The organism is Bifidobacterium sp. MSK.13.1 (assembly GCF_019131435.1).
Classification (GTDB): domain Bacteria; phylum Actinomycetota; class Actinomycetes; order Actinomycetales; family Bifidobacteriaceae; genus Bifidobacterium; species Bifidobacterium pseudocatenulatum.
This window is the reverse complement of the sequence record NZ_JAHOMM010000002.1, coordinates 402017-448799: the sequence shown is the minus strand read 5'-3', so window position 1 is coordinate 448799 and position 46783 is coordinate 402017. Positions and strand designations below refer to the sequence as shown.

Annotated in this window: 36 protein-coding genes, 4 pseudogenes and 2 riboswitches (1 of these 42 only partly in view); of the genes and pseudogenes, 24 read left to right on the top strand and 16 right to left on the bottom strand. The window is 51.8% G+C overall.

The features are described from left to right. The 3 genes and pseudogenes from KSY55_RS04780 to KSY55_RS09100 all read right to left on the bottom strand — a co-directional run. Positions 1 to 312, bottom strand: a 312-nt coding sequence (locus tag KSY55_RS04780; protein ID WP_217749492.1) for a hypothetical protein, incomplete at its 3' end; no start/stop codon positions are given. A gap of 93 nt (positions 313 to 405) precedes the next feature. Then, on the bottom strand, positions 406 to 1401 hold the full coding sequence (locus KSY55_RS04775; protein WP_072043441.1) for an Abi family protein: 996 nt from the start codon (positions 1399 to 1401) through the stop codon (positions 406 to 408). Between the two features lie 129 nt (positions 1402 to 1530). After that, positions 1531 to 1652, bottom strand: a pseudogene (locus KSY55_RS09100) (IS30 family transposase); the annotation flags it as partial. A 298-nt stretch (positions 1653 to 1950) separates the two neighbouring features. Between KSY55_RS09100 and KSY55_RS04770 the strand changes: the two are divergent. Continuing rightward, positions 1951 to 2775, top strand: coding sequence for a hypothetical protein (locus KSY55_RS04770; protein WP_118240482.1), 825 nt, complete (start codon positions 1951 to 1953; stop codon positions 2773 to 2775). Between the two features lie 84 nt (positions 2776 to 2859). Here KSY55_RS04770 and KSY55_RS04765 read toward each other — a convergent pair whose 3' ends face one another. The 4 genes from KSY55_RS04765 to KSY55_RS04750 are packed head-to-tail and all read right to left on the bottom strand — an operon-like array spanning position 2860 to position 8159. Then, positions 2860 to 6219: a DEAD/DEAH box helicase family protein gene (locus tag KSY55_RS04765; protein ID WP_118240385.1), complete on the bottom strand. Its 3360-nt coding sequence runs from the start codon at positions 6217 to 6219 to the stop codon at positions 2860 to 2862. Further along, entirely contained in the window at positions 6219 to 6884 is a 666-nt protein-coding gene (locus KSY55_RS04760; protein WP_168731172.1) for a hypothetical protein, read from the bottom strand. Before KSY55_RS04760 ends, KSY55_RS04765 begins: the two co-directional genes overlap by 1 nt. Then, a complete protein-coding gene (locus KSY55_RS04755) occupies positions 6847 to 7185 on the bottom strand; it encodes an Eco57I restriction-modification methylase domain-containing protein (RefSeq protein WP_118240386.1) in 339 nt (112 codons plus the stop codon). Before KSY55_RS04755 ends, KSY55_RS04760 begins: the two co-directional genes overlap by 38 nt. Continuing rightward, the gene (locus KSY55_RS04750; RefSeq protein ID WP_118240388.1) at positions 7182 to 8159 is read right to left on the bottom strand and encodes a restriction endonuclease subunit M; all 978 of its coding nucleotides are present in this window, start codon (positions 8157 to 8159) and stop codon (positions 7182 to 7184) included. Before KSY55_RS04750 ends, KSY55_RS04755 begins: the two co-directional genes overlap by 4 nt. Before the next feature lie 237 nt (positions 8160 to 8396). Here KSY55_RS04750 and KSY55_RS04745 point away from each other — a divergent pair, with 237 nt between their 5' ends. Next, positions 8397 to 8585, top strand: a complete 189-nt coding sequence (locus KSY55_RS04745; RefSeq protein WP_117645366.1) for a hypothetical protein — start codon at positions 8397 to 8399, stop codon at positions 8583 to 8585. A 200-nt stretch (positions 8586 to 8785) separates the two neighbouring features. Beyond that, positions 8786 to 10540 (top strand): ATP-dependent endonuclease, encoded by a 1755-nt coding sequence (locus tag KSY55_RS04740; RefSeq protein ID WP_217749493.1) that lies wholly within the window; start codon positions 8786 to 8788, stop codon positions 10538 to 10540. A gap of 163 nt (positions 10541 to 10703) precedes the next feature. Here KSY55_RS04740 and KSY55_RS04735 read toward each other — a convergent pair whose 3' ends face one another. The 4 genes from KSY55_RS04735 to KSY55_RS04720 all read right to left on the bottom strand — a co-directional run bounded on the left by KSY55_RS04735 (position 10704) and on the right by KSY55_RS04720 (position 14757). Then, entirely contained in the window at positions 10704 to 11354 is a 651-nt protein-coding gene (locus tag KSY55_RS04735; protein WP_009243732.1) for an ATP-binding cassette domain-containing protein, read from the bottom strand. A 2-nt stretch (positions 11355 to 11356) separates the two neighbouring features. Continuing rightward, the gene (locus KSY55_RS04730; protein WP_009321393.1) at positions 11357 to 13312 is read right to left on the bottom strand and encodes a hypothetical protein; all 1956 of its coding nucleotides are present in this window, start codon (positions 13310 to 13312) and stop codon (positions 11357 to 11359) included. 97 nt (positions 13313 to 13409) lie between these two features. Further along, positions 13410 to 13706 carry a hypothetical protein gene (locus KSY55_RS04725; protein ID WP_244091463.1) on the bottom strand — a complete coding sequence of 99 codons (297 nt, stop codon included), beginning with the start codon at positions 13704 to 13706 and terminating at the stop codon, positions 13410 to 13412. A 415-nt stretch (positions 13707 to 14121) separates the two neighbouring features. Continuing rightward, entirely contained in the window at positions 14122 to 14757 is a 636-nt protein-coding gene (locus KSY55_RS04720; RefSeq protein WP_101629280.1) for a helix-turn-helix domain-containing protein, read from the bottom strand. Between the two features lie 497 nt (positions 14758 to 15254). Here KSY55_RS04720 and KSY55_RS04715 point away from each other — a divergent pair, with 497 nt between their 5' ends. From KSY55_RS04715 to KSY55_RS04695, 5 genes are all read left to right on the top strand, one after another. Further along, positions 15255 to 16304, top strand: coding sequence for a replication initiation factor domain-containing protein (locus tag KSY55_RS04715; protein WP_319017111.1), 1050 nt, complete (start codon positions 15255 to 15257; stop codon positions 16302 to 16304). Positions 16305 to 16316: 12 nt separating this feature from the next. Continuing rightward, the gene (locus tag KSY55_RS04710) at positions 16317 to 16523 is read left to right on the top strand and encodes an excisionase (RefSeq protein WP_129981839.1); all 207 of its coding nucleotides are present in this window, start codon (positions 16317 to 16319) and stop codon (positions 16521 to 16523) included. A gap of 77 nt (positions 16524 to 16600) precedes the next feature. Further along, positions 16601 to 17791 (top strand): site-specific integrase, encoded by a 1191-nt coding sequence (locus KSY55_RS04705; protein WP_151910083.1) that lies wholly within the window; start codon positions 16601 to 16603, stop codon positions 17789 to 17791. 448 nt (positions 17792 to 18239) lie between these two features. Then, entirely contained in the window at positions 18240 to 18437 is a 198-nt protein-coding gene (locus KSY55_RS04700) for a hypothetical protein (RefSeq protein ID WP_117645368.1), read from the top strand. A gap of 7 nt (positions 18438 to 18444) precedes the next feature. Next, positions 18445 to 18918 (top strand): DUF5104 domain-containing protein, encoded by a 474-nt coding sequence (locus KSY55_RS04695; RefSeq protein WP_117645369.1) that lies wholly within the window; start codon positions 18445 to 18447, stop codon positions 18916 to 18918. Between the two features lie 194 nt (positions 18919 to 19112). On the opposite strand, the pseudogene KSY55_RS09255 reads toward KSY55_RS04695, so the two are convergent. Beyond that, positions 19113 to 19193, bottom strand: a pseudogene (locus tag KSY55_RS09255) (RarD protein); the annotation flags it as partial. A gap of 307 nt (positions 19194 to 19500) precedes the next feature. Between KSY55_RS09255 and KSY55_RS04685 the strand changes: the two are divergent. The 10 genes and pseudogenes from KSY55_RS04685 (at position 19501) to KSY55_RS04640 (ending at position 30917) form a co-directional block, all read left to right on the top strand. Then, the gene (locus KSY55_RS04685; protein ID WP_117645370.1) at positions 19501 to 19821 is read left to right on the top strand and encodes a hypothetical protein; all 321 of its coding nucleotides are present in this window, start codon (positions 19501 to 19503) and stop codon (positions 19819 to 19821) included. Between the two features lie 37 nt (positions 19822 to 19858). Continuing rightward, a complete protein-coding gene (locus KSY55_RS04680; protein ID WP_004222479.1) occupies positions 19859 to 20590 on the top strand; it encodes a hypothetical protein in 732 nt (243 codons plus the stop codon). 17 nt (positions 20591 to 20607) lie between these two features. Then, entirely contained in the window at positions 20608 to 21087 is a 480-nt protein-coding gene (dtd, locus tag KSY55_RS04675) for a D-aminoacyl-tRNA deacylase (protein ID WP_117649128.1), read from the top strand. A 53-nt stretch (positions 21088 to 21140) separates the two neighbouring features. Continuing rightward, positions 21141 to 22133 (top strand): D-2-hydroxyacid dehydrogenase, encoded by a 993-nt coding sequence (locus KSY55_RS04670; protein WP_118240390.1) that lies wholly within the window; start codon positions 21141 to 21143, stop codon positions 22131 to 22133. 55 nt (positions 22134 to 22188) lie between these two features. Then, complete coding sequence (locus KSY55_RS04665; protein ID WP_022245105.1) at positions 22189 to 22914, top strand: potassium channel family protein; 726 nt, start codon at positions 22189 to 22191, stop codon at positions 22912 to 22914. A 44-nt stretch (positions 22915 to 22958) separates the two neighbouring features. After that, a pseudogene (locus KSY55_RS04660) lies at positions 22959 to 23090 on the top strand (C1 family peptidase); the annotation flags it as partial. A 267-nt stretch (positions 23091 to 23357) separates the two neighbouring features. Continuing rightward, a complete protein-coding gene (locus KSY55_RS04655; protein WP_254881851.1) occupies positions 23358 to 27077 on the top strand; it encodes a DEAD/DEAH box helicase in 3720 nt (1239 codons plus the stop codon). Positions 27078 to 27295: 218 nt separating this feature from the next. Next, a riboswitch (FMN riboswitch) is annotated at positions 27296 to 27448 on the top strand. After that, positions 27433 to 28077 (top strand): ECF transporter S component, encoded by a 645-nt coding sequence (locus KSY55_RS04650; RefSeq protein ID WP_148405816.1) that lies wholly within the window; start codon positions 27433 to 27435, stop codon positions 28075 to 28077. Its footprint overlaps the riboswitch before it by 16 nt. 93 nt (positions 28078 to 28170) lie before the next feature. Further along, the gene (locus KSY55_RS04645; protein ID WP_217749495.1) at positions 28171 to 30540 is read left to right on the top strand and encodes an energy-coupling factor transporter ATPase; all 2370 of its coding nucleotides are present in this window, start codon (positions 28171 to 28173) and stop codon (positions 30538 to 30540) included. A gap of 71 nt (positions 30541 to 30611) precedes the next feature. Beyond that, entirely contained in the window at positions 30612 to 30917 is a 306-nt protein-coding gene (locus KSY55_RS04640; RefSeq protein ID WP_022245108.1) for a YhbY family RNA-binding protein, read from the top strand. A gap of 125 nt (positions 30918 to 31042) precedes the next feature. Here the strand turns inward: KSY55_RS04640 and tenA are convergent, their stop codons facing one another. Then, positions 31043 to 31717, bottom strand: coding sequence for a thiaminase II (tenA, locus tag KSY55_RS04635; RefSeq protein ID WP_226557291.1), 675 nt, complete (start codon positions 31715 to 31717; stop codon positions 31043 to 31045). An 85-nt stretch (positions 31718 to 31802) separates the two neighbouring features. Then, a riboswitch (TPP riboswitch) is annotated at positions 31803 to 31913 on the bottom strand. A gap of 116 nt (positions 31914 to 32029) precedes the next feature. On the opposite strand from tenA, the gene KSY55_RS04630 reads away from it, so the two are divergent. From KSY55_RS04630 to KSY55_RS04620, 3 genes are all read left to right on the top strand, one after another. Next, on the top strand, positions 32030 to 33043 hold the full coding sequence (locus KSY55_RS04630; RefSeq protein ID WP_033524044.1) for a glycosyltransferase family 2 protein: 1014 nt from the start codon (positions 32030 to 32032) through the stop codon (positions 33041 to 33043). Between the two features lie 242 nt (positions 33044 to 33285). Next, a complete protein-coding gene (ppgK, locus tag KSY55_RS04625) occupies positions 33286 to 34053 on the top strand; it encodes a polyphosphate--glucose phosphotransferase (protein ID WP_004222446.1) in 768 nt (255 codons plus the stop codon). A gap of 156 nt (positions 34054 to 34209) precedes the next feature. Then, on the top strand, positions 34210 to 35373 hold the full coding sequence (locus KSY55_RS04620) for a pyridoxal phosphate-dependent aminotransferase (RefSeq protein WP_022245109.1): 1164 nt from the start codon (positions 34210 to 34212) through the stop codon (positions 35371 to 35373). A 77-nt stretch (positions 35374 to 35450) separates the two neighbouring features. Here the strand turns inward: KSY55_RS04620 and KSY55_RS04615 are convergent, their stop codons facing one another. From KSY55_RS04615 to KSY55_RS04605, 3 genes and pseudogenes are all read right to left on the bottom strand, one after another. Further along, positions 35451 to 36251 carry an energy-coupling factor ABC transporter ATP-binding protein gene (locus KSY55_RS04615; RefSeq protein WP_033524113.1) on the bottom strand — a complete coding sequence of 267 codons (801 nt, stop codon included), beginning with the start codon at positions 36249 to 36251 and terminating at the stop codon, positions 35451 to 35453. A gap of 111 nt (positions 36252 to 36362) precedes the next feature. Beyond that, positions 36363 to 38026: pseudogene (locus tag KSY55_RS04610) on the bottom strand (aryl-sulfate sulfotransferase). 138 nt (positions 38027 to 38164) lie between these two features. Beyond that, positions 38165 to 40312 (bottom strand): hypothetical protein, encoded by a 2148-nt coding sequence (locus KSY55_RS04605; protein ID WP_217749566.1) that lies wholly within the window; start codon positions 40310 to 40312, stop codon positions 38165 to 38167. 147 nt (positions 40313 to 40459) lie between these two features. Between KSY55_RS04605 and KSY55_RS04600 the strand changes: the two genes are divergently transcribed. From KSY55_RS04600 to KSY55_RS04590, 3 genes are all read left to right on the top strand, one after another. Continuing rightward, positions 40460 to 43783, top strand: coding sequence for a tetratricopeptide repeat protein (locus tag KSY55_RS04600; RefSeq protein ID WP_217749496.1), 3324 nt, complete (start codon positions 40460 to 40462; stop codon positions 43781 to 43783). Positions 43784 to 43908: 125 nt separating this feature from the next. Further along, positions 43909 to 46584, top strand: coding sequence for an NAD-dependent DNA ligase LigA (gene ligA, locus KSY55_RS04595; protein ID WP_065437392.1), 2676 nt, complete (start codon positions 43909 to 43911; stop codon positions 46582 to 46584). A gap of 93 nt (positions 46585 to 46677) precedes the next feature. Beyond that, positions 46678 to 46783, top strand: partial view of a P-loop NTPase gene (locus KSY55_RS04590; protein ID WP_055063457.1) — the beginning only. 1016 nt of this gene lie beyond the right edge of the window; 106 of the gene's 1122 nt are visible here — the first part of the coding sequence; it begins with the start codon at positions 46678 to 46680; its stop codon lies off the right edge, out of view.

Genomic DNA, 46783 nt, shown 5'->3' with positions numbered 1-46783 from the left:
AACATGGCTCATGGTGAATGCGGATTGCCCGCATGTTATCCATTGAACAAACAAAGGAGCGAATACCATGGGCGTTAAGCATAGTGCGTCTATCGGAGTAGAGAGAATATGACTGAGAGCTCTAGCGGCTGATTGGTCGATGCGCTGGTGCGTAATCTGAACGGTGAGTTCGACGAGACCGGCATGGAACTCCGCCTGGAATTCAGAAAAGCCGAGTTCTCGGAAGATGGCGAAGTCGCGATTCACGCGATTGAAATAGACGATTGAAAAAACTGATGGGCTGGAAGATATTAAAAAGAGGAGCCGACGCATCGGCTCCTCCTAGGTGTCGCCCGAAGGCTTCCACCGCAATTAACCAACCAACCTAGCATGAAAACAAATGCCACACGCCGATAGAACGGTTTTTCAATCGTTCCCATCTGAAAACTTCCTCGCCTCCTGGATCTTCCTCACAGCCTGTGAACTTACGAGCTTGCTGAAAATTGGTTGAGGAAGCGACGCTTTGTATTCTCCCAAAATTGCAAGAAAATCATCTAGAAATTTGGTTCTGTCTGCCCTGGCAAATTGAAGTTTCGTCAACAAATAGGCCAGCAATACAATGTAGTCTGTTATTTCGTTGAAATTGATGCCTGTTATATTCGAATCTCCATTTAGCAGCTTACCGATACCTTGGTTAACTGAATTGCTTTTGAAACGGACGTCTACCACTATCCCATTATGGGCAACAGCATTACGCAGATCCTTAAGGGTGAAAATAATATCGCCAAGAAGTGAAGCCGAGTTAAAGTTGCTTGGCATGTTCAGTTCTTGAACAATCGCTTGCTTTACACGCGAATCCAAACATTTGTAGAACGCTCCGAAAGTCCCGAGAGTAATCACCTCGAAAATTGACCAAATCGGTACTTGCTTATCAGCGTCAAAAAAATGTTGAATAACCGGCACGGAGCTTTTATAACGTTGAGACAGGAGACTGTCCATCTCATTCCTCAATCTCAATCGGCGCAGCAGCTCTATTTTGTATTGCTTCTTAGCGCCACGGCATTCTTTATATGCATTCAGGCTTTGAGCAAAAATCTGATCAAGAAATGGTGACTCTGCATCTTGAAGAACTTCCTCCAATGTGTAATTCTTCAAAGCGGTTTCCACGGCGATGATCCGAGGGTAAATTGAAGATTTCAACGCCATATCAAAAGAATTCAACGATGAAATCTGCTCGAAGGACTGCAAGTGAAGACGATTCTTTGCAATGCCAGCGAATCGGTACCCCTTATAGCCGTGGTAATATCCCAGGTTCTTCAATTCTCTTTTTTGCAATTCACCAGAACATGCAATGCCGTTGTCACACAGATGCTGCATAAGTTCATCCAGTGTTTTCATTGCACCCCTATTCGCCAAAGTCATAAGGGTTAATTGTAACTTGAAGTATGCCTTAGCAGTGTGGTGTCTGCCGGCTCATGGTGTTGGAAGAGTCTTTTTCATTACGGTTATGGTTTTCGGACACTACCCGATTGCGACGCGATTATGACGCGATTATGACGGGATTACGACGTGATTCGGTTTCTGACGACGTGATTGCATCTTGCTTATTCCCCGGTTCCATACCTTGTTGGGCGTCTTGCTGCCAAGGAGCTTCATGGGGCATCGTTGATTTCCTTGGCGATTACGTTGAACCCATCCCGCATGAGCGTGAAGTATGTGATTGGAATCTGGGTGCGTGCAAGTGCGTGCAAGTGCGCGGAAATGCGAGGAAATGCGCGAGAGAAGTGCTCGAATCTGCTTTAACAGGCTGCTGCTTTTAATGCAGGCTCTATCTGTTGAAAGCCCGTCGCGCTCGCGAAGAAAACATGGCTCATGGTGAATGCGGATTGCCCGCATGTTATCCATTGAACAAACAAAGGAGCAGATACCATGGGCATTAAGCACGATGCGTCTTATCGGAGTGGAAAGAACATGGCTAAGAGAACCGACGAAGAGCTTTACGATGTGGCGATAAATATGATTGGAAGCGTTGCGAAGCTTCCGGTTATTAGGGTTGATAAGGAAGCGTTTCTGCGGCAGCAATTCGCCGATTCGGAATATCTCGATGAAATTCTGCAGCATGGCCCGCAGCGTGTATATACGGTGGAGTCGTTGCGCAGGAAAGCGGATGGAGTAATCAAGAAGTCGACGAATCAGACCACTCTTGCCGCCTTCGTGGCAGGAATCCCCGGCGGACCTGCCGCCGTTGCCGCTGGAGGTGCCGATGTGGCTCAGTATTTTGGTGTTGCGATTAATCTGGCGCAGAAAATCGCCTATCTTTTTGGTGAGGATGATCTGTTATCTGACGAGTCGGAGCTGAGCGAAGATGCTAAAGTGCGCATTCTCGTCTATTTGGGCGTAATGTTCGGTGCGTCGGGTGCGGCGATGCTGATAGGAAAAGTCGCCAGGGAAGTCGGCAAGAACATGGGCAAGAAGATCACGCAACAGGCTCTGATGAAAACGACTTGGTATCCACTGCTCAAGAAAATCGGCGCGATGGTTGGCAAACGGGTGGTGAAGGAGTCGGTTGGCAAGGCCGTTGCCAAGGTTGTGCCCGTTGTCGGCGGTGCCATTTCCGGGGCGATAACCTATGCGACGTTCAAACCCATGGGTGGCCGATTGGCCGATGTGCTGGTACGCAATCTGAACGGTGAGTTCGATGAGACCGGCATGGAACTTCGCCCGGAATTCAAGAAAGCCAATGCCGCAGATGCTGACACGGAAGTCACGATTCATGAGATCGAGATAGACGACTGAAAAACGGTGGGTTGGGTGGCTAGCAGAGTAGTTGTCTGTTAGCCACCCAACCCATCAGCTTTGTCATCGACTCAAAGTGCTTCGCTATTCTTCAAACGCTTTGTCCACGAACTCAGCAAGTTTGCCTTCTTTCGCGAGCTGGGCGGAGTCAACCATTGCGAAGTGCGTGTGCAGCCCCTTACCCAATTCGTTGTCATATCCGAGGATGTAGTGGGTCGCGATTTGATAGATAATCTCGGTAGGCGCGATGCCATACACCTGGTGTTCGAGGATATGCGCCAGACGGATATGGTCATCCGGGAAGTAGCGGCGCATTGCCTTGCTGTTGTACAGGCGCTTGATGATTTCGGTGATATACATGCCCGATTTCATGTACAGGTCGGCGAACGTGTGCATCGGATCGTCGAAGCAGCCGGGGTTCTCCTGCTCGAGCATGTCGATCATCTTCACCACGACTTTGCGCGGGGTGAAAATCTGGTTGGTCTTCTGGGGCGGCACATAGTCGAAGATGTCTTCCTTGTGGGACTCATCGAAATAGTCGGCGAGTCTGCTGCGCAGATGAATGAACTCCACAATCGAATCGTTGAAGACAACAGAGTTGAACAGGTGACCGTCGAAATGCTCCTTTTCTCCGGTTTCATGGTCCGTCACATCTCCGCCGTCGCGCAGGAGCCTGAACTGATCCACGGTGATGCTGGTGACATCCTTGAACACGTAGTCCGGGATGATGCTGTCGAACGATTCAAGGGTGGTGTTCTCATCTCCGTAGGCCATCAGGAACGAAGGAATCGTGCGGGAGAAACCACGCAGATGGTCGCGGATGCCGTTTTCGATGCTGTTTTTCTGAGCTTCCTTCTTCGCGGTCTCGATCTCACATACCACGGTTTCGCCGGCGGATTGAACTATTTCGCTGCGCGACTGCTTAAGATTATCAATAAGATTTAGACGAGCGGCTTCAATCCGTTCGTCATGTGCCTGATTGATTTGCTCTTTCTCAGCTTGGCTCTCGGCATTTTCGAGTGCTTGCGCACGGTCACGTTCGATACGGTTCTTCTCAATGTTGTAGTCGCCGTACTCGCGGTTGATGCGGTTATTCACATCGGCCTTGATCTTACGCTCGACCTTCTTCTGTTGGGAAGCCTTCATATCGGAGCCGTAGTTCTGCTTGGCGGCTTCGACCAACGGTTCGACGACACTGACGCCAACAGCTTTCTGGAGATCGGCAAGGAAATCCTCTTCGGGATTCTCCGGTTTCTCGGAGACAATGGAGTCGATCACGGAATTAAGTTCGTTGTTGATATTGCCATACACTTTGTCCCCGAACAGATCCTTGGACTTGCCGATGACCTGCTCATCCGGAATGGACACTTCGCCGTTCTCATCGAGATTGAGTTCATCGGCGGTTCCTGCCTTGACTCCGAGGTCTTCTCTCGGAGCCTTGTACGGTTCCAGCTGCTGCAGGGTCTCAATCACTTCGGCCGGAGCATGGAAGATGTTGCTGATGTTCTGGAACAGGAAATCACACATGAAGCCGCGGCGCACAACCTCGCGCGAGTGGATCTTGCGTGGGATGGAGAGCACCTGTTCGGCGTCCAGATCCACCATTTCGCCGTCTTCGTCTTCGCCGATTACGGGGAAGAAGTTCAATAGCCGACGCACGTTCTGTTTGCGTGAGTCGGTATCGCCGCCTCCACATGTGGTGCCGGAATACAGGTCGTTCGCGTATTCCTCGAACACAGTCAGCGAACGTGCCGGGTCAAAATCGAACACGTACGCGTTTTCCTTACGCTGGTATTTGCCGTTCCTGTTGAACAGGCAGGGGTTCTGCGCGCGGAACGCGGCTTGCACGTACAGCGCCGGGCTCTTCATGTTTGATAGCATGAGCACGCCTGTCCATTCGGGAACCGTCACGCCTGTGGTCAGCTGACCGACCGACAAAGTGATGGTCTTCGTCTTGACACCTTCTCCGCCCTTCTCCGCTTTGTCTATGGCGTTGCGGACCTTGTCGAACGATTTCTCGTTCTCCTCGTCGTCATCGATTTTGCCATCCCCTGCCGCAAGGATGATCTCGTAGTCCTTGAACACTTCATGCTGTCGAAGCATTTTTGCAAGGGCTCGGGCAGAATCTACGCGGTTGAGCATCCAGAACGTGTGGCGCAGCTCGTCGCGCAACTCTGGTGTGGAGAACGGGTATTTCTTCTGTGTGGTCAGAGCGTCGAGGAAACGCTTCACATCGTCATAGTGAACGAATCGCCCATCCTTTGTTTCGAAGAATTCGTTCAGATCGAATGCGTACTCGGTCTGCTCACCATCGATCTGCATGCCCTTCGCCACTTCGTTCTCGATGATGTCGGACATTTGATACGTGAACATGTTGAGTTTCGGTAGGTTCTCGTATGGGTTGCGTCGTTCCGGATCGTTCCAGTCCCTTTTGGCCTGCTGCTCGTCCGCATATGTCCAGTTGTAGATTGCGTTTTCAGGGAACTTGTCGTTCGCGATGGCCTTGAATGGCGTTCCCGACAGGTGCAGTGTGTTCCTGCGCTTGATATGATCGAACGCCACGTCCGTCTTGTACGTGTCCACACCTTCGTGTGCTTCATCGATGACGAGCAGGTCATATTCGTATTCCGCCACATACTTTAGCTTGTCGTAATGGCCGCCGAACTCGATGGAGCCCTTCAGATCCTGCAGACTGATGAACTCGATGGAGTTCGGAAGCTTGCCCTTGCCTGCAAGATGCAGGTATTCATCGTGGCGGATGCAATATGGCTTGCCAGCCAAAGCGTCCACACTGCTGATGAACCGCCATCCGGAATCGGTGCCGACGAACTTGGCATAGTCGTCATACCAGGAATTCGCAATCGCGGGACGATTCGTCACAACGAGAATACGTTTCGCCTTGCCGTCCTTTCCTGGCGTGGGAAGGCGCTTGCAAAGGTCATAGGTGGCAAGGGTCTTGCCGAAACGCGGCTTCGCGTTCCATAGGAACTCTCCTTGCTCGTGCAACTGGAAATAGTCCAGGGTTTTGCTGATCGCAGCTTCCTGCTCGGCTCGCAGTTCATAATCGGAGGCTCCGAGACCGTCAAGAATTCCATGATTCTCGCGAAACTCATGGAACCTGCCCTTGGCGTTCGGAGGATTAATCTCGAACCATTCGGTGCTGGGCTGATCATTGATGCCGAGATTGCGCAAATAGGTGTGGAAATCAGTGTCATGAAACACTTCGCCAGTGTCCTCATAAGTGGCATTGCCATGCCATTCGAGTTTCGCGATGACATCTGCCGTATGAGTTTGTTGCGCGATACGGACGTTTACGTCCTGCTCGGTATAACCGATTTTCGTCCAGCCGTCATGACGGCGGATTTCCGGAGTAGTGTATGCATAAATCTGGGGGAGTGCCGGTCGAGTGCTCTTGACCTTGCCTGTGATATCGGAAACGCTCATTAGTTCATCTCCTTGATCATCCTGTTAATGAAGGCTATTTCTTCGGAGGTCAATTTATACTTCTTGAACAGCTCCTCGTCAGTCCATTGCTTGGTGAAATCTTGTGTGGGAACAAATGCAAAAGTAGCCTTACTGATTTGTTGAGTCATGGCAATCTGAGCGAGAAGGAAACGGGTAAATTTTGTTTTCAGATACGTCATGAAATTATCGGCTTCATCTTCGGTGTCAAAGGAACCGGCAACAAGATACGTTTCTGAACAGATAGTTTTTGGCGGAATCTTCTCCATCGTAGATAGGATTTTGAATTGCCCATTTTTGTCAGGTTGACCTGCGTGCTCAGCAGACAAACGAGAAATAATGATTTTCCATTGATCGATCATGCCAAATCCAGAGATGACGTCTTCTCTGCGGAATGGTCCAACGCCTTTGTTGTACCGTAATGTTAATTTGCCGCTAGATGAAGGCTTTGCTGTAGTGGAAAGACCAAATGGCTTTCTGGAGGAGACCATCTTGTCGAGGGTCGATTCTTTTAAAGAAGTTACTTTTTTAACGATGCGTTCGGCTACTGGGTAACGGATTAGTGTTTCAAATTCGTTGAGAAAGCGTTGGCAGTCTGTGGTAACTCCGTTATGCGTGTTGGAATAGTGGCAGCCCCCCCCCCTCATAGCTTTTATCGCGTACAAAAATGCACACTCCACCTGCGATATCCGCGTCGGGGAATACGTCGTGCGAATTGGTGTAGTCGGCCAAGCGACGAATATGCGAGTCATTGAGCATTTCCTGACGGAATTGATCTAGGCCCTTTCCGCCTGAATACCACTTGGCCGGAATGATCAAGCTCAGTACAGAGGGGTCAAGTTCTTTGACAGCATCGATAAACTTGTTATAGACGGGAGTTGCGCTGGCTCCCGCTCCGCCGTCCTCCATCTGATATGGAGGATTGCCGATTATATAGTCGAACTTCATTGTTTTGCTCCCTTCAACAGTTGGCTATATGATAACGAAGTTTTTGCTCTCCAGTCGTATAACCGGACAAATGCTGGTACGTCTCGCGAATTGGGTTCATCAAGCATGGTCAGCATGTCGAGTATGTCGAATTCGACCTTCTGCTCAGGCGGCTTACGGAATGGTATCGTCTCGGTCAGTCCATCCATCTGCCAGAGGTTCCAGACGATTACATTCGCAATCTGCTTGAGATGCTTCTTGTCCGGGTCGGTGCCGAATCTGTTGCGGTAATGATCTACGAAGGTAAGCAACAGGTTTGCGCGTGCGATCAGCAGGCTGTCGCCTTGGAATTCGTAGCCGTATACGCTTTGGAATGCCCGCAATGTCCACTTCCACCACATCAGGTCATCTTCTGCGTGCTCATCTACGATACGTAGTTTGCGATCGAGCAGGCCAATGCGTTGACTGATGGGCAGTATTGCTCCTGTAGCGGCGTCGTAGCGCGATACCAGGAACGGGGCTTCACCGCAGGTGATTTCCAATCGGCGGCTGTCCACATAGTCATGCCAGCCGTGCTTTTTCGTAGAGGGGAACGTGATTTTTCCCTCCGTAGGAATCCAGGAATGGTCTTCCTGCTCCGTATTGAACACGTGCTTTCTTCTGAACCATTCCTCATCAAGATTGTTGACCATCTGGTTCACCATCCATGATGGTGTGAATACCTCGGCTTTTGCTTTGGTGCGGTCTGTCTGCTCATCCAAGCTTTTCTGTACTCGTGGCACAATGCATACGGTGGGGGTTTCGCCTGAAATCTGCTGGGCAAGTATCGGCGCTGCTTCCGTGGCGGTCGGTTCAGCGTCCACGTACGCATCAGTTGCGTAGATGATGTTCTGCTTTGTGCTCTTGTCTTGTAGGAGAGTGTCCAGTACATTCTTCACCGGATATGCATTGAAATCAATGAGTGGTGTGTATGTTCCCTCGTTGGTGTTGATCATCACTCGTCCCTAGTTCGTCTACATTCGCTTGAACAAGTATATAGATAATTGCAAAGAGGTCTGATTAATGGTCATTCGACGATGAGATGCTTGTGCTGGAGATTCGTTTTGTGGGAAGGCTCCCACTGCGTATGTGCAACTAGTTTTCCTTCTCCTTCGGGAGCCTTCCGGGTTCGTCCTGTGGGCTACAGTATGTCAAGTAGTCGAAAGAGCCAGGTAGCTACAATAGGGGGAGATATGGTATCTGCTTCAGTACAGGGGAATGGGCTAAGTGAGTGTGAAATCGCCATGATGGAGCGTATCTTTCGCGAGAAACTGCAGAAAAGAACGTTGCTGAGGGAATACTACCCGAACATGGATCCTATAGACTGGGTCATCGAATATCTAGATCCGGGCGACGAGGCGGTTCAAGATTATTCCGAATGATATGCGGCATTGTCCAATGGCTGTAGGGAAGGTCTTCAGGAACGGTATGTTGCCAGAGCGATTGCGAATTGATAAGGGGCTGCGTGACTATCTCCAAGAAAACGTCCGCAGCCCCTACCTAGAGCATCGCGTCGCAAGTCGTAATATAAAAATAAGAGCCTCCAGATTTATTGGAAGCTTATGATGAAGGGAGAGCGTCAATGCGCATTAAAAAGGTTGAAATTAAAAATTTTCGGACTCTTCACGATGTAATAATTGATTTTCATAATATTACTACATTTATAGGCCCAAATGGTTCCGGTAAATCAACGGTGCTATATGCGTTAGATTGGTTTTTCAACGGATCAAAAGATGGAGAATTAACGGAAGAAGATGCCACCTACCACCATGAAGATGAACCAATTGAAGTAAGAGTTACGTTTAATAAATTGACCGATTCGGATAAGAAAGCATTAGGTAAATATTCTCCACAAGGCACGGAAGAGTTTACTGCTTGGAAAACTTATAGTAATGGTAGAGAATTTTTATCTGCGAATTCAAAAGGAAATCCCCTTTTCAACAAAGTCAAAAAAGCGTCAGATGCGAAGAGTAAAAAAGCTGAATACGCTAAAATCCGAAGCGAACATCCCGAATTAGATCTCCAAGATGCCAAAACAAGAGCATCAATTGATGAGCAAATTTCTGCATGGGAACAATCGCATAGTGACCAGCTCGAGGATATTCCTGAAGAGGTGTCGACTTCCTTTAACGGATTCAATGGCAATGCCGCTATGCGAAATATTTTCAATTTTACCTTAGTAAAGGCCGATTACCGGGCAAGTGAAGAGTCTGAGGATTCTCGTGCCAGTATCTTGGGGTCTATTATCGAAAGGACCGTTAATCGTAGTGCAGCCGATGAAGAGGTCCAAAAGCTCTATGCAAGTATAAAAGAACAAAGAGCGCAAATCTATTCTGATGTCTATGGTAAGCAGCTCGTTGATTTATCTGGGAAGTTAAACTCTATTATGGAATCCTATTCTGCAGGTAGGACAGTTACGATTATTCCAGAGGCGCAGGAAATTAAACCGCCGAAAACAAGTTTTGGGGTCCGTGCATATGAAGGCAAAGATGAGACAGAAATTACGAAGCAGGGGCACGGCTTTCAGCGTATGCTACTTATTTCCGCATTGCAATTGCTTGCAGAAACCTCTAGCTCAGAGGAGAACAATGGTACGCTTTGCCTTGCCATTGAAGAACCTGAACTATATCAGCACCCTATTCAAGCGCGTACGTTTGCGGATGTGCTCAGAATTCTAGGTGAAAATGAGAATCGCGGTATCCAAATTATGTATGATACCCATAGTCCTTACTTCCTTGATTCACAGCATTATGATCAGATTTATCGTGTTATTCGACGTCATGAAGAAAATACAACAGTAAATCTGTACAATACTACGGAAGAGAAAGTTGATGAAAAAGTTATAGAGGCTGGTTTTAAATCTGTTAAAAATTCTATAGGAAAAACTATCTGCAATGATTTAGCTTCTGCTCTTTTTTCGAATGTGGTTATCTTGGTGGAAGGTCCATCAGACAAGGCGATTCTTGAGGAAGTAGCTAATCGATATTTTGCCTCTGCTACAGAATTTTGTAAATATGGAATACAAATAATTATGGCAGGTGGTAAGGGTAATATTCCCAAGCTTCATGCTATTCTTAATAATTTTGGTATCGTTACGCTGGCAATGTTTGATAATGATCAATCGAAGAAATTTGATGCTTCGCCAGTTATGATTGAAAAGGGCAAGAGTTCAAAAGAAATATCTAAGAAAATTAGTGATTCGAAGGCCATGGCCAAGGAAAACAAACATGTATCCCGTTATTTTGGAATTGAGGGGGAATGCGGCGATTCCGAATGGCCACAGTCAAACCTCTATTCTGGCAATAGTATTTTTATTGTTGAATCAAACTTGATATAGAAAATCCGATTATCCGCATAAATACAGCATTTAAGGGCTGTTCATCACTTGAAAAAATAAGTGTTTTACCACGAATTTACCATAATTGAATATGAGTCTTGATATGACGAAATATAAAGGGAGATTGCACGTATAATAAAACCGCGTATCTCCCTTTAACAAACTATCTAAAGTTTTCTACATTTATAACTCTGGAAAAACAATCGCACAAATTCATGTTGTGAGTGACCATGATTATAGTAATGCCCTTTTCATTTAATTCTTTCAAAAGTTTCATCACTATCAATTCGTTCTCTTTATCAAGTCCAGAAGTTGGTTCATCAGCTAATATAATCTGACTTCCTTGCAAAATCAATTTAATAATTGCAATTCGCTGTTGCTCTCCACCGCTTAACTGATATACTTTTTTGTTAAGCATGTCACTTAGCTCAAATTGCTTTAAATACTTATTGATTAGTTTCAGTTTTTCTTCTTTTTTTACTTTTTTATATTCAAGAGCTAATTTTAAATTCCACAACACGCTTTCATCTTCTATTAGTCCATAATTTTGAAATAGATAGCCTATTGTATATCTTCTCAAAATCATAGCATTTTTACCGTTCATGGACAAATTTTTATGACTATCAATAGTGATTGTTCCCTCGGATATATCAGTAATCAATCCTATTATATTTAAAAGTGTCGTTTTACCTGCCCCGCTTTTCCCTACAAGCCCCACAAATTCGCCTTTTTCTATTTCTAAAGATAAATTTTCAAATAGAACCTGATTTTTCCCATATTCTTTTTTGACGTTCTTTAATGTAATCAATGACATACTTATGCCCCCTTTTCAATCTCATATAAAGCGTTTGAGATATAAATTCTATAAAGCAATTCGCAGAATATGTAGTCAATAAGTATAATCGCAAAAAGGCAAGCAAAATAATAATTTATAGCAGTTAATACGCCTGATATAATTATTTCGATTCCCCAAAAAATATACCGATTTTTCAGTGTCCTAAAATGAGAGAATCCTAAAATCTCTTTTGCCGCATATCTCTTTCGATTTACAAAAATGTCCACATAATTTGAAATATACAAAATAAACAGTAAAGACACTATAAAGACAATCGTAAACATAGTGAGTGTTTTAAGAACGAATGTCACATTTTCAAGTTGCATTAAATAAGGTGTAAGTAATGTTCCAGCTGTAACTAATTGCTCTAAATCATATTCTGATAACAAAGAAGAAAAATCTTCTCTTGACTCCATTTGAAAAAATAAACACCTTGTATTTAAAGAATCCAAATAGTAAAGTCCTGCAAAATTGCCCGTATCAACAATGATAATAGGATTAGCCATATCCGAAAAACCATTTTCTGTATTGACTTTTATCGTAGAATCATCGTCTATATAAACAACATTAAATTTATCAATAGTTTTTTCTTCTCCCGGTATTCCATAAAATTGATTGTAATTCATCAATCGGAAATATTCTTGCTTAATATATTCGCTAATAGAATTTTCATCATTCTTATATTTATGTGGAACTAATACTGTTGGTTCACTAAATATATCTTCTCCCAATGGTTTTCCACTGAGCTGGATATTTGAAAATTCATTCAGATAATTTCTATTTGCAATAACAAGCTGTTGTTCATAATAGGGGCGTGATGTCTGCAAACCACCGTCTGTCCTAAAATCACATAGTAGTGAATGGTTATGATTATACATCTCTAATGTTTGTTCAGAATATTTTTCTAATATGTCTGTGTTTGCTAACGCATAATCATACTCCGATGAATTAAAACCATTAGCGGTATAATATCCGTCCAGATACTTATAATCTAAAACAGCTTGTTGGCTTTGTCTAAATGAGTTCCCCTGATTCAGCAATGAAATAATAGTGATAGCGATTATTACCGAAAAAATTATTTTTATAGCCTGAACTACAATATTTGTGCCGCTATTTAAAGTCTTATTTTTTATCATTGCCTCTAAAGAAACAAACTTAATTAAAATACTTGTAATTAAAACACAAAGTATATTTATAGCTAAAACACCAATAAAGAACAGTACACTTGTTGCTAAATAAGAAAAATCATATCTGTTTGTTAATGCGTAATATAAATTTAGCAAGAACAGTAATACTAAACATATTACAGCAAAATATTTTATTACACTGGTAATTTGCTCCTTTAAAATATGTATAGTAGAAAAGCCCATGCTTTTTTTAATACCTATTTTTTTCAAACTATAAGACGTATAAATACAGTATATGATTTGAAGTACAATAAATAAGATTACAAAATTCAGAAGATTCAATTCTAATACCATACTATACGGAATAGCGTCATTTTCAAAGTTATTTATTGCGACGGACAGTTGAGAAGCTATCTCTTTAATTGCGTTAGCTGGTAAATCTGTATAGAATACACCAACACTATCTAAAAAATCTTCCTTTTGCAATTCATGATATTGAAACAAAATAGAGGAAGATATAGGCTGTTTTTGTGTAAACTCATTTAATGGATAGCAATATAAATCATAAACAGATTTATCTGTGGAAGTGAGCGTATTGTTAATGAGTTCTAATTTATTTTGAGAATATTCTTCTGTAAATATTGTATAAAATTTGTCGAGAATTTCTGGCGATGTTTCTTCTAAAACATACCCTTTTAAATTCTCAGTAGCAATGTTATTCTTTTCATAAATGTTGTAAATAGAAGTATTAAAAATATATGCAAAGAGTATGACTTCAAGGAAAATAAAAATCTTTAAAAATTTTTTCATAACATACGCCCCTTTCTTTGAAGAAATGTATAAAATAGGGCGGGACAAATAGCCCCGCCCTAGGTGTTTGAACTATTTTACTTAATATGGATAATAATCAATAAGATGTTTCGTTCGCCCACCAAACTCTCTTTGCATCTTTGTAAGCGTAGTTTGACTTGAATCCACTGGTATATGTATCTCCGCCGACCTTTACAGTTGCCTTTACCATGTAGTTGCGACTAATACCTGCTTTACGCCCAATTTCGGAATATACAATGGTGTCTGTTTGCCCTCCATTGTAGTACAAATCTCCACCCGCTACATCAATAGCCCACGCTGTAAGTGGAGCGCCGACAACCATAACTGCTGCTACAAGACCAACTACTTTCGTTCTCAACTTCTTTGCTCTCACTCATTCGATAAACCTCCTTTCTCTTTTTTACTTTTTGATAGTTTTATGTCACGTACTGTTTTTACTAACCTCAACATAACATATATTTCATTAAATGTCAAGTTATTTTTGTTTCTATTTTATATATGACCTCTTTGTTGCTATCATATTTTGTGCATAATGCACAAAATCAAAGTGCCAATATTAGTGCTTTCCACGATTGTACTTTTACAATGAAAAGACGAAGTACCTGTGATAAATTCATTGCTCTAAAATTATTAGAGAAACTATACAATATAGCTATCCTTTTTTCTCTTGTCTGCCATAAACAGAAAAGAAAAAGCCCTGTCAAGAGCCTGCCACTTCTTTAGAAGTGGTGCTTGCACTCTTGATCTGGGCTTTTTGTTTGCTGTATCTTTTTGCAAGAGGAAAAAGGCTACTCGTCCCCGTTGTCAAAATGGCTGTCCTTTAAGACTTCCCGCAACAGCTCCATATCTTCTTTTGAGTTGGGATTTATCCTCTTTACAACCTGATAAGGTGTACCGTACTTGTGTCCGTCTGTGCTTTCCCCGAACATATCCATGCTGTATAAATCATCATAACGGTCTAATACTTTCTGAAATTTCAAGTGCTGGATAAATGTTTTGATAGGGTAAAGGTCGGACGCTTGTATGTCCTCTCCCTTGATATAGTCTGTGATGTATTTCCGCAACTGCTCCAACTCATACTCTAGCCATTCTTCTTCACTGTCAAAGAAGTTATCATAGTGTCCGTGTTTCAGTTCTGCATTTAGGCGTTCTTCCGTCCGTAAAAACTTGCATACCTCTTTTTCCGCCTGTTGGACAAACTTCCATTCTCCCGACAACAATTCATTCGGTGTTACTTCCAGTACGTCCATTATCTTTTCCAGCGTGTCAAAGGTGGGATAGTTTACCCCTCGTTCAATCTTAGAAAGGCTCTGCATATTGATACCGATGGCGTCCGCAAGCTCCTGCTGTTTCATTTTCCTGTGTTTTCTTATGGTCTGTATGTTCTCCCCTAAAAAATTTATTTTCTTTGTGTCATGCTCCATAACTTCTTATATCTTTTCCTTTCCCGGCTTTTTCGTTCCTTTATAAGCCTATCATACTTATTATAGCCGAAAAAGTCAAGAAAAAGTTCTTGACAAGTAATTCTAACGGCGTTATTATCATGGAGGATATAGTGATTAAGCACAATGAGGTCAATCACACGCTTGAGTAGGCATAGAAAAGAGTTATTTTCGCTTTGATAGCATGAATAGGCATGGACTATCCGACCGAAAACGGTGTTTCTTCCTGTGCCTGCCCCGTTTAGCCACGAGCCTCCCAAAGGCTCGTGAGCGTTAAGAACGGGGCTGGTGCAGGAAGAAAAGGAACGCCGTAGGCGTTCCGTACAGGGCGTATATGTAACACCGCCCTGCGCATACATGTCATAGTACCTAGAAACTGTGATAAATAAAGGACAAAACACGATTTTTACCCCGCAAAAAAACGGGGAGTACGAAAGGAGTAATGCACTATCGCAACACATGAAAATTTATCCGTCAAGATTGATTACATCAGCATTGTCTTTGATACGGCAACGGCAGAAGATGTGATACGGCACATTTTATGCTTGCCGACCGATATTTTTAATGTCTATCCTGCAACGGTCAAATTTAAGACGTATCAGGCGCGTTGGGAAATCGGAGATATTTATGTATCGGGCGACGCAAAAAAGACAGAGGACAACCCACAAGGGCTGGGCTGTTATCTCGTGATGACAGGCAGGGGGTGTGATGATATTTTCCGTATCCTCGATAACAACGGCTTGACCTTTGGGGATATGTTCGGACGCTGTGAAAGGAGATATGGGGCTGGAAACTACCATTTCACAAGGCTGGACGTTGCCATTGACGACAGGAACGAAACGCCGTTCTTTACCATAGAGCAGATAAAGAAGAAATGTGAAAAAGAGGAATTTATCGCCAACAGTGAGGGCTACCATTTTGACGAGAGCAAGTTTGATGATTTTGACACCGCAAAGACCGTCTATATCGGGGCTGGAAAATCGGGGCTTTCCTACCGCTTTTATGACAAGGACAAGGAAGTGTGCGGCAAATACAACAGGACGCTTGATGAAGTCGGGAGTTGGAAACGGACGGAAATGCAACTGCGTGATGAAAAGGCTCATGCCTTTGCTATGGCATTTCAGGCAAGACCGCTGGAGATTGGGGAACTGGCTTTCGGACTGCTGGCGGACAACCTGCGTTTTGTCGTAGCAAACAGGAATGAGAGCAACAAGAGCAGGTGGAAAACGTGCCGTTTCTGGCAACGCTTTTTAGGGGCTGTGGAACTTTTAAAACTCCATGTACCCACACCGCATAATTCCCTTGAAGAAACGCAACAGTGGCTTACAGAGGGTGGTGTCATATCCGCTGTCAAAGGCTTTTACTTCCTCGAATCCCATGACGCTTTAGGTGGGCTGGAACGTGTCGGGGATATGGTAGACAGGGCAAGGTACAGCACTTCCCTTTCCAGCAAGCTGACCGCCCATTTACAGCGGATAGACAGGACAGAACTGATACCCTATGTCCAGTATGACACAAAGAACAGGTAGGGGGGTGGCATGATGAACGAAAAGATTGATATTCCCGTATGGGAAAAATACACCCTTACCATTGAGGAAGCGTCAAGATACTTCACAATCGGGCAGAACAAGCTCCGCCGACTGGTGGAAGAAAACCGACACGGGGACTGGTATGTGATGAACGGCAACCGTATCTTGATTAAGAAAAAACAGTTTGAGAAATTTATGGATAAAACAGACGTAATCTAATGCAAAAGAGCCTTGTATGTGATATTATTTCAGTAAGTCATATCAAGGCTCTTTCTTACGAAAGGAGCAGATAAGAAATGTCGGAAAAAAGACGGGACAGCAAAGGTCGCCTCTTAAAGACAGGAGAGAGCCAGAGAGCAGACGGGAGATACTTATACAAATATGTGGACAAGGCTGGAAAGACAAGGTATGCCTATTCATGGAAACTTGTACCGACAGACCCCGTACCTAAAGGAAAGAGGGACGGGAAATCCCTAAGGGAATTAGAAACGGAGATACAAAGGGATTTACAGGACGGTATCGACACGACAGGCGGAAAAATGACGCTGTGCCAGCTATACGCTAAACAGAACGCCCAGAGAGCCAACGTAAAGGAAAGCACAAGGCAGGGCAGGAAAAAGCTCATGCGGACATTAGAGGGCGATATACTGGGGGCTAGGAGCATTGACAGCATACGCCTTTCAGACGCTAAGGAATGGGCGTTACGCATGAAAGACAGGGGCTATGCTTATCAGACCATAAGCAATTATAAACGCTCGTTAAATGCGTCATTCCGCATTGCCATAGCGGACGACCTCGTGAGGAAGAACCCCTTTGATTTCAAGCTGAATGAAGTCATAGAGGACGACAGGACGCCACGGCAGGCATTGACCGAGGAACAGGAAGAAAGGCTCTTGTCCTTTGCCAGCAAAGACAGGACATACAGCAAGTATTATGACGCAATCGTGATACTGTTAAAAACAGGACTCCGTATCTCAGAACTGTGTGGACTGACAAGGCAGGATATAGACTTTGAAAATGACGTTATCCATGTAGACCACCAGCTATTATCCAGCAAGGAAACAGGCTACTATATCGAAACGCCAAAGACGAAAAGCGGTGTGCGCGATGTCCCCATGAGCGAGGAAGTGAAACAGGCGTTTAGGCGTGTCATGGCGGTCAAGCCAAAGGCAGAGCCGATAGGGATAGGTGGGTACAGCGGTTTCCTCTTTCTGAACGGGAAAGGCTGTCCTATGACAAACGCCTATTATACTTCTACTTTCGCTAATCTGAGGAAGAAATATAACAAGAGCCATGAGGACAGCTTACCAAAGATAACGCCCCATATCCTGCGCCATACGTTCTGTACCAGACTTGCCAACAGGAATATGAACCCTAAGAGTTTACAGTACATCATGGGACACGCAAACATCAGTATCACGCTGAACCTGTACGCCCATGCGTCCATAGAGAACGTCAAGGCAGAATTAAGGAGCATGGTAGCCTAAAGTTTTACCACGATATTTACCACGATTGACCGTGAGAAAAAGTGATAAAACGTGGCGGTTTGGAAGTATCAACCGAAAAGAGAAATGCCCGTAAAGCTGATAAAATAAGGCTTTGCGGACATTTAAGAAGATATGAAAAGATAATCAAAAATCTATTTTAAGTTTGATTCAATCTTGAAAAGTTCATAGAACATGAATGGTCAGGTTGGGAAGAAGCTCTATGCCAATCCCGTAATGAACTTGGCATTGACAATAAAAAGAATGAAATGACATACCGTTTAGCTGTACAGAAACTTAGCCTTGAAGCTTGCCCACCTAAAATTATTAGTTTTCTCAGATTTGCGATGAATGCGGCAAAGAGACTCGTATGAAGGTGGCCCAACTTATATATGGAACAATGCTGGGTATATACAACATTGAATAATAGTCAACCGAAAGAGAGACCGCCATGAAATACGGAATGAGGAAACCCAGCTGGAAGAAGAGCCTGTCCGCGCGTACGAAGGGGCGTGCCACGCGTGCGGTCAAGTGCGCGCTGATCCCCGGCTACGGCAAGAAGGGCATGGGATGGCTGCATCCCAAGCGCAAGCTGTGCAACACCGTCTACAAGAAGACCACGTTCAGCCTATTCGACCTGTTCAAGTAGAATTCACATGAAGAAAACAATGGCATTCGCAATGGCGATGATAGCCATGATGCCACTGTGTGGTTGCGGGGACCCCGATTACAAGACACCTGCGCAAATAGGTCAGATGGACAACGTGATCGTTGTGGAGGCGTTGAAGACCAGAGACGGGAACAAGCTGAAAAGCGTATTGGCGCCGGACCTGCGCAAGCAGCAGGGCATCGACGGCGAGATACGTGATTTCGTCAACTTCATAGATGGGAATATCGTCTCCCACGACGACATCGGGCTAGTCTCCTCAAGGGAAGGGAAATATGACGAGGAAGGGCCGGTCATCAAGATATACGACGGGAGTACGGAAAACATAATCACCGATACGGGCAGAACATACGAGCTGCGATATCAGATGTACTACGTGAACAGGCAACATGCCGATTACGAGGGGATAACCATATTAGGACTCTACGATTCCGAAATCTACGAGCAGGACTTGGACGAATAACCCGGCCAGTGCACGTCGCGTGATCTACCTGCACGAAGACAGCAGCATGGAGAACAGCTGAGTTCCCCCGATAATAATGGCTGACATTTCTATAATGCGTTCAATTGTCAACAGCTCAGCATGCAGAAGATCCCGCCATACGGGAGCACATTCCATATGGCCGGATCCTCTACGTTCGTAAGCGCGTGCGGCACTCAGTCGAGCATGGCCTCGATGTTGTTGCCTTCCGGATCGTGCACGAAAGCGGCGTAATAGGTCGGTCCGTAGTTCGGGCGCCGAACCGCCCCTCACGCACAGGAACGTTACCAGAGCGCAACGCCTCATTGAATCGAATCCATATCAGATTCGCATGCTCGTCATCGTCATCATGGGATACCAGCTGTGGTCTGCCGACCGTGGGGCGCCGCAGTGTGGTGAGTGGCTGTGGAATAGATAGTATCTCGCCGTGCATTTCCTGAATGGACGACGACAGTTAGCCTTGTGGATCGTCGAGGCTTATGCGCAAATGGCTCCAGACATACGACGAGTACAAAGCCCCAGGACAGCGAGCTCAACAGCGTCGACACCAAAGAATTGGACGACATGATTACCTACTGCAAAACCCAAGTGGACCAGATCATGGAACAATCCGACAAGCATGAGCGTCTCGGCGCGAAAGTCGTAGCCACAGACGAGAACGGCGGTAAACGAGACGTCTACACCGACAACCGAACCAGCATGCGGAAAACCTGGCCCGAACTCGAACAACAAGTCGCCCAATACCAATACAACGGCGACGATTGGATCAGCGCAGCCAAAGAAGCCGCAAAACTCGCCAACATGGAAATCGACTGGAACATTTACGACGCCGAAACGAACGACATGGCCACGAAAATCTACAACAACCAATGCATGGTGAACTGACGGAAACGATTGTAGCCGGCGCCGCCTAGCATGCAATATGGGAAACGACGCCGGCCGCAACGACCGGCCAAGACGGACGGAACACACGAAAAGGCGAATCAAACACAGCATGGGCAAGAACGGCACGCAACCAACAACGAAAAACGTCACACCGGCGGTCACCCCATGGGGTAAGAACCGTGTGAAGAACACCGAAACCGGCAATCACGTGCTCATCATGCCGGGCATTGGATACACCGTAGACCGACCGCTGCTGTACTGGGCAGCACAGGCGCTTGCGGCCAACGGATGGTTCGTGGACCGGCTCGACCTGAAACTGACGGAAAGCGTCGAGTTTCCGGAAATGATCGCCTGCATGGAACGCGTGGTCGACGAATGGCGCAAGGCGGCGCTCGAACATGCTGCCGAATCGGGTGAGGAGCCGCATTTGCTGGTCGTCACCAAATCGCTCTCCACACTCTCATATCCGCATTCCGCAAAACTAGGATTGCGTGTGGTGCTGCTCACCCCGGTGCTCAACCCGCCGCCATTTGACAAGCACAAGTCGGTCATTCCCGCGCCGCTACCGGGAACTGCCGGCAGCCCGATGCCGCTAATCTGCGCAGGTGACGCCGACCCATACTACGATGACGCCAAAGCGCATCTGCTCACCGACCATGTGCGCACGTACGCTGGTGCCAACCATTCCATCGAAGTGCCGGACGATTGGCAGACGTCGCTCGACTACCTGAAACAGGTCACGCAAGCCATCGTCGACTACGCCGGCTGAAAAGACCGGGACGGAATATGCGCATCGTATTGCAGAAGGTCGGCGAAGGATCCGTCGACGTGGTCGACGAGACAAGCGGAGAAGTCGACACCACATTCGAACCACAGCATATAGGCATCGGCTATGTGCTGCTCGTCGGAGTGGAAGACACGGACGGAGCGGAGCAAATCGACTGGCTCGCCCGCAAAATCGCCAATCTACGCGTCTTCGAAGACGAGAACGGCAAAATGAACCGTTCCATCCACGACGTGAACGGCAGTGTGCTGTCCATCTCCCAATTCACGCTATACGCGGACGTGCGCAAAGGCAACCGCCCAAGCTTCGTGAAAGCCGGAGCGCCCGCGCACGCCGAACAGACATGGCACGGATTCAACGACGCCCTGCGCGCGCAAGGACTCGAAGTAAAAGAAGGACGATTCGGCTCCCACATGCGCGTGCGGCTCGCCAACGACGGTCCTGTCACCATCATCCTTGACACCGACGAACTCGGCGTCTGACCCAGAACCCAACGTGAAACCCTATATCCGACGATTGTCATAGGGTAAAACGCATGGGAATATGGAACGACCGCAAATTGATCGTCAACTGCCTGCCGTTGACCGAATCCGAACGTGCGCAATTCATACGTGCCGCGAAAGACATACCACAGGAATTCGTCGGCGATTCGGCCCAACGGGGAAGCATGAGCTGGACCGCCGCAGTACCGGAGGAGCTCAAAGCCAAAGCCACCGCGGTCATCGGCAACATCGCGCCCGAGGAATGCGCGCAATGCCCCAAACTCGAATGGCTTCAAACTTGGAGTGCCGGCGTCGACAAATACCAGCGACCCGGCATCCTGCAGCCCGGATCCATGCTCACCAATGCCACCGGAGCCTACGGACAAAGCGTCTCCGAACACATGTTCGCCATGATGTGGGCCATCATGAAGAACCTGCACATCTACGCGGCAAGCAACCCGAACGCCATGTGGCAGGACGCGGGACGCGCCATCAGCCCCAACGGAAAAACGGCGCTCGTCATCGGAACCGGCGACATCGGATCACACTTCGCACGACTCTGCAAAAACGTCGGAATGACAACCATTGGCATTCGCCGTAATCCCGCCGTCGAAGCGCCGGGCGTCGACCATATCGTAGGATTCGAGTCCCTCGACGACGTGCTGCAATACGCCGATGTGATCGCCATGTGCGTACCATCCACTTCGACAACGTACCACCTGCTCAATGCGGAACGCATCGCATCTCTCAAACCTGACGCCATCATCATCAACGCGGGCCGCGGCAACGCCATTGAAAGTCAGGCGCTTGCCGACGCGCTCGCGGAAGGACGAATCCGTGGTGCCGCGCTCGATGTGACCGAACCGGAACCGCTGCCGGCCAACTCGCCGCTGTGGTGCGAGCCGAAATGCCTCATCACCCCACATGTGGCGGGAGGCAACCATCTTGAGATCACCGAACGCAGTATCATCTCCATTGCATTAGGCAACGTCCGCTGCTACGCCAACGGTCAGTCGCTCGACAATCGCATGCCCATCAAAAGCTGACGGTCGCGCGTGCGGGGAGACCCGTATGATGGCAGTCGGGAAGAAAGGAAAGGGTATGACATTGAACAAATGGCGTCGTGCGACGGAATGGTTCATGACGGCATTGGCGTTGGTGTTCCTGTTCGCGTATTCGTGGGAAGTTCTGGCGAGGACGCATATCCTGTTGTGTGAAATGGTGATCAACATCATCTGGATGGTGTTCATCGCCGACTGCGTCGTTTCGATCCTGCTGGCAGAAGATAAGAAAACTTGGTTCAAAGACAATCTGCTGATGCTGGTGTCCATCGCATTGCCCGTCTTCAGGCCGTTGAGACTGCTGCGTCTGGTGGCAGTGCTCAACGTGCTCAATCGTACCGGTGGCATGGCGGTGCGTGGGCGCATCACACTGTACACATGCTGCAGCGTGACACTACTGATGTATATCGGCGCCCTTGCCGAATTGGATGTGGAACGTGGGGTTCCAGGCGCTTCCATCACCGATTTCGGTGAAGCGATATGGTGGTCGTTCGTGACCGTCACCACAGTCGGCTATGGCGATTTGTCTCCGGTGACATGGCAGGGAAGATGCATCGCCATCGGACTGATGATAACCGGCGTTGCCCTGATCGGTATCGTCACCGCGACGCTGGCTTCATGGATTGTCGACCGTGTTCGTGACGAGACCGACAAGCGTGCGGATGAGGCGGAATCGGAAACGGAACAGTTGCGCCACAATGTGCGGGAACTGACGGACACCGTCAACCAGCTGCGCGATGATATCGCGCAGCTGCACAGGTTATAGCGGTTCTCATGCCTGCACCGGTATTATCGGTCGGTTCCACGGTCAACGCGACGGTATCTGTGGGCGTGCTCGAAGCCGCCACCGATTACAAGGGTCAGCGCTCGCTGCCGCGCGACTTCTCCATAGAACTGAAGCAGGGCTCCATCACCAACCAGCGTAGATCGGGCCGCTGCTGGAATCCGAACCGGTGGAACTCGATCCATGGCAGCCGCTCACCAAGCGTTGCCGCTGATATAACCTGTATGGAGCGAAGCCGTGGCTGGGATTGCAGCCACGGCTTTCCTGTTCCGCTGTGCTGATACTCTTTCATAAGAACAAATGTGCGAACGATTGGGGTTCAGTTGGCGGATACTTTGTCATGGCTTTCCGACGAACTACGCAGCGAATGCAGTCAGCCTGTATTGCAGCGTGCCCGTGGAATCGCCAACCAGTGGCGTGCGAAAATGTCGGATCTGCATTGCCTGAACGACTCCGATTCCGACCGCATCACCCTGCATGCCAATATGCGGGGCACCACCTCACCGTCCAGCCGATACGAAGTGCAAGCCACGCTTGATTTGCATGATGAGCTTTTCTTGGCCAGGTATTGCTCGTGCCCCGCGTTCAACGGTTCGCAGCACGGTTATGGCACGTATTCGTCGGCATATTCGCCCAGCTACCGCAACAATCCAAAATATCGCAGTTTCGATGATGATGACGATGAATACGATTATGTCGATGATTATGATGATTTCGGTTCAGGATCGACGTTCGGTCATGTGCAGGACGATGACGAGTTCGATTCGGATCCGGCTGGGGGGCGCCGCTATACCGGCATGTGCAAGCATGTCGCCGCAATGCTGCTGCTGTTTCTTGACCAGCCCGAACGGTTCCGCGGATTCAAGCGAAGTGGCGTGACCTCGCATATCCTATCCGACTACATGCGTGCGCTGGATGCGAAGAATGACAATACCGGTCAAAGCGCGCAGCTTGACGTGCTCAAGCGCATCGTCGACGCGAAAAGCCGTCTCGCCGACGAGCAACGAGGCGTCATTACGCAAGGGGCCACGAAAACAAAACGCAAGAGCGGTTCCATCATAGTGAAACCGGGAAGCGTGCGTCTGGAGCCCACGCTGATCATGAACCGTGAGCTGTGGAGCCTGACGTTGAAAATCGGCTGCGGCGACGCAAGTTATATCATCAAAAGCATTTCCAAATTCGTAGCCGACATGCACAACGGGGCATACGTGTCATACGGGCAGAAACTCTCGTTCACCCACACTCCGGACATGCTCGAACCGTTCTCGCTGCAGCTGTTCCGATTCCTGCAAGGTGTTGTCGGGTCACGTGCCGCTGCACAGCTGCAGAACAACTACTATTACGCGCCAGACGTGCGTATCGAACGTGAAATCATGCTCACCGATGGGGAATTATGCGATCTACTGAACCTGTTCAGAGCGGAACCGCAACAGGACTACATCGAAGACGTGCTGATAGCACGTGGGCCGCTGGAAGCTCCTAAGCATGAGGGGCGTGAGAGGGCGCGGCAGCTCACTTCGGATGATTTCGCCCATACGGATGACACCGCTCCGAACTATGTCGAAGTGGCCACGCCAGGGGAGTCCAGATCGCATACTATCGCCATATTCGATGGCAATCCGCAATTTCGGTTCATCGCCGAATATGTGAAGGAAGGTGCTTCGTCGGGCGTGCGTATCACGTCGAACCGTACCATCACGGATCGGATTGTCGGGCAGCGGGGCGTGTACCTCATGAGTGCCGAACATAACGGCACTCCGACGGATTCCCATATGAGGCCAGTGAGCGGACTCTTCCGTTGTACCGACAGCATCCTTCCCGCAGTGGACGCGTTGATGACATTGTGCGCGTCGAACGTTAGCGATGGTGTGTTCATTGCGGAAAACGACTGGCCCATGTTCGCACGAACAATACTGCCAAAACTTACCGAAGCGGGCATTGGTTTCGATATTCCGCAGGAAGTCGCCGAACGGATGGGAGTCGACTGCCAGATCGAATTCTACTTGGACCGTGATCTGCAGGGCATCACCTGTGAGGCTGTGGCACGATACGGCGATTTCGTGTTCCAGTTGGTGCCGACCGCCAAAGCGCTACGAGGCGTGATTAATCCGGACTCGCGGTCGAAAGCGGCGCTCATCAAACGAGATACGGCTCGCGAATCATTCGCGGTGCAGGTGGTTCGCCAGCTTTTCCCGACATGGAGTTCCATTGACATGGCGCGGATTCGTGAGGAAGACGAACAGACTATTCTGCTCTTGCTCACCGAAGGCGTGGATATCTTGCGCTCGGTCGGGCAGGTGTACTCCACAGCCGCGTTCGACGGCATGATGATGCCAGGCAGCCCTACGGTGAAGGTCGGACTGTCCATCGACTCGAATCTGGTTGAGATTTCGCCGATAGCCGACGAAGTGCCGATGGACGAGGTCGGCGCGTTGCTGAATTCCTACCGCAGGAACCGCCGCTACCATCGATTCAAGGACGGTACGTTCGTTGATCTGAAGAATGCCGATCTGCGCGAGATCGATCAGATCGCAACGGATCTTGACCTTGATGAGCAACAGATTGATTCCGGGAGAATCACCATTCCCGGATATCGGGCGTTCCTCTTGGATGCTCAAGTTGATGACGACGGCAAAAGCGAATCGTTCGTCGACTATGTCAACGATGTGAAAATCATCGACCCAAAACGATACGAAGTGCCCCGCAACCTCAAAAACGTACTGCGCCCATACCAGGTGGAAGGCTTCCAATGGCTTTCCACCTTGTGGGACAAAGGTTTCGGTGGCATTCTCGCCGACGAAATGGGTTTGGGCAAATCCGTGCAATTGCTGTCACTGGTGGAAGCTCGCAAGGGCAGTGGTCCCGCGTTGATCGTCTGCCCGGCGTCCTTGGTATACAACTGGGCCGCCGAATGCGAAAAATTCACGCAAGATCTGACCATCGAAGTCGTGGCCGGCACGAAAGCGCAACGGCGCAAGCTCATCGCAGCCGTGGCACAGCAATGGAACAATTCGACTGAAACCAACGAAACGCAGCAAACCGATGTGGTGATCACCTCTTACGATTTGCTGCGTCGAGATGTGGATGATTATGCCGACTGCCGATTCGCATTGATGGCACTCGACGAGGCGCAATACATCAAAAACCATGCCACGAAGTTGGCGAAAGCCGTCAAACAGATCACCGCCGAACACCGGTTCGCATTGACGGGAACCCCCATCGAAAACCGGTTGAGCGAACTGTGGAGCATCTTCGACTTCCTCATGCCCGGATTGCTGGGAACCTACACGAAGTTCCGAGAAAAATACGAACAGCCGATCATGGCACCCGGTTCTGAACATTCCGTCATGGCTGACAAACTGCAGGCTTTGGTCGGACTGTTCATTAAGCGACGTCTGAAAAAAGACGTGCTGACCGATTTACCTGACAAGTTCGAAAACGTGCTCACCGTCAAACTGGAAGGCGAACAGCGCAAACTCTATGCGGCGCACGAGCAACGGTTGCGCGCCACCCTTACCAAAACCAAGGACGCCGACTTCAATACGAAGAAGATTCGAATCCTTGCGGAATTCACACTGTTGCGCGAAATCTGTTGCGATCCGAGACTCGTCTATGCGGATGCGAAAAACGCTTCCGCCAAACTTGACGCCATCTGCGAACTCGTATCCACGTGCATGGACGAAAGCAAGAAAGTGCTTGTATTCTCGCAGTTCACTTCATTCCTTGACCTGATTGGTACACGTTTGGCTGAACAGGGCGTGGACTTCTACACCATCACCGGCGAGACACCGAAGAAACGCCGTGTGGAACTGGTGGACGAATTCAATGGCAACGATGTTCCCGTGTTCCTCATCTCGCTCAAAGCGGGCAATACGGGGCTGAACCTTGTGGGTGCGTCCGTAGTGGTGCACGCCGACCCGTGGTGGAACGCGGCCGCGCAGAACCAGGCCACCGATCGTGCGCACCGCATCGGACAGACGCAGGATGTGAACGTGTACCAGATCGTAGCCAAAGACACCATTGAGGAACGCATCCTCAAACTGCAGGAGAAGAAAAGTGAGCTTGCCCAACAGTTCACCGACGGCACCGCATCTGGAGGCGTCGGCACACTCAGCAAAGACGACTTGCTCGACCTGCTGGCATAACAATCAACGTACCTGCCGCTTGCTTGAACGCACACGATACGAAAGCAACAGGTAAAGCGCACACTGCGGCAACACACCATGAGGCGACGTTCATGCCATAGGCAAAAGGCATATGAGGCTAAGATCATGGTTTCCGGATTAAAGATTGATGCCTGCTGATAATAGACGCCAGTGAGACGCGGTTTGCATATTTCCGACGATAGGCGTATATATAATCGTGCAAGTTTCAGGGAAGGTGAAAATCCTTACTGGCGGTAACGGTACGACTGACGTTCATAACGGTCCCATGCCGAAGCCCGCGACCCGCGAAAGCGGCTGATCCGGTGAGAATCCGGAGCCAACGGTCAAAGTCCGGATGGAAGAAACGGGGCTCAACATGAGTGTATCCTCACCAAACAATACCCAAAACAACGACGCCGAAATCACCAGCGAAAGCATGACGCGCCCCGACAACGCGCATTCCACAGGCGTGGCCGACTCTGGACGCTGGTCCACCAAACGCATCGCCATGTATGCGCTGTTCGTGGCGCTGTCGATGGCCGTCAGCTTTGTGGAATTTCCCATTGTGCCAGGCGTTGAATGGCTGAAATATGATCCATCCGGCATTGTCAGCCTGGTGGCAGGTTTCGCCTACGGGCCAGCGGCGGCGGTAATCGTCAGCGTGCTTGGTTTCCTGCCGCACCTGTTTACCAACCCATGGGGCACGCTTATGGCCGTGCTCGTGGCTTTGGCATTATCCGTGCCGGCAGCACTGATCTATCGCAGGAACAAGACCCGCAAAGGCGCGGTCATCGGCATCATCGTCGGTGCGATCGCGGCCTTGGCGGTGGCGATTGTGGGCAATGTGATCGTCACACCGTTCTACGCGCACATGACCACCGCACAGGTCGTGGCATTGATCGTGCCGGCGCTTCTGCCGTTCAACGCGTTGAAATTCACCATCCATGGCGTGGTCACCTTCCTGATCTACAAGCCGATCTCCAACCTGTTGAACCGCTGAGCCTCGTTCACCATATCGATTCCGCATATTGATGAATAGGAAGGAACCTTTCGACGTATGGAAGGTTCCTTTCGTTTATGAAAGACTTTTTCCATGAATCCTGACAGCGCCACGAACACCATCGCGGTCGAACTGCACGATATTCGTTTCACCTACGACTCCGGCGCGACCTGGGCGCTCGACGGCGTGAACCTGACCGTTCGCCAAGGCGAACGTGTATGCTTGGCAGGACCAAACGGATCGGGCAAATCCACACTTTCACGCATCATCGCAGGACTTGCCGCACCCGATGCCGGACATGTCACGCTGTTGGGAAACAACGTATTCGATGACTCCGGCGCGCACGCTGATGCTTACCGCAGCGCCCGGCATGGTATCGGGGCGGTTTTCCAACATCCGGAAGATCAGATCGTCACCACCGTCACCGAGGATGATGTTGCCTTCGGTCCGGAAAACCTCGCCATTGCGCATGATGATATCGATATGCGCATCGCCATGTCACTTGACGCAGTCGACATGAGCGGACAACGAGAAGCCGATCCCACGCGAATGAGCGGAGGCCAACAGCAGCGCGTCGCCATCGCCGGCATGCTTGCCATGAATCCCGAAATCCTCGTGCTCGACGAGCCTACCGCCATGCTCGATCCGCAAGGCCGTGCCGACATCATGCATATTCTTGACGAATTGCAGCAGCACGGCACAACCATCATTCTCGTCACCCACCATCGTGACGAATTCGTCAATGCCGACCGCATCATTCGCCTGGATAACGGGCGTATCGTGCAAAGCGCTCGCGGTAATACTGCAAGTATTCCGGAAATGGACGAATCAGGCACAGCGCAAGAAGACAATCCAATTGCCAAATCCAATATTGCAAATGGCGCATCGAAGCCAACATCAGCTGTACCAATCATTGAAATCCATAATCTGATATATCAATATCCAAACAGTAGCAAGCCTGTGCTCGATAAGCTTTCCATAACCATCAATGAGGGTGAAACCGTGGCCATCACAGGGCATAACGGTGCAGGCAAAACCACCTTCGCGCGTCTTCTCTGCGCGCTGGAACAGCCGCAATCTGGCAGCATTACCGTCAACACCATTCCCGTCGCACGCCAACGCGCCAACGGCAATATGCAGTCGCTCAAGCGTGCGGACCGCGAGAAACTGCGCGCCACCGTCGGCTACGTCATGCAGCACCCCGAACGTCAGCTTTTCGCCGAAACCGTAGCCGAGGACGTCGCCTACGGTCCGCGCAACCAACGGCTTGATGAAGCGCAAGTGGATGAACATGTCAGCCAAGCCATGGCATTGCTGCATATTGAACATCTTGCCGACCGTTCGCCATTCGACCTTTCCGGCGGGCAGCAACGACTCGTTGCCATAGCGGGCGTCATCGCATGCCAACCGCGGATTCTCATTATGGACGAGCCGACCGCGGGACTTGATGAAGCGGCCACAACCCGCGTGCACGATCTCATCCAAACCCTTCATTCCCAAGGCGTCACCGTACTTATCATTTCCCATTCGCAAACGGAAATCGACGTGCTCGCCGATCGGGTGATCGCGCTTGATCGCAGACAAAACGGTAATGACGTCACTCGAGATATCGGAACCAATGTCACTTCCGAAACGGCAGGTTCGAAGAATCTGCACACGCTTGGCTCCGGACATGCAAAGGAAGACGTCCGTGAAAACCGTAGTTTTATGGAACGGCTTGACCCGCGCGTGAAGATGGTGAGCGCGTTGGCGGTCATGTTCTCCGCATTCGCCATCCGCTCCTTCTGGCAGTTACTGGTGGCCGCACTGTTGACCGGCATGATCGTTGCGACATCAGGCATCGGCGTGAAACAACTGTTCAAATCGATTCACATGTTCCTTGCATTGTTCGTGTTCTGCGGACTGCTCAATGTGTTCTTCGTACGATCCGGCAATGTTCTTGCGAACATCGGACCGATTCCAATCACCGACGACGGTGTGCGTATCGCTATACTGTACGCCTGCAGATTCGTTGCGGTCATTATCGTCGGAGTGGTGTTCCTCGCCACCACCACGCCTACGGCCATCACCGACGCGTTCGAAGCCTTGCTCAAACCCTTCGCAAAAATAGGCGTGCACGCGCAGGAGATCGCACTGGTGATGAGCCTCGCACTGCGGTTCCTGCCCACTCTGGGAAGCGAGGCGAAAGCCATTGCGGACGCACAGGCGGCTCGAGGTGGCAGCATCGAAACGGGAACGTTCGTGCAGCGTATCAAGGCGATGGTTTCCATCATCATTCCGGTGTTCGCAGGGGCGATACGCCATGCCGACAATCTCAGTCTCGCACTCGACGCGCGATGCTATGAAGAGGGTATCGCACGCACACATTGGCGCGTGATGAGCATCGCCAAACGAGACATTGCCGCGGGCGGTGTGGTTGTGGCATATGTGGCTGCGTTGGTTCTGATCGCTGGACTAAACTGAAGGCAGTCGGCGGATTTTACCGTCCTCACGCTACTCTTGAGCAAGCATCATAGATAGGAATGGAACAAGTTATGGCATTAACCAAGAAGCAGGTCAAGCAGCTGCGAGGCCTGGCCACCAAGCTCAATCCGCTCATCCAGGTCGGCAAGAACGATCTGAGCGAAAACGCCATCAAGCAGGCGGACGAAACCATCGAAAAGCGTGAGCTCATCAAGTGCTCCGTGCTCGACGGATCCGGTCTGACCGCCAAGGAAGCAGGCGAGGGATTGGCTGAAGAACTGAACGCGGAACTCGTGCAGGTCATCGGCAACCGTTTCGTGCTCTACCGCCGTTCCCATCGCGACGACGTGGAACATATCCGCCTCGTACGCGAATAAAGCGGGAAACTGACGCGACCAAACATAACAGGGCGGGTGCTTTCTGAAAACCAATCAGAAGACACCCGCCTTGCTGCAATGAAAATAAACAATCGGAAGTCAGGAAACCCCATGAAGGAGTGCTATCAGCGCGCCTGATTCCATTCGGGCTTCCATGTGTACTGCATGTCGTACGCGCTGGCCCAGAACATGTATTCGTTCTCCACGCCGGTCACGAAAATGTCGATCAGCTCGCGCTTGCGCTCCTCGCTCGCGTCGGCCACCAGTTTCTCGATATGTTCGAGCAGCCACACGGAATCCTGCCAGAACTCGTCGGTCTTATACATGTCGACCCAGCTCTTGTACGGATTGTCGTCGAGCGTGTCCGCGAACTCGGCGGCAAGACGATAACCATAATCCGCATACACCCAGGCGCACGGCAGCACGGCCACAAGAATGTCGAGAATATCCTTGCCATAGGCGATGGAAAGGATATTCGACGTGTAGGCACGCGCGAAGGCCGACTGGCGCACATTGTTCATCTGCTCTTCGGTGATGCCATAGCTGGCCAAGTAGGAGCGGTGTACTTCGGTCTCGACCTGCAGGGCGCCGTTCTGCACCTTGAGCATGAACGCCATGATTTCAGGGTCGGTGGCCTTGGCCAACCCCAAAGCGTGCACTCTGGCGTAATCGTTCACATAACGAAAATCCTGCAGCAGATAGAAGGCGAAACGCTCGCGTTGCAGTGTGCCTTCGCCAAGCTCGCGGATGAACGGCTGCTGGTAGCCTTCCTCCCAAACCAGGTCGGCGGCCTTGCGCATGCGCTGCGCGAACGGCGGAAGATTGTCGCGTTGGATGCCTTTGGCGGCGTCGAACTCATAATCGAAATCGGTTGTTGATGTCACAGCAGTCACTAGACATGCCTCCCTACGCTGGTGTTAACCATCAGGTTCAAAGGGTTCAGGCCTCACTTGGCCCATCTCAACCCGACGAACACGGGTTCCCCTGCATTACGCCGTACATTATGGCAAAGCCGCACGAAATGTGCAAGAGCCCGTCCGTCGAATGGAATCGTGCCGCATGATGCGAACACAGGCGATGTTCGGTTGAGGGCGAGTGCAAGAATGGAACGTATGACTGAAAAGCAAGTTGCGAAGAACACCATCGAAAAGCTGGCTATCGTCGTGGTGACGTACAGGCGTCAGCAGCTGCTCGCCACCCTGTTCGAATCCATCGAAAAACTCACTGTGGCGCCATGGCGTATCATCGTCGTGGACAACGAGCACAGCGAGGCGACCCAAGGCATGGTCGACGATTTCCGTGAAGCGGTCACCGCGCAGTGGGGCAATACCATCGCCGACCAGTCGGGCAACGAAAGCCGTGTGGTGTACGCGCCGCAATCCGACAACCTCGGCGGCGCAGGCGGCTTCTCCGCAGGTGTGAAGAAGGCATACGAGCTGGGTGCGGAGTGGTTCTGGGTGATGGACGACGACGTGGCCGTGATGCCTGAGGCCATCGAAAGGCTCGCCAAGTGGACCGGCAGCCATGATGTGATCCAGGGAAGCCGATACGACTACGACGGAGGCCCGTTCTACTGGCAGTACGATTTCATCGTGCCTCTTGGCATTCCCAATCCGATCGCTCCGGCCGCGTTCGGGCGTCCCGGCTATCGTGTGATGGACACCTTATGCTTTGAAGGCGGCCTGTTCCGCCGTAATATCGTGGAACAGATCGGTTTGCCGGATCCCCGCTTCTTCATCTACTGGGACGATACGATGTACGGCTATCGCGCCAGCAAGGTCACCAATCCGATCGTGGTGCCCGACGTGATCCTGCGACGTACGCGCGAGATCGGTAACTGGGATATCGCCGGCGTGCGTCAGCTCAACTCCACTTCCGACATGAACCGCTACCACATCATGCGCAACCGTGGCTACATGGCACGCTATTTCATGTCGTTCGGCGATTACCGTCCGCTGATGTTCGGCTTTGGCACGTTGCTGACCGCCGCCAAGGAGGTCATTCGCTTGGTGATGGTGGACCGTGAGCATGCCAAGACCGGCTTGGTGCAGATTGTCAAGGGTTGGTGGGATTCGCGCAAGCTGCTGCATGATCCGGATTGGAAGCCGATGCCGCCGCTCAAGTAATGTGGCTACACCGTCTTCAGACGGTTATTTTCTTATGATTCGCCCCATGCCGATGCGTTGCGTTGGCATGGGGCGAATCGTTTGCAGAAAACAATCGCAAATATTTGCGTTTCATTGCGACAGATTATGCAATCGTATTCACCAATTGTGTATTGTCGGCGCGTTTTGGGGCATGGGGCGAGTTACTATGGCGTTTACCGGTTCGATATACCCACTATGTACCTTGATAGGAGAGGTCGAAGATGATTGAAACTGCACAGGCATTTGGCGTTGACATTGGCGGCTCCGGCATTAAGGCAGCCCCGGTTAACCTCGAGAAGGGCGAATTTGCTGAACCGCGTCTGAAGATCCTCACCCCGGAGGTTTCCACTCCGAAGGCCGTTGGCGAAATCGTTCGCCAGCAGCTCGAGCATTTTGAGGTTCCTGAGTCCGCTCCGGTCGGCATCGCATTCCCCGCTCCGATTCATGTTGGCGAGAAGCTCGGCTATATGGCCAATCTGGACCAGTCCTGGGTTGGCGTGGACGTCACCGAAGTGTTCTCCGAAGCTTGCGGCCGTCCGGTCACCGTGGTGAACGACGCTGATGCGGCCGGTCTTGCCGAACAGCAGTTCGGCGCAGCCAAGGGCCAGGACGGCCTGGTCGTCGCCACCACGCTGGGCACCGGCATCGGCACCGCGCTGATCTTCAACGGCGAGCTCATTCCGAACACTGAGCTCGGCCATTTGGAACTGCTCAAGGGCAAGGGTGACGCCGAGAAGTACGCGGCATCCTCCATTCGTGAAAAGCTCGATATGGGCTACAAGAAGTGGGCCAAGCGTCTGACCAAGTATTATTCCCTGATGGAGTTCTACTTGGATCCGCAGCTGTTCGTCGTCGGCGGTGGCGTGTCCCGCGTGTCCGAGAAGTTCCTGCCGTACATCGACATCAAGACCCCGATCGTCGCAGCCAAGCTGCACAATGAGGCTGGCATCATCGGCGCTGCGTACTACGCAAGCATCAAGCAGAAGTGATGTCGTGAACCATAAAGGTTCCTAACCTTCATATAAGCGAGAGCCGTCCGATTCATCCGTCGGACGGCTCTTGTTATTCCTCTGATGATCGCATGGCGAATGCATCCTTCTTGCTCGATGCAACACTTGCGCAACCCAGAGAGTATGGTGGAGACCATGCGTTTTTCCTCCAGAGTCGATATCAGCGAGCCCAATCCCATCGCCAAAGCCGAAGCGGAAGCCAAAGCAAACGGCATCACACTCGGCAAACTCAACGACTCCAATCCAACCAAACATGCGCTCGCGTCGGAACTATTGCCGGACATCTATGGAGCGGAGCCACGCGGGCAACGATACGCACGCGAAGCGCTGGCCGCATTCCTGCATGAACAAGGCAATACCGCTACCGCCGACGACCTATACATATTGAGCTCGACGTCCGAAGCGTACTCATGGCTGATCAAACTGCTCTGCAATGCAGGTGACGCCGTGCTCGCACCGAAGCCGGGATATCCGCTCATCGAATCGATCGCACGACTCGAATGCGTCGACATGATCGAGTACCAGCAACGTTTCGACGGATCCTGGTACATCGACGTGGCCGAACTACGCGAAGCGCTTGAAGGTGAAGATGGCGGCCGCATCCGCGCGCTGGTGCTCATCAATCCCAACAATCCGACCGGATCGTACGTCAAAGCGTCGGAACGTGAGGCCATTGTGCGGCTTTGTCATGACCATGAGGTGGCCATCATCGCCGATGAGGTGTTCTACGACTATGATCTTGAACCATTCGATGGCAACGCGCGTCTCGCGGGGGAGACCGGCACGCTCACATTCGCATTGGATGGGTTCTCGAAGACGTTGGCCGCGCCACATGCCAAAGTCGGTTGGATCCAAGTGTCCGGCCCGGCGGCTGAAGTGGATGAGGCCAAGCGCAGACTCGACGTGGTCGCCGACGACTATCTGCCAATGAGTGAGATCATCGCCAAACAGATCCCCGCCATGCTGGGCGCCGCAGCCGCGCAGACCGCGCGCGTGCGAGAGCGCGTGCAAACCAACCTCGCAGCCTTGCATACCATGCTGGATGATGACGAGCAGGGCATGGTCAGCGTGTTGCGTGCCGAAGGCGGATGGAATGTGCTTTTGCGCGTGCCCAGCGTGCTTGACGAGAACGAACTGGTGTTGTCCATGATCGAAAAGCACGGAATTTCAGGACAGCCCGGCTATTTCTTCGATATGACGTCGAACGGCTATCTCGCGATCTCGTTATTGCCGGAACCCGACGAATTCAGGCATAACGTTCAGACGGTGCTTGACACCGTCAACACAATGATCGGCTGAAACATGTTGTGGTTCCATCGTCGACACCGATGAAGGAGCCGCAACATGTGGGGAACGGGAATAATCCGTGGGTATGGTCAGGCTTTGGAAGCCTCATATTTAGCGCGGATGAGGTCCGTGTAAAAGGCCACGGCCTCATGCGGGCCACCGTCGAACACCACCTGATGATCGTCGACCACCAGCGTGCGGTCGATCGCATATTCCGCGCGTGTGATCAGCTCCGTGTCATGCGTGGCGAACACTACCTGTTTGTCGTAACTGAACAGAGCTTTCGCCACATGCGCGGACGCCACCTCGTCCAAACCCTTGGTCGGCTCGTCGGCAACGATCACCGCGGGGGAGAAGCTCAATGCGGAAGCGATCGCCAGCAGATGACGTTTCTCGCTATCCAATGCGGAGGCGGGCTCACGTGCGACCGCCGCCAGATCGAAATGCGCGAACAGATTGCCGATGATCGCCTGGCGTTCGCTTTCCGGCACCTTATGCTTCTTCAACGGTTCATCAATCGCCTCGCGAATGGAATCCGCTTTGTAATAACTGTTCGGAATTTCCTCGCGACGAACGCGGCCGATCATCGATTCGATACGTTTCAGATCACGTTTCACCGACGGATCATACGCAGCACCATTCGCGTCGATACGCACCGAACCGGACGTCGCAGACAATGCGCCATCCAACAGCTGCAGCAACGTGGTCTTACCGGAACCATTCAACCCGATCACAGCCACACGTTTGCTTTCCGGAGTGATCGTCAACGATGTCGGCTCCAGACCGACATTGCCATCCTCATACGTGTGGCCTGCCTGATCTAGCGTGAACGTGACGTCATGCGTCGCTTCGGGACGTTTGGATGAAAACAGCGAATCGAAAAAACCCATGGCAACCATTGTACGGGCGTGCCGAACCCATTGCATACGAAACGGGGCCGGAAATCCAAACCCCCACAAGGAGTTTAGATTCCCGGCCCCGTCAAGCCTGCGGACAGGATGTCAGACGAAATAGAATCCCGAGAAATCGTACTTGTACACGCGGTAGATGTACGCACTGTTCAACGTCATCTTGAACTGCGCCAGCAGATCACCATCCTTGTTGTACTGGCCGAACAGACCCTTCATGCCCGAGTCGATGAGGATCTGGCCATTATCCAATTCCTGCGCGGAACTGACATACGGCGAATATGGCACGTCGAACGATGACACTTCCGTATACGTGCCGGCATTCTCGTTGACCAGATACTTGCGATACCGCGAATTTGCCGTATCGGACGACAATTCGGTCGAAATGCCGTCGATCACCGACCAGTCAAAATCAGGACGCGTCAACGAAGTGCCGAAATTGTTATCGAACATATACATGTAATACTGGCCGTCAGGCAGCGAATCATCGGCGACATACGTGATGGAATGCTGGCCGCCGGTATCCGAAAATCACCGGACTTCGTCAGGAAACTGCTGGCCTCATCGGTGCCGGCCCACACGGATGGCTCGCCGATCATATAATCAAGCGTCGGATCCGATTCCAAATCATCCACCTTGATGATGGTGGACGTCTCACGGGCGGAGAACAATGCGGAACCGTCATCCAACAATTGAATGGTATTGCAGTGCAGCCAATCCCAACGATTCTTGGCATTCGAATCCGACTCGTCGGTTCCCGCATGCGTGGTGGAGGCCTTATAGTCGGCGAACAGCTCACCGAAATCCACGAAGCGGGTTACACTTCCGGTGGAAGTGCTGAGCTTGATGACCTGATCCTGCACGGCGTTGTCGTCACGGCCGAGCTCGGTGGCCAGCAGCACGATGTCGCCGTTGGAATCCATCGCATAATCATGATGCAGAATGTAGTCGGATCCCAGATCGTAGATCTTCTCCAGCTTGCCGAGACGGTTCATCGCCACCATATGATGCGTGGACGCGGAGAACCACATGAGACCGTCATCATCGAACAGCAGACGGTGCGAACGATAGTAGAGCACCGGAATCTCACCGCGCAGCACGCCGTTCGTATCGTAGTAGAACATGAAATCCTGTTCGTCGGAATCATTGCCGAGAATCGCATACAGGCCGCCGCCCAGATCCTCACCTGAATCGGCTGCGACGGTCTTCTCCAACTGCACCTCCTCATTGCCCAGCAGGGATGCGCCCCTGTGTTCGATGGCATGCGTGCGGGACTTGCCGTCGGCATCGGTCAGCGTGATGGCGACGGTGTTCTTCTCGCCGGGAATGAGGCCGAGCAGCTGGAATTCGTGGGTTTTGCTGTATTGCGATTCCTGATAGGCGTCACGGGTGAAATCCGTATAGCCGTCTGCATGCACGGTATAGGAGACGGCAACCGCGTCGTCGGTAGTGAAATACACATACAGTGACGTGGTGTTGGTGCCGTACGGATCTTCGGTGACAAACATGTCATCCTCTGTTGCGGAGGACTTGCTTTTTTCCTGCTCGAGCTTGTCGTCGGCCATATCCTGATAGTCGGCTGTGTACACGTTCTCGATACGTGCGTTCAGTCGTTCAATCCTGTTTTGTTTGATGGCCGCATCGACGACATTGTCGTAGCTGGCGAGGCAGACGCCCAATGCGACGGCTGATGCGACGACGGCCGCGGTCCAGCGTCTTACACGAGGATGGTTCGACAAAAGTGGAAGCGATTTCATGACTGATGTCTCCAACAAGGGTTCATCTCACAGCGAACAGTTACATCGCCACTGTTATCCGGAAAACTCGGAACAAGCCGAATGATTTATTGGAAAAATTGTGATAAAACCCTGAAATAACCCTGAAAACGCCGTAACTTACATCAGGGTGAACCACGACTGCACGTCATGAAACAAACCGGAATTATTACGAATCAACTCGTCGTCGCGGCCGTACAGGAACAACGACAACACCGTCAACGACAACGTGAACAACAGCAGCGCCAACACCAGCACGCGCAACAGCCAGCGAAGCCGCGGACGTTCGCAATCCAGCGCAATAAGCATCAAAGGAAGCGAAGCCAACGCAAACAGCCAGCCGAAATCGGCGATATAACGCCATCCAAGGCCACCCAGCCGCGCGTCAAGAGCCACGATCAGCAAACCCAACAGCAGGAACATCACCAATGTGGGCCACATGCCGGCATGGCCACGAACGCGCATGCGCTTACGTAGGAACGGGCAAGCCAACGCAGCCAAAGCAAGCGGAACCATGACGAACAGGCCTCCGGGCATCGCCTCCGCAAACCCCCAATCCTTCAAAGGCGCGGGATCGACGGCAAGGAACGGGAACGTATCCGTCCAACGCAACGGCAGAAACAGGTAATATGCGACCGTCCAAACAAAATTCGACCACGACTGATGGTAACTCGTCATATCCGTAACCGTCAGCTGATACGACGAACCGAAATCGAACGGCGAGGAGAAACGCACCATGTTATAGGCGAACAAGGGCACCACCACAACCAATGCGGGCACCAGCACGGCCAAAGGCGTGCGCAACGCATGCAACACGGTGCGCGCACGCCCACGCACGCCGGAACCAGACGCGATGGCACGCAACTGCCCCACAATCGCACGAATCTGCGGCCAGAACAACGGGAACGCGGCAAACGCCACCACCACAAACGACGGACGGCAACCCACATTCGCGGCAATACACACCGAACCGGCAGCCAAACGAGGCAGCGACAACGATTCGACCGTATTCGCACCACCATCGCCACCGGCATCGGCCGCGTTCGGGTGCACCGCACCCATCCATAGCCATAAGCCCAACGTGCTCAACAACAAGGACGCCGCAATCGGCACCGAATAAAAATTCGTCCGATACCACAAGTACGGGGCGTTCGACGCCAAAACCACAAACACGCACAACATACTGACCGCAGCCAGCGAAACATGCGGACGCACACGCTCGATCACGCGAATCGTCAACAGGCACGCGAACACCAAAAAAACAAACATCAGCAGCGGCACCGCAGCGCCAGACGGCATCATCAGACCACCATCAACCCACAACGACGTTATCGCACGATACGGCACGAACAACAGCAACGCCGGCACCACGCCAAAATACGAATACCAACGACCATCAAAAAACGCATAATCCCAATACACCGGACTCACACCATCGGCAAGCAATTGCTGACGAGTCGTCACATCATACGGATTATCCGCATCGCGCAACGCGTCGGGCACATCCAAATCAAGCCACGCATGACCATCAAGCAACGCCCGAGCCACATGATCATACTGATCGTAATCATACGTATACATGCCATCCGTATGAAAACTCAACGGCACCGCAGACACCAACTGCCACGCCACCGCCGCAACAGTCACCAACCCAGGAACCGTCAACAACATGCCCAACGTCACACGCTGACGCACACTCGACGTATTCAACGGCACCTTCCACAGGCGCGAGCCCGGACGCCACAACGCCACCAACACCATCACCAACACCAACAACGCCACACGCAACGGACTCACCGAAAACGGCACACGCACATTCGCGCGAACCGCATCAAACGGAATCAATGACCCCTTCGGCTCCACCACCTGCACGCGCACCGTACGACCGGCCGCAGCCCTCACATACAACGAACGAGACGAATCCAACGACACCGAACACAACGAACCAGCCACACGATCCGCATCCGCACGAACACGCACCGTACGCAACACGCGCGAACCGGCAGGCACACCACCCATAACCTCATCGGACACCGGCACGATCCGCACATACTCAGACGAACCATCCGCAGCCACCTGCAAATACGCCTGCGTCGGATCAGTAACCTCCAACAACCCGTCATCACGACGCTCAAGCCCCGGCCCCAACGTGTTATACGCAGCCGCCGAATCACCCGACGCCGCCAACGAGCGGAAAAACGGCACATTGCACAACACGCACTCAACCAACACCACCACAACAAAAGCGGCTACAATAGCTGCGCACACACGATGACGCGCCTGAAAACGCTGTTTCGAAAAAGTCACGAACTTTATTCTAAAGGCTGCATGTCGCATTGAATTGAAAGAATGGCCCACATGTCACACCTCACACCAGCATCGCCATCAGCACACCATCCACACCAAGGACGGACCATGCTCAACCACGCCATGCAAGGGGTACGACAACTCATCAACCACAACAAACACCCCCACAACACCGCCGACGCCAACCCCTTCGGCAAAGCCCTCGACACGCCAGACGACATCGTCGATGAACTCACCCGCAACGCCATCAAACTCAACCCACTCATCAAACGACACATCATCAAAGGCTTCGAAGGCATACCAAGCACACTCCAACTCGGCTGGGCGCAACTGCCACAAACCCAAGGCAAAGCCTTCTCCATCGGACTATTCACCGACAACAACCACTTCGCGCAAATCGCGCTCGCCGACAGCAAAGCACGCGTCTTCGCAGGCACCAATCCCGAAATGGACGTGCAGGATCTGGAACCACGATTCATATTCGTCAAAGAAGAAACCCTCACCCTGCCAGACGGTCCACGATTCGGACACGCGACAAACGGCGCGCCGAAGATGGTGCGCGCGTCGCAAGGCGGTGTCGTGGGACGCATGCCCGATGGCCGCATGATATGGCTCGCATCCTGGCTGAAAGTCGGCAACCGCTACACGCTCGAACAGATGCGTGCCAACCTGCCGGAAACCATGCGATTCGATCTGGAATACAGGGATGCCATCACCATCGCATTCTTCGCAGCCTACATGCTGCCGCAAATGAACGGGCTACTCGTGGGATTCGGCACGGGCAACATCTTCCGCAGGCTCAACCGAGAGGCGCCGATGGGCGCGATCCGCCGATCCATCAGAGACACGATGAGCGCACGCTCCCATGGCATGCGCGCATCCGGACTTGAGGATTATTTCGCCGACCTCATGCGCGAGGCAGGCGCCCTTGACAAAGACCAAGGGCTCGAAGCAGTACACGGCGCGGAACCATTGCACCTATACACGTCCAGCTACTCGGGCTGCTATTTCTTCGCTTGGGATTCCACACTGCCGTTCTCGGCATCGCTGCGCGCGCTGAACATCGAAGGCAACCTCAACCGTTTCGCCGCAGTCAGTTCATGGCTGGAACGCAACGCCCGTATCGGCAAGCTGCCCACAGAAGACACCGTAACCCGCGCGGAAGCCGCGCAAATCGACATGGCGCTACTGGAAAATCCGGCGCTGATCGCATTGAAACCGGACGACGAATTCGGCGCGATCCTCGACTCACAGCAGGATGACGGCGTCCAAGCCGTCATGCGCCTGGTGGACATCGCCGCGGAAACCAGACGTTCCATCGCCGAAAACACGAAGGACGGCGAGGATGGTACCGCCTTCGGAGCCGAAGGCGGTTCGGAATGGGTATACCGCCAGACAATGTCGAGACTATTGCGCAGCATGCGCCTGCCATACCGCTTCGACGTGGACTTCCGATGCAGTCTCCGAGACGGCAATATGGCCATCGGTTTCACCTCTGCCGGCGTTTCCATGATGCCATCCACCAAATATGACGTGTCCCGCCACGCATGGGTGGATATGACGGACGCCGAACGCGCCCGCATGAGCGCGGACTACAATCTGCGTGTTGGACTGATGATGGCCGCGTTGAGTTTTGGCGCCGATCCGGGCATACAGCGTGTGTCGATGCATATCGATTCGATTGGTTTGGAAGAGGCCGTGGCCGAGCAGGATTCCGCCATCAGCGAGCTGATGAGCGAGGCTTTGGCGGCTTTCGAACGCATTCGTACTGGAGATATGGGTGTTTCTGGGTCCAAGGCCGATCCGAAGGACGGCGATTTCCACGGAGACCCGTCCCGCCCGGTGGCGCCGAGATCCGCCGACATGGGCGTTGATGGCGTCAACTCCGAGGATACGGATGATGCGTTGAACAGCCAATTCGAGGATCTGATGCGGGATATCGACTTCGACGAAGTGACGTTCGCGGTTCCCGACGAGACTGCGAACGATTCCTCTAGCGTGGACGACGGTTCCGCACAGGGCGTGCATGATGGCGCTCTTGACGCGGGACTGATCGGCTTCGGCGATTTCGATGGGAATGGTGATGATCCATTAAGCCAGCTTCGCAAGAATCCGACCGTACGCAATCTGGTGACGGTCACCTTCACCAGAAGCGAATTCATGGAGCGTCTGGGCGAGTGCGGATTGTCTGATCCAACAGGCACATACCGTATGTTCGATGCGGAAATGGATGTGGACGGCCTCGGCGCATTGAAGCCAGTGGACGCCACGTTCGATTTGCGCGATAGTCGTTTCTCCCCATCCGGAAGTCAGGAGGAGCCTGAGCTTTCCGACGCCATATTCGACCATGACACGGCACAGCTGTTCGGCTGCCGTGACATGTCGGGGTTGTCCATTCAGCGCGTCGACCTGCTGCAGCGCGCGGTTGGCGAATTCCACAGAATCGCGCAGGACTCCCATCTGGAATCGGTGGCCAAGGCAAAGCAGGCCATGGACGTCATCAACACCATTGCCGACCCGGAATTGACGTCGTTGGCTCCGCAGGTGACGAGTGCGCTCATCGATGGCAAAGACACTCCGGACTTCTCCTTCCGCTTGGCCGACGAGCTTGACGCGGAACGCATCAAGGCGAGAGACCTGCTGTTCTCAGGACAGGTCGACCAAAGCATGGAACTGGCCGAAGCGGCGTTGGAGCGAATGGACCGACTGTTCGCTTCGAATCCGGGCGTGCCGCGGTATTTCAACTCGTATGCGGAACGCGTCATCTACAATCTCATGTTCGCCACGGAAGGCGAACGGACCGTGCTGATTCCGGACAATCTGTTCTACGCGCATATGGAACTCGCCGACGTGCTTGCACAGGTCAAAGGCGTGAAGGCCGCGTTGCCGCATCTCAATGCGATGGTGCGATATGCGCCGGCCTACCCGCTTTCCCATCTCAAGCTGGCGGTTCAACTGGCGCGCGCCGAGGATTGGGATCCGGCCAGAGCGGCTTGCCTCAACGCGTTGCACGTCGCACTTGACCGTGAGGATGCGTCGTTCGCCTATTACAGACTCGCCTATGCGGAATGGATGTGCGACCACTTCGACATCGCGGCCGCCGCGTACATCATGAGCGAGGAGATTGCCCCCGGGCGAATCGCCATGCTGGAGAGCGAGCTGCAGGAATTGATCGGACGCGCGCAATCGCAATGCATTCCGGTGCCCACCGACGTTCCGGAAGCCATGCACGTGCTTACCCAAGCGGGACTGCCGGTATGGCCCAATACCCAGGTCGCATCCTTGGTACGCAAGGCCGCGCGGGTCTGTGTGGATGAAGGCATGTTCGTGCCGGCACGTACGCTTTCGGTTGCCGCTTCAAGGATGGATGACGAGGAGCGCGACGGTGCCGACGTGGTGCAGATGCAGTTCCTGAGGTCGTTGAACAACTGAACGGCGTGCTTTCCGCAGTGCGCCAAACAGACGTTGGCGATGCAGTAAATCGAACATTTGTGCGATAATGTGTGCATGGCGGCTCTGACCGGCAAAACATTGAAGACAGTGACAAGGCAATGACAATGACAAGGCATGACGATTCCGAACAACTCGCATGGGATTTTGACGCTTCTGAAATGGGCGGCGATACGGGCTCCGCGTCAACCGCTGTGGTTCCCGACGGGGGAGTCAGCTCATATGCGCCGGGCAGTGAACGCTGGATCGCCGCATTGCAGCCAACCGATGCCGACGCCATGCGGTTGACCCGACTTGATGTCTCGTCCATCAGTGCTGAAGCCGCGGCTCGATTGTGGGCGCGTGTGGCGGCGTGGGTGGAATCCGACCAGATCGCATACTACATCGATGACGCGCCGGTCTCGTCCGATGCCGCCTATGATGCGAGAATACGTTGTCTGCAGGCGTTGGAAGCCCAGTTCCCATCCCTCGATTCCGCGCAATCGCCGACGCATCGTGTCGGAGGCACCTTCTCCAATGATTTCGCATCGGTACGCCACCCGTCTCGCATGATGAGTCTTGACGATGTCTTTTCGCTTGAGGAACTGCATGAATGGTACGACGGTGTTATTCGGGGACTTGATTGGCCTGAGACGAAGCCTTTGCCGATGACATGCGAAGTGAAAATCGACGGTCTTGCGCTTAACCTCATCTACCGTAACGGCGTGCTCGAGCAAGGTCTGACCAGAGGTGACGGCGTGATCGGCGAGGATATCACGCTCAATGTGCGCACCATCTCCACCATTCCGCAGAATCTTGCGGGACCGGAAGAAGACATTCCCGAATTCGTGGAGATCCGCGGTGAGGTCTTCATGCGATGGGACGATTTCAACACGCTCAACAAAGAAAACGAGGATGCTGGGCGCGCGCCTTTCGCCAATCCACGTAACGCGGCTGCCGGAAGCCTGCGGCAGAAGGATCCGCGCATCACCGCCACCAGAAGGCTGAGCTTCTATGCGCATGGCATTGGAACGCTCCAGTGGGGCGCCAAACGTGGTGCCGACCATGATGCGGTCAACAACCAATCCGAAGCGTATGGGTTGTATAAGAAGTGGGGCATACCCGTTTCGCCACATAACCGTGAGGTCACCACATTCAGCCAGATTCTCGACATGATCGATTACTACGGCGAGCATCGTGGAGACATCGAACACGCGCTCGACGGCATTGTCGTAAAAGTGGATGATTTGGGATTGCAACGATCGTTGGGCGCGACCTCGCGTGCTCCGCGTTGGTCCATCGCCTACAAGTACCCGCCGGAGGAAGTCAATACGGAACTGCTTGACATCACCGTGCAGGTGGGGCGCACCGGCCGTGTGACCCCAGTGGCCATATTGAAGCCCGTATATGTTGCGGGTTCGACGGTGTCGAGAACCACCTTGCACAATCCATTCGAAGTGGAACGCAAGGGTGTGCTCATCGGAGACACCGTTGTGGTGCGTAAGGCGGGCGATGTGATTCCCGAACTCGTAGGTCCTGTGCTGGAACGCAGGGAAGGACACGAAGGCCAGCTGCGCCGTTTCGTGATGCCTTCGCACTGCCCGAGCTGCGGGGCGGAACTCGCTCCGGCCAAAGAGGGGGACAAGGACATCCGCTGCCCGAACGTGGAATCCTGCCCGGCACAGTTGACCGAACGTATCATCAATCTGGCATCCAGGAAAGCGTTCGATATCGAGCATTTAGGCGACCAATCCGCCATCGCTTTGACGAATCCGGAAGAGGACCGTCCCGATTCGACGGCCACCTACGCGCCGAACATCACGGAAATCGTGGTGGAGCCGGGCGCGGAGCCCGAACCGTACGAGCCTGTGGAAGGTCTGGAGCTGCCGGCCCGCCAAACACCGGTGCTGTCCAGCGAAGCCGGTCTGTTTTCGTTGACGTCCGCCGATCTGCAGGATGTTCGCGTATGGCGTGAAGCGCCGATCATCGAAATCCACGAAACCATCGGCAAGAACGGCAAACCGAAAAAGATACGCAAACGCATTGGCGGATCGGGACTGTGGCATCAGGTTCCGGCGTTCTGGACAGCTCCTACAGTTGCAAGAAAACGTAAGGACTCCGTCGACGAATCCGCGGAATATCCCGAATATGACGTGCCTGAAGATGCCGTGGTCGTTCGCGAGGAAACCAAGGTGTCGCGTTCCGGAACATCCAGTGTGCAGCCGATATATATACGCCCCGCGGAAAACACGAGGAAAATGCTTGACGAAATGGACAAGGCGCGCCATGCCGACCTATGGCGTGTGCTTGTGGCCCTGTCCATTCGACGGCTCGGTCCTCCCACGGCGCGTACCATCGCCAACACATTCGGTTCGCTCGACGCCATCGAACAAGCCAGCGTGGATGAACTGTCACAGATAGACGGCATCGGTCCGGAAATTGCCGAATCCGTGGTCACCTGGTTTGCTTCGGCCAAGAATCCAGGCGATTGGCGTGGCATGGTGCTGGAAGCATGGAAGGCAGCCGGAGTGGGAGTCGGACAGGCACAGACCAGTGCTCTGCCGCAGACACTGGAAGGCAAGACAGTGGTCGTCACTGGTTCGTTGGTTGATTTCTCGCGGGATTCCGCCAAAGAGGCGATTATCTCCCGCGGTGGAAAGGCCGCAGGATCGGTCAGCAAGAAAACCGATTGGGTGGTCGTCGGCGAAAACGCTGGTGCCAAAGCCGCCAAAGCCGAGGAATTAGGCGTTCCCATGCTAAACGAGGACCAGTTCAAAATACTGCTGGAAAACGGAACGGTATGACACCGGCACGTCAAATTGGCAACGTAATCACAAGAAGGCTCTGGCATGCCGCGCTTCCAGACGCTAGTCTGGTACGCGGCTAAAGGAGGAACCATGACCGACGAGCGCACCATCGAAGCGCGCATCTATGAGCGACTCAGCAAAGTAATCGACCCGGAACTGGGCCGATCCGTGACCGATTTGGGCATGATCGCAGCCA

Coding starts and splice junctions, on each gene's coding strand:
- KSY55_RS04770 (WP_118240482.1), top strand. CDS start 1,951: ATGGCTAAGAGAACCGACGAAGAGCTTTACGATGTGGCGATAAATATG.
- KSY55_RS04640 (WP_022245108.1), top strand. CDS start 30,612: ATGGCATTAACCAAGAAGCAGGTCAAGCAGCTGCGAGGCCTGGCCACC.
- KSY55_RS04630 (WP_033524044.1), top strand. CDS start 32,030: ATGACTGAAAAGCAAGTTGCGAAGAACACCATCGAAAAGCTGGCTATC.
- KSY55_RS04700 (WP_117645368.1), top strand. CDS start 18,240: ATGAAATACGGAATGAGGAAACCCAGCTGGAAGAAGAGCCTGTCCGCG.
- KSY55_RS04765 (WP_118240385.1), bottom strand. CDS start 6,219: ATGAGCGTTTCCGATATCACAGGCAAGGTCAAGAGCACTCGACCGGCA.
- tenA (WP_226557291.1), bottom strand. CDS start 31,717: ATGCGCAAGGCCGCCGACCTGGTTTGGGAGGAAGGCTACCAGCAGCCG.
- KSY55_RS04680 (WP_004222479.1), top strand. CDS start 19,859: ATGGGAAACGACGCCGGCCGCAACGACCGGCCAAGACGGACGGAACAC.
- KSY55_RS04665 (WP_022245105.1), top strand. CDS start 22,189: ATGACATTGAACAAATGGCGTCGTGCGACGGAATGGTTCATGACGGCA.
- KSY55_RS04600 (WP_217749496.1), top strand. CDS start 40,460: ATGCTCAACCACGCCATGCAAGGGGTACGACAACTCATCAACCACAAC.
- KSY55_RS04615 (WP_033524113.1), bottom strand. CDS start 36,251: ATGGGTTTTTTCGATTCGCTGTTTTCATCCAAACGTCCCGAAGCGACG.
- KSY55_RS04740 (WP_217749493.1), top strand. CDS start 8,786: ATGCGCATTAAAAAGGTTGAAATTAAAAATTTTCGGACTCTTCACGAT.
- KSY55_RS04685 (WP_117645370.1), top strand. CDS start 19,501: ATGATTACCTACTGCAAAACCCAAGTGGACCAGATCATGGAACAATCC.
- KSY55_RS04750 (WP_118240388.1), bottom strand. CDS start 8,159: ATGATCAACACCAACGAGGGAACATACACACCACTCATTGATTTCAAT.
- KSY55_RS04775 (WP_072043441.1), bottom strand. CDS start 1,401: ATGACTTTGGCGAATAGGGGTGCAATGAAAACACTGGATGAACTTATG.
- KSY55_RS04650 (WP_148405816.1), top strand. CDS start 27,433: ATGGAAGAAACGGGGCTCAACATGAGTGTATCCTCACCAAACAATACC.
- KSY55_RS04655 (WP_254881851.1), top strand. CDS start 23,358: ATGTCGGATCTGCATTGCCTGAACGACTCCGATTCCGACCGCATCACC.
- dtd (WP_117649128.1), top strand. CDS start 20,608: ATGCGCATCGTATTGCAGAAGGTCGGCGAAGGATCCGTCGACGTGGTC.
- KSY55_RS04695 (WP_117645369.1), top strand. CDS start 18,445: ATGAAGAAAACAATGGCATTCGCAATGGCGATGATAGCCATGATGCCA.
- KSY55_RS04735 (WP_009243732.1), bottom strand. CDS start 11,354: ATGTCATTGATTACATTAAAGAACGTCAAAAAAGAATATGGGAAAAAT.
- KSY55_RS04620 (WP_022245109.1), top strand. CDS start 34,210: ATGCGTTTTTCCTCCAGAGTCGATATCAGCGAGCCCAATCCCATCGCC.
- KSY55_RS04720 (WP_101629280.1), bottom strand. CDS start 14,757: ATGGAGCATGACACAAAGAAAATAAATTTTTTAGGGGAGAACATACAG.
- KSY55_RS04755 (WP_118240386.1), bottom strand. CDS start 7,185: ATGAAGTTCGACTATATAATCGGCAATCCTCCATATCAGATGGAGGAC.
- KSY55_RS04745 (WP_117645366.1), top strand. CDS start 8,397: ATGGTATCTGCTTCAGTACAGGGGAATGGGCTAAGTGAGTGTGAAATC.
- ligA (WP_065437392.1), top strand. CDS start 43,909: ATGACAAGGCATGACGATTCCGAACAACTCGCATGGGATTTTGACGCT.
- KSY55_RS04710 (WP_129981839.1), top strand. CDS start 16,317: ATGAACGAAAAGATTGATATTCCCGTATGGGAAAAATACACCCTTACC.
- ppgK (WP_004222446.1), top strand. CDS start 33,286: ATGATTGAAACTGCACAGGCATTTGGCGTTGACATTGGCGGCTCCGGC.
- KSY55_RS04730 (WP_009321393.1), bottom strand. CDS start 13,312: ATGAAAAAATTTTTAAAGATTTTTATTTTCCTTGAAGTCATACTCTTT.
- KSY55_RS04670 (WP_118240390.1), top strand. CDS start 21,141: ATGGGAATATGGAACGACCGCAAATTGATCGTCAACTGCCTGCCGTTG.
- KSY55_RS04760 (WP_168731172.1), bottom strand. CDS start 6,884: ATGAGGGGGGGGGGCTGCCACTATTCCAACACGCATAACGGAGTTACC.
- KSY55_RS04705 (WP_151910083.1), top strand. CDS start 16,601: ATGTCGGAAAAAAGACGGGACAGCAAAGGTCGCCTCTTAAAGACAGGA.
- KSY55_RS04645 (WP_217749495.1), top strand. CDS start 28,171: ATGAATCCTGACAGCGCCACGAACACCATCGCGGTCGAACTGCACGAT.